The organism is Bordetella sp. 15P40C-2 (assembly GCF_009763235.1).
GTDB lineage: Bacteria > Pseudomonadota > Gammaproteobacteria > Burkholderiales > Burkholderiaceae_B > Bordetella_A.
In genome coordinates, this window is the sequence record NZ_WSJA01000020.1 from 1 (window position 1) to 56178 (window position 56178).

At 60.4% G+C, this 56178-nt stretch carries 57 protein-coding genes and 1 riboswitch (1 of these 58 only partly in view); of the genes, 23 read left to right on the forward strand and 34 right to left on the reverse strand.

Features of this window, described 5'->3' with window-relative positions:
• Positions 1-92: 92 nt before the first annotated feature.
• From GOQ25_RS08885 to GOQ25_RS08895, 3 genes are read right to left on the reverse strand one after another with little or no spacing between them, the layout of a single operon-like run.
• Positions 93-1202: an S-(hydroxymethyl)glutathione dehydrogenase/class III alcohol dehydrogenase gene (locus GOQ25_RS08885; RefSeq protein ID WP_160350109.1), complete on the reverse strand. Its 1110-nt coding sequence runs from the start codon at positions 1200-1202 to the stop codon at positions 93-95.
• A 55-nt stretch (positions 1203-1257) separates the two neighbouring features.
• Positions 1258-1533 carry a formaldehyde-responsive transcriptional repressor FrmR gene (gene frmR, locus GOQ25_RS08890; protein WP_160350110.1) on the reverse strand — a complete coding sequence of 92 codons (276 nt, stop codon included), beginning with the start codon at positions 1531-1533 and terminating at the stop codon, positions 1258-1260.
• Between the two features lie 58 nt (positions 1534-1591).
• A complete protein-coding gene (locus GOQ25_RS08895; RefSeq protein ID WP_160350111.1) occupies positions 1592-2641 on the reverse strand; it encodes an NAD(P)-dependent alcohol dehydrogenase in 1050 nt (349 codons plus the stop codon).
• A gap of 291 nt (positions 2642-2932) precedes the next feature.
• Here GOQ25_RS08895 and GOQ25_RS08900 point away from each other — a divergent pair, with 291 nt between their 5' ends.
• Positions 2933-4372, forward strand: a complete 1440-nt coding sequence (locus GOQ25_RS08900) for an NAD-dependent succinate-semialdehyde dehydrogenase (protein WP_160350112.1) — start codon at positions 2933-2935, stop codon at positions 4370-4372.
• 149 nt (positions 4373-4521) lie between these two features.
• Here GOQ25_RS08900 and GOQ25_RS08905 read toward each other — a convergent pair whose 3' ends face one another.
• The 10 genes from GOQ25_RS08905 to GOQ25_RS08950 all read right to left on the reverse strand — a co-directional run bounded on the left by GOQ25_RS08905 (position 4522) and on the right by GOQ25_RS08950 (position 14297).
• A complete protein-coding gene (locus GOQ25_RS08905) occupies positions 4522-4941 on the reverse strand; it encodes a YgiW/YdeI family stress tolerance OB fold protein (protein ID WP_160350113.1) in 420 nt (139 codons plus the stop codon).
• A gap of 45 nt (positions 4942-4986) precedes the next feature.
• Entirely contained in the window at positions 4987-6348 is a 1362-nt protein-coding gene (locus tag GOQ25_RS08910; RefSeq protein WP_236844534.1) for an ATP-binding protein, read from the reverse strand.
• A gap of 97 nt (positions 6349-6445) precedes the next feature.
• A complete protein-coding gene (locus GOQ25_RS08915; protein WP_160350115.1) occupies positions 6446-7102 on the reverse strand; it encodes a response regulator transcription factor in 657 nt (218 codons plus the stop codon).
• A gap of 99 nt (positions 7103-7201) precedes the next feature.
• Positions 7202-8182: a tripartite tricarboxylate transporter substrate binding protein gene (locus GOQ25_RS08920; protein ID WP_236844414.1), complete on the reverse strand. Its 981-nt coding sequence runs from the start codon at positions 8180-8182 to the stop codon at positions 7202-7204.
• A 91-nt stretch (positions 8183-8273) separates the two neighbouring features.
• Positions 8274-9818 (reverse strand): acetolactate synthase large subunit, encoded by a 1545-nt coding sequence (locus GOQ25_RS08925; RefSeq protein WP_160350117.1) that lies wholly within the window; start codon positions 9816-9818, stop codon positions 8274-8276.
• 99 nt (positions 9819-9917) lie between these two features.
• Complete coding sequence (locus tag GOQ25_RS08930) at positions 9918-10844, reverse strand: LysR substrate-binding domain-containing protein (protein ID WP_160350118.1); 927 nt, start codon at positions 10842-10844, stop codon at positions 9918-9920.
• A gap of 50 nt (positions 10845-10894) precedes the next feature.
• Positions 10895-11350, reverse strand: coding sequence for a DUF6314 family protein (locus GOQ25_RS08935; protein ID WP_160350119.1), 456 nt, complete (start codon positions 11348-11350; stop codon positions 10895-10897).
• A 17-nt stretch (positions 11351-11367) separates the two neighbouring features.
• Complete coding sequence (locus GOQ25_RS08940) at positions 11368-12198, reverse strand: amidohydrolase (RefSeq protein ID WP_160350120.1); 831 nt, start codon at positions 12196-12198, stop codon at positions 11368-11370.
• A gap of 18 nt (positions 12199-12216) precedes the next feature.
• The gene (locus GOQ25_RS08945; protein WP_160350121.1) at positions 12217-13230 is read right to left on the reverse strand and encodes a hydroxyacid dehydrogenase; all 1014 of its coding nucleotides are present in this window, start codon (positions 13228-13230) and stop codon (positions 12217-12219) included.
• A gap of 23 nt (positions 13231-13253) precedes the next feature.
• A complete protein-coding gene (locus tag GOQ25_RS08950; RefSeq protein WP_160350122.1) occupies positions 13254-14297 on the reverse strand; it encodes a LacI family DNA-binding transcriptional regulator in 1044 nt (347 codons plus the stop codon).
• A 249-nt stretch (positions 14298-14546) separates the two neighbouring features.
• On the opposite strand from GOQ25_RS08950, the gene GOQ25_RS08955 reads away from it, so the two are divergent.
• From GOQ25_RS08955 to GOQ25_RS08965, 3 genes are all read left to right on the forward strand, one after another.
• Positions 14547-15560 (forward strand): TRAP transporter substrate-binding protein, encoded by a 1014-nt coding sequence (locus tag GOQ25_RS08955; protein ID WP_160350123.1) that lies wholly within the window; start codon positions 14547-14549, stop codon positions 15558-15560.
• Between the two features lie 104 nt (positions 15561-15664).
• A complete protein-coding gene (locus tag GOQ25_RS08960; RefSeq protein ID WP_160350124.1) occupies positions 15665-16129 on the forward strand; it encodes a TRAP transporter small permease in 465 nt (154 codons plus the stop codon).
• The gene (locus GOQ25_RS08965) at positions 16126-17424 is read left to right on the forward strand and encodes a TRAP transporter large permease (RefSeq protein WP_160350125.1); all 1299 of its coding nucleotides are present in this window, start codon (positions 16126-16128) and stop codon (positions 17422-17424) included. The genes GOQ25_RS08960 and GOQ25_RS08965 overlap by 4 nt, the downstream gene beginning before the upstream one ends.
• Positions 17425-17444: 20 nt before the next feature.
• Here the strand turns inward: GOQ25_RS08965 and GOQ25_RS08970 are convergent, their stop codons facing one another.
• Positions 17445-18332 (reverse strand): alpha/beta hydrolase, encoded by an 888-nt coding sequence (locus tag GOQ25_RS08970; protein WP_160350126.1) that lies wholly within the window; start codon positions 18330-18332, stop codon positions 17445-17447.
• Between the two features lie 232 nt (positions 18333-18564).
• On the opposite strand from GOQ25_RS08970, the gene GOQ25_RS08975 reads away from it, so the two are divergent.
• Positions 18565-19380, forward strand: a complete 816-nt coding sequence (locus tag GOQ25_RS08975; protein WP_160350127.1) for an aspartate dehydrogenase — start codon at positions 18565-18567, stop codon at positions 19378-19380.
• Positions 19381-19512: 132 nt separating this feature from the next.
• Here GOQ25_RS08975 and GOQ25_RS08980 read toward each other — a convergent pair whose 3' ends face one another.
• Positions 19513-20511: a tripartite tricarboxylate transporter substrate binding protein gene (locus GOQ25_RS08980; protein ID WP_160350128.1), complete on the reverse strand. Its 999-nt coding sequence runs from the start codon at positions 20509-20511 to the stop codon at positions 19513-19515.
• Positions 20512-20814: 303 nt separating this feature from the next.
• Between GOQ25_RS08980 and GOQ25_RS08985 the strand changes: the two genes are divergently transcribed.
• Positions 20815-22479 (forward strand): thiamine pyrophosphate-binding protein, encoded by a 1665-nt coding sequence (locus GOQ25_RS08985; RefSeq protein WP_160350129.1) that lies wholly within the window; start codon positions 20815-20817, stop codon positions 22477-22479.
• Here GOQ25_RS08985 and GOQ25_RS08990 read toward each other — a convergent pair.
• The 11 genes from GOQ25_RS08990 to efeU form a co-directional block, all read right to left on the reverse strand.
• The gene (locus GOQ25_RS08990; RefSeq protein ID WP_160350130.1) at positions 22451-23398 is read right to left on the reverse strand and encodes a LysR family transcriptional regulator; all 948 of its coding nucleotides are present in this window, start codon (positions 23396-23398) and stop codon (positions 22451-22453) included. The genes GOQ25_RS08985 and GOQ25_RS08990 overlap by 29 nt on opposite strands.
• A gap of 88 nt (positions 23399-23486) precedes the next feature.
• Entirely contained in the window at positions 23487-24266 is a 780-nt protein-coding gene (locus GOQ25_RS08995) for a 3-oxoacyl-ACP reductase (RefSeq protein WP_160350131.1), read from the reverse strand.
• Complete coding sequence (locus GOQ25_RS09000) at positions 24259-25281, reverse strand: ABC transporter substrate-binding protein (RefSeq protein ID WP_160350132.1); 1023 nt, start codon at positions 25279-25281, stop codon at positions 24259-24261. Before GOQ25_RS09000 ends, GOQ25_RS08995 begins: the two co-directional genes overlap by 8 nt.
• A gap of 20 nt (positions 25282-25301) precedes the next feature.
• On the reverse strand, positions 25302-26066 hold the full coding sequence (locus GOQ25_RS09005) for an ABC transporter permease (RefSeq protein ID WP_160350133.1): 765 nt from the start codon (positions 26064-26066) through the stop codon (positions 25302-25304).
• Entirely contained in the window at positions 26063-26821 is a 759-nt protein-coding gene (locus GOQ25_RS09010) for an ABC transporter ATP-binding protein (protein WP_160350134.1), read from the reverse strand. Before GOQ25_RS09010 ends, GOQ25_RS09005 begins: the two co-directional genes overlap by 4 nt.
• On the reverse strand, positions 26818-28290 hold the full coding sequence (locus tag GOQ25_RS09015) for an acyl-CoA reductase (RefSeq protein ID WP_160350135.1): 1473 nt from the start codon (positions 28288-28290) through the stop codon (positions 26818-26820). Before GOQ25_RS09015 ends, GOQ25_RS09010 begins: the two co-directional genes overlap by 4 nt.
• Positions 28287-29369, reverse strand: a complete 1083-nt coding sequence (locus tag GOQ25_RS09020) for a long-chain fatty acid--CoA ligase (protein WP_160350136.1) — start codon at positions 29367-29369, stop codon at positions 28287-28289. Before GOQ25_RS09020 ends, GOQ25_RS09015 begins: the two co-directional genes overlap by 4 nt.
• Positions 29370-29434: 65 nt before the next feature.
• A riboswitch (TPP riboswitch) is annotated at positions 29435-29526 on the reverse strand.
• A gap of 124 nt (positions 29527-29650) precedes the next feature.
• Positions 29651-30478: an iron uptake system protein EfeO gene (gene efeO / locus GOQ25_RS09025; protein ID WP_370519927.1), complete on the reverse strand. Its 828-nt coding sequence runs from the start codon at positions 30476-30478 to the stop codon at positions 29651-29653.
• Positions 30479-30513: 35 nt separating this feature from the next.
• Positions 30514-31809, reverse strand: coding sequence for an iron uptake transporter deferrochelatase/peroxidase subunit (efeB, locus tag GOQ25_RS09030; RefSeq protein WP_160350137.1), 1296 nt, complete (start codon positions 31807-31809; stop codon positions 30514-30516).
• A gap of 20 nt (positions 31810-31829) precedes the next feature.
• Positions 31830-32987 (reverse strand): iron uptake system protein EfeO, encoded by a 1158-nt coding sequence (gene efeO / locus GOQ25_RS09035; RefSeq protein ID WP_160350138.1) that lies wholly within the window; start codon positions 32985-32987, stop codon positions 31830-31832.
• A 22-nt stretch (positions 32988-33009) separates the two neighbouring features.
• Positions 33010-33843, reverse strand: coding sequence for an iron uptake transporter permease EfeU (gene efeU / locus GOQ25_RS09040; protein WP_160350139.1), 834 nt, complete (start codon positions 33841-33843; stop codon positions 33010-33012).
• 302 nt (positions 33844-34145) lie between these two features.
• Between efeU and GOQ25_RS09045 the strand changes: the two genes are divergently transcribed.
• Positions 34146-34487, forward strand: a complete 342-nt coding sequence (locus tag GOQ25_RS09045) for a glycine zipper 2TM domain-containing protein (protein WP_160350140.1) — start codon at positions 34146-34148, stop codon at positions 34485-34487.
• Positions 34488-34594: 107 nt separating this feature from the next.
• Here the strand turns inward: GOQ25_RS09045 and GOQ25_RS09050 are convergent, their stop codons facing one another.
• From GOQ25_RS09050 to GOQ25_RS09065, 4 genes are all read right to left on the reverse strand, one after another.
• Positions 34595-35491 (reverse strand): manganese catalase family protein, encoded by an 897-nt coding sequence (locus GOQ25_RS09050; protein ID WP_160350141.1) that lies wholly within the window; start codon positions 35489-35491, stop codon positions 34595-34597.
• Between the two features lie 72 nt (positions 35492-35563).
• Positions 35564-36085 carry a ferritin-like domain-containing protein gene (locus GOQ25_RS09055; RefSeq protein WP_160350142.1) on the reverse strand — a complete coding sequence of 174 codons (522 nt, stop codon included), beginning with the start codon at positions 36083-36085 and terminating at the stop codon, positions 35564-35566.
• Positions 36086-36410: 325 nt separating this feature from the next.
• Positions 36411-37220, reverse strand: a complete 810-nt coding sequence (locus tag GOQ25_RS09060; RefSeq protein ID WP_370519928.1) for a DUF2243 domain-containing protein — start codon at positions 37218-37220, stop codon at positions 36411-36413.
• Positions 37221-37222: 2 nt separating this feature from the next.
• Positions 37223-37495, reverse strand: coding sequence for a hypothetical protein (locus GOQ25_RS09065; protein WP_160350143.1), 273 nt, complete (start codon positions 37493-37495; stop codon positions 37223-37225).
• Between the two features lie 222 nt (positions 37496-37717).
• Between GOQ25_RS09065 and GOQ25_RS09070 the strand changes: the two genes are divergently transcribed.
• Positions 37718-38620 (forward strand): MBL fold metallo-hydrolase, encoded by a 903-nt coding sequence (locus tag GOQ25_RS09070; protein WP_160350144.1) that lies wholly within the window; start codon positions 37718-37720, stop codon positions 38618-38620.
• Between the two features lie 25 nt (positions 38621-38645).
• Here the strand turns inward: GOQ25_RS09070 and GOQ25_RS09075 are convergent, their stop codons facing one another.
• Entirely contained in the window at positions 38646-39566 is a 921-nt protein-coding gene (locus GOQ25_RS09075) for a LysR family transcriptional regulator (protein ID WP_160350145.1), read from the reverse strand.
• A gap of 93 nt (positions 39567-39659) precedes the next feature.
• Between GOQ25_RS09075 and GOQ25_RS09080 the strand changes: the two genes are divergently transcribed.
• The 3 genes from GOQ25_RS09080 to GOQ25_RS09090 are packed head-to-tail and all read left to right on the forward strand — an operon-like array spanning position 39660 to position 42294.
• Positions 39660-40496: an alpha/beta fold hydrolase gene (locus GOQ25_RS09080; protein WP_160350146.1), complete on the forward strand. Its 837-nt coding sequence runs from the start codon at positions 39660-39662 to the stop codon at positions 40494-40496.
• A gap of 20 nt (positions 40497-40516) precedes the next feature.
• On the forward strand, positions 40517-41476 hold the full coding sequence (locus GOQ25_RS09085; RefSeq protein ID WP_160350147.1) for a tripartite tricarboxylate transporter substrate binding protein: 960 nt from the start codon (positions 40517-40519) through the stop codon (positions 41474-41476).
• Between the two features lie 17 nt (positions 41477-41493).
• A complete protein-coding gene (locus GOQ25_RS09090; RefSeq protein ID WP_160350148.1) occupies positions 41494-42294 on the forward strand; it encodes a TIM barrel protein in 801 nt (266 codons plus the stop codon).
• A 23-nt stretch (positions 42295-42317) separates the two neighbouring features.
• Here GOQ25_RS09090 and GOQ25_RS09095 read toward each other — a convergent pair whose 3' ends face one another.
• On the reverse strand, positions 42318-43157 hold the full coding sequence (locus GOQ25_RS09095) for an IclR family transcriptional regulator (RefSeq protein WP_160350149.1): 840 nt from the start codon (positions 43155-43157) through the stop codon (positions 42318-42320).
• 198 nt (positions 43158-43355) lie between these two features.
• Here GOQ25_RS09095 and GOQ25_RS09100 point away from each other — a divergent pair, with 198 nt between their 5' ends.
• Genes GOQ25_RS09100 through GOQ25_RS09135 form a run of 8 tightly spaced genes read left to right on the forward strand, consistent with a single transcriptional unit; the run spans position 43356 to position 50833 of the window.
• A complete protein-coding gene (locus GOQ25_RS09100; RefSeq protein WP_160350150.1) occupies positions 43356-44417 on the forward strand; it encodes an ABC transporter ATP-binding protein in 1062 nt (353 codons plus the stop codon).
• Positions 44414-45283: an ABC transporter permease gene (locus tag GOQ25_RS09105; RefSeq protein ID WP_160350151.1), complete on the forward strand. Its 870-nt coding sequence runs from the start codon at positions 44414-44416 to the stop codon at positions 45281-45283. Before GOQ25_RS09100 ends, GOQ25_RS09105 begins: the two co-directional genes overlap by 4 nt.
• 5 nt (positions 45284-45288) lie before the next feature.
• Positions 45289-46083, forward strand: coding sequence for an ABC transporter permease (locus GOQ25_RS09110; RefSeq protein WP_160350152.1), 795 nt, complete (start codon positions 45289-45291; stop codon positions 46081-46083).
• A gap of 18 nt (positions 46084-46101) precedes the next feature.
• The gene (locus GOQ25_RS09115; RefSeq protein WP_160350153.1) at positions 46102-46413 is read left to right on the forward strand and encodes a (2Fe-2S)-binding protein; all 312 of its coding nucleotides are present in this window, start codon (positions 46102-46104) and stop codon (positions 46411-46413) included.
• A complete protein-coding gene (locus GOQ25_RS09120; RefSeq protein WP_160350154.1) occupies positions 46410-47780 on the forward strand; it encodes an NAD(P)/FAD-dependent oxidoreductase in 1371 nt (456 codons plus the stop codon). Before GOQ25_RS09115 ends, GOQ25_RS09120 begins: the two co-directional genes overlap by 4 nt.
• Positions 47777-48943 carry an FAD-binding oxidoreductase gene (locus tag GOQ25_RS09125; RefSeq protein WP_160350155.1) on the forward strand — a complete coding sequence of 389 codons (1167 nt, stop codon included), beginning with the start codon at positions 47777-47779 and terminating at the stop codon, positions 48941-48943. The genes GOQ25_RS09120 and GOQ25_RS09125 overlap by 4 nt, the downstream gene beginning before the upstream one ends.
• Positions 48944-48978: 35 nt before the next feature.
• A complete protein-coding gene (locus GOQ25_RS09130; protein ID WP_236844417.1) occupies positions 48979-50007 on the forward strand; it encodes an ABC transporter substrate-binding protein in 1029 nt (342 codons plus the stop codon).
• A gap of 55 nt (positions 50008-50062) precedes the next feature.
• On the forward strand, positions 50063-50833 hold the full coding sequence (locus GOQ25_RS09135) for an SDR family NAD(P)-dependent oxidoreductase (protein ID WP_160350157.1): 771 nt from the start codon (positions 50063-50065) through the stop codon (positions 50831-50833).
• A gap of 39 nt (positions 50834-50872) precedes the next feature.
• Here the strand turns inward: GOQ25_RS09135 and GOQ25_RS09140 are convergent, their stop codons facing one another.
• On the reverse strand, positions 50873-51646 hold the full coding sequence (locus GOQ25_RS09140) for an SDR family oxidoreductase (protein ID WP_160350158.1): 774 nt from the start codon (positions 51644-51646) through the stop codon (positions 50873-50875).
• An 89-nt stretch (positions 51647-51735) separates the two neighbouring features.
• Here GOQ25_RS09140 and GOQ25_RS09145 point away from each other — a divergent pair, with 89 nt between their 5' ends.
• The 3 genes from GOQ25_RS09145 (at position 51736) to groL (ending at position 54553) form a co-directional block, all read left to right on the forward strand.
• Positions 51736-52350, forward strand: coding sequence for a TetR/AcrR family transcriptional regulator (locus GOQ25_RS09145; RefSeq protein ID WP_160350159.1), 615 nt, complete (start codon positions 51736-51738; stop codon positions 52348-52350).
• Between the two features lie 243 nt (positions 52351-52593).
• Complete coding sequence (gene groES / locus GOQ25_RS09150) at positions 52594-52881, forward strand: co-chaperone GroES (RefSeq protein ID WP_094801319.1); 288 nt, start codon at positions 52594-52596, stop codon at positions 52879-52881.
• 31 nt (positions 52882-52912) lie between these two features.
• Entirely contained in the window at positions 52913-54553 is a 1641-nt protein-coding gene (gene groL, locus GOQ25_RS09155) for a chaperonin GroEL (protein WP_160350160.1), read from the forward strand.
• Between the two features lie 182 nt (positions 54554-54735).
• Here groL and GOQ25_RS09160 read toward each other — a convergent pair whose 3' ends face one another.
• Complete coding sequence (locus tag GOQ25_RS09160) at positions 54736-55650, reverse strand: LysR family transcriptional regulator (protein ID WP_160350161.1); 915 nt, start codon at positions 55648-55650, stop codon at positions 54736-54738.
• An 84-nt stretch (positions 55651-55734) separates the two neighbouring features.
• On the opposite strand from GOQ25_RS09160, the gene GOQ25_RS09165 reads away from it, so the two are divergent.
• Positions 55735-56178 carry the start of an acyl-CoA dehydrogenase family protein gene (locus GOQ25_RS09165; protein WP_160350162.1) on the forward strand. 1227 nt of this gene lie beyond the right edge of the window, so 444 of the gene's 1671 nt are visible here — the first part of the coding sequence; its start codon is at positions 55735-55737; its stop codon lies beyond the right edge, outside the window.

Here is a 56178-nt window from a genome sequence, read left to right on the forward strand (position 1 = left end):
AGCCCCCTCAATCCCCAGCGACCAAATCCAACACCCAATTAAAAAGGGGCCGAAAAACCCGGCCCCCCAACCCAGCTAAAAACCCGTCAGCATCAATAATGCACAACGCTGCGAATCGATTTCCCAGCATGCATCAGATCAAACGCGTCATTAATATCCTCAAGCCCCATCGTATGCGTCACAAACGGTTCGAGCTCAATCTTGCCGGCCATCGCATCCTCGACCATCCCAGGCAATTGCGAACGCCCCTTGACGCCCCCGAATGCCGTCCCCAGCCATCGACGCCCAGTCACCAGCTGGAACGGCCGGGTGGAAATTTCCTGCCCCGCGCCCGCGACGCCAATAATCACCGATTGACCCCACCCACGATGGGCGCATTCCAACGCCGCGCGCATCACGTTCACATTGCCGATACATTCGAAGGAGTGATCCACCCCCCAGCCCGTCATCCCCACGATGACTTCCTGAATCGGCTTGTCATAATCCTTCGGGTTCAGGCAATCCGTCGCGCCAAAGACCTTCGCCAAACCAAACTTATCCGGGTTTGTGTCGATTGCGATAATGCGCCCCGCCTTTGCCTGCCGCGCCCCTTGAATGACGGCCAGACCGATGCCGCCCAAGCCGAACACCGCCACCGAATCGCCTTCCTGAACCTTCGCCGTGTTATGTACCGCGCCGATGCCAGTCGTCACGCCGCAGCCCAGCAGGCATACGTGTTCCGGGTTCGCCTTCGGATTGATCTTGGCGAGCGATACTTCGGCCACCACCGTGTACTCGCTAAACGTCGAGCAGCCCATGTAGTGATAGACCGGCTGACCGTTGTACGAGAACCGCGTCGTGCCGTCGGGCATCACACCCTTGCCCTGCGTCGCACGCACGGCCACGCACAAGTTGGTTTTGCCCGACTTGCAGAACAGACACTCCCCGCATTCGGCCGTATAGAGCGGAATCACATGATCGCCCGGTTTGACGCTCGTCACGCCCTCGCCCACCTCCACCACGATGCCCGCGCCTTCATGGCCCAGCACCACCGGAAACAGCCCCTCGGGATCCTCGCCCGACAGCGTGAACGCATCGGTATGGCACACCCCGGTATGGGTGATCTTCACCAAGACCTCGCCCTTGCGAGGCGGTTCGACATCGAGCTCAACGATTTGCAGTGGTTGGCCCGCGGCAAAGGCGACAGCGGCGCGTGATTTCATGGAATAGCTCCGTAAAGAAAAGGCAAACGGCGTCAGCCATGCTGACCCAGAGTGGTTATTTCAAGTAGGTGCGCACCAGCGTCACCAGTTCCTGCACGCGCTCATCGTATTGATCCTGCGACGCCGGCGGGTGGCTGAAGCCTTCGCGCAAATGCGATTGCAGCACCTCCGACATCAGCCCGTTGATCGCGCCTCGGATCGCGGCGATCTGCTGCAGCACGGGCCCGCAGTCGGCGCCCGATTCGAGCGCGCGCTCGAGCGCATCGCACTGCCCGCGCACGCGACGCACACGTGCGAGCACACGCTTTTTCTCATCCGGTGAATGCGGCATGACACACCTGAACAATATACTAGGAGGGAGTATATATCAGCCCCCGCCTGTCGCAGGCTCACGCACCCAAGGTCGCCGTGTCGATCACAAAGCGATACTTCACATCGCCGCGCAGCATGCGTTCGTACGCCTCATTGATCTCATCAGCGCGAATCATCTCGATATCGGCCACGATGCCGTGCTCCGCGCAAAAGTCGAGCATCTCCTGGGTTTCCGGAATGCCGCCGATCATCGAGCCCGCGATCGAGCGGCGTCTCATGATCAGGTTAAACACATTGGGCGAGGGATGCGGCGTAGCCGGCGCACCGACGAGCACCATGGTGCCATCACGCTTGAGCAAGACCAGGAATGCGTCCAGATCATGAGGCGCGGCCACCGTATTGAGGATCAGGTCAAAGCTTTGCGCGTGCACTGCCATTTCCTCGGCGCTGCGCGACACCACGACCTCGTCCGCCCCCAGGGCCAGCGCGGCTTCGCGCTTGCTGTCCGATGTGGTGAACGCCACCACATGCGCGCCCATTGCATGAGCGAGCTTGATGCCCATATGGCCTAGCCCGCCAATACCGACGACGCCCACCTTCTTGCCGGGGCCCGCGCCCCAGTGACGCAACGGCGAGTAGGTCGTAATACCCGCGCATAGTAAAGGCGCTACCGCAGCCAGCTGGCTGGCGTGATGCCGGATGCGCAACGCGAAACGCTCGTGCACCACGATGCGTTGGGAATACCCGCCCAAGGTCCAGCCCGGCTCGTCCTTGGTGGGCGAGTTGTAGGTGCCCACCATGCCATCGCAATAGTTCTCGAAACCGGCTTCGCAATCCGCACAGCGCTGACAACTATCCACCATGCATCCCACGCCGACAAGATCGCCTATGGTGAAGTTCTTGACCTGCGCGCCGATCGCCGACACGCGGCCCACGATTTCATGCCCGGGCACACAAGGAAACTGCGTGCCCGCCCATTCCGAGCGCACCTGGTGCAAGTCGGAGTGGCACACCCCACAGTAAGCGATATCGATTTGGACATCATGCACGCCCGGTTCGCGGCGCGAGATCTGCAACGATTCCAGCGGACGGTCGCCAGCATAAGCGCCATAAGCATTCACAAGCATGGGAGACTCCTCGGGTGTTAGTTCATCAAGCCCCATTGTGCGCTATCGTCAACCTGGGGTCGACCCTAGGTTCCATAGATTTTCCTCGGTTCCACGCCATTTCCGATGCTTTATCCCTATACAATTTCAGTCTGCGTTTTTGACAGATCAGGCCTGCAGTCGTTAACGTTTAATTTCGCCCGCCTTGCAACGGCCATCGCTATTTCCGGTTTTCCACGACTGTCTCAATCCACGGGGCGCGCTCGTATGGGAAACCGATGAATTGATCGCAACATTGCCTTTGGAGCACTCATGAGCAGTTATCCCGACACTCTCCTGTTGATAGACAACGAATGGCGCGAAGCCAAGGGAAATAAACGCATCGATGTCGTCAACCCGGCCACGGGCAGCACGATCGGCCAAGTCGCCTACGCCTCGCGCGAGGATCTGGACGACGCCCTGGCGGCAGCGCAGCGTGGTTTCGAGACCTGGCGCGATATGTCGGCCCATGAGCGCTGCACCATCATGCGCCGTGCCTCGGTGCTGGTGCGCGAACGCGCCGACAGCATCGCCCGCCTGCTGACGCAAGAACAAGGCAAGCCGTTGGGCGAGGCCCGTATCGAAGTCATGGCCGGCGCCGAGATCATCGACTGGTTCGCCAACGAAGCGTTGCGCGTCTATGGCCGTATCGTTCCGGCACGCAATGCGGCCGCCCAGCAGATGGTACTGAAAGAGCCCGTCGGCCCCGTCGCCGCCTTCACCCCGTGGAACTTCCCGGTTAACCAGGTCGTGCGCAAACTGGGCGCGGCGCTGGCCACCGGCTGCTCGTTCCTGGTCAAGGCACCGGAAGAAACCCCGGCTTCGCCCGCGGCCCTGTTGAACTGCTTTGTGGATGCCGGTATTCCGAAGGGTGTGGTCGGTCTGGTGTTCGGCTCGCCTGCTGAAATCTCCAGCTATCTGATCCCGCATCCGATCATCCGCAAAGTGACCTTCACCGGTTCGACGCCCGTGGGCAAGCAGCTGGCCGCTCTGGCCGGCCAGCACATGAAGCGCGTGACGATGGAACTGGGCGGCCATGCCCCCGTGATCGTGCACGAAGACGCCGATGTCGAATTGGCGGTGAAGGCATCCGGCGCGGCGAAGTTCCGCAACGCCGGTCAGGTTTGCATCTCGCCCACCCGCTTCCTGGTGCATTCGTCGATCAAGGCCGATTTCGAAAAGGCTTTCGTCGCGCATGCCGAAAGCCTGAAAGTGGGCGATGGTCTAGCCGATGGCACCACGCTGGGCCCCCTGGCTAACGACCGCCGTCTGATCGCCATGGACAAGATCGTGGCAAATGCCCGCGAGAAAGGCGCGCGCGTGGTCACAGGCGGCGAGCGTATCGGCACCACGGGTAATTTCTTTGCCCCGACCATTCTGTCCGACGTGCCGCTGGACGCAGATATCTTTAACGAAGAGCCGTTCGGCCCGGTGGCGGGCATCCGCAGCTTCGAAACGCTGGACGAAGCCATCCGCGAAGCTAACCGCCTGCCGTTCGGTCTGGCCGCTTACGCGTTCACCCGTTCGTTCAAGTCCGTGACCGAACTGTCGCGCCGTCTGGAAGTCGGCATGGTGTGGATCAACCAGCCCGCCACGCCTTCGGCCGAGCTGCCGTTCGGCGGCGTGAAGGATTCGGGCTACGGTTCCGAGGGTGGCCCCGAGGCTCTGGAAGCCTATCTGGTCACCAAGGCGGTGTCGGTGGTCGGCGTGTAAGTTTCACGCACTGGGCGCAGCCGTAACGGAGCCGTACCGGAACCGTAACGGCTACGCCCGCGGCATGACAAAAACCTCGGCCGGTCTGCATGACCGGGCGAGGTTTTTTATGGGCTGGATATCCGCAGAGAGGCCCGCAGTCCGCGGCGTTACATCACGCGGATTCGATCGACGTCGAACTCGACTCCGTGACGATCGCGGTCGAGTTCACCTTCCAGCTCGACCACGGTTTTCTCATCGATACGCACCCCAGCGGGGAAGCGCTTGTCATCGATTTCGATTTTCATGCGCCCCGTGTCGTCTTCAAAGGTGTAGTGGTCGCCGCCGTCATGCGACACGATACGGCCGCGCAACACCGCGTTTTGGTCATCATGGCCGGTTTCCGTCAGCGCCTTGACGGTCGTGACTGGCACTGAAGAAGGACCCGCATAGCCCTGCCGCGCGCCGGTGGGCGCGCTGCTGGGGCCCGCATAGCCTTGTGCTTGCGCGCCGGCGACCAGAGCGCAGGACAACGCGGAGGTCACCAACAGGGTACGGGTAAAGCGGTTAAAACGTGTGGTCTGGATCATGCTGCACTCCTATTACGGATCGCTCCGTGGTTGAACATGATGCGATTAAAGCCCGTGAACATTAAGCGAATCTGAGCGTCTGGAGCCGTTATCAGACTCCAATGGAAAATCGATCATCACGCCCAGACCACGGCCATCCAGCCCAGGCCCAAAGCGCAACGTAGCATGATGCCAATGCGCGACGCGGGCCACGATGGAAAGCCCTAGTCCGCTGCCCTGCACCCCAGTGCCCAGCACCCGGAAAAAACGCTCCGTCAGGCGCGCCATGTCCGCCGGGGCGACGCCCGGTCCGTCATCGCGCACGGACAGCGTCTGCACATGCCCCTGACGCGTGAAGCTGATTTCGACACGGCCGCCTTCCTGACCGTAACGAATGGCGTTGTGCAACAAGTTACGCAGCGCCGTGCAGAGACTGTCATAGTGCCCGCACAGCGTATCCACCTGGCAGTTCACGTCGATCGTTACGCAACGGGCCTGCGCCTCGGCGGCACACAACCTGACTGCCTCATCGATCAACGCATGGGCCTGCACCGGCTCGGACACCAGGGTCTCCGCCGACTCGGGATCCAGACGAGCCAGCTGCAGCAAGTTTTCGACCAGCGCGGTACCGCGTGCGACATCGTCGCGCAGACGCTGCAGATCGGCGGCCGCGGCCTCCGGGCCTTCCTTGGCCAGACGGCGCTGCATGACCTGTATGCGCGAAGCCAAGGCGGCCAGCGGCGTGCGCAGTTCGTGCGCGGCGTCCGAGGTAAAGCGACGCTCGGATTCCAAGGCGTGCGCCAGCCGGCTGAGCATGCGATTCAACGCATTGACCACGGTGCGAATTTCGCGTGCCCTCCCCTGATACTCGATGGCGGACAGATCGCTGGGAGATTTCGCCTCGATGCCCCGTGCCAATTGATCCAGCGGCGCGGTCAGGCGTCGGATCAGCCACCAGTTCACCAGCCCTAGCAGCACCCAAAGCGCCACCAGCGGCCACGCCAGGGATTCCAGCATGTCGGCGATAAGGTCGGTACGGTCTTCCCATTCCTGACCGATCTGCACGGTAAAGTTATGAGAGCTGTGCTGGCGCACATACACCCGCCAACGCTTCTTGGACACCCACACATCGTAGAAACGGTCATCGCGACGGCCGGGATCGACAAAAGGCCGCTTGGGCGCGTCGTCGCCTCGGCTGATCACGACCCCGTCCGGCGACACGATTTGATAGTCCAGCCGCAGCGCGGGCTTGCCATCGTCTTTGCGGTCACGCGCAGTCAACGCGTGAGAAGGCGTTCCTTCGCCCAGGGTCAACACGAGGCGCGCGCCTTCTTCCAAGGTGTCATCGAACGTATCGTTGACCTCTTTCCACGCCAGGGCAAGCACAATCGCCGTGCTGACCAGGCCCACGACAATGCTGGAACCCAATGTGGTCGAGATCAGCCGCCGGCGCAGCGAGTAAGTATTGGAATGCGCGTCCGATCGCGATCTACGGGGTAACCGGGGTAATCGAAATCCGCGCATATCAGTCCGCCAGCCGGTAGCCCTGGCGGCGTATCGTCTTGATCACGCTGGGATCGAGCTTGCGGCGCAGGTTATGGATGTGGACCTCGATGGTGTTGCTTTCGACCTCTTCGCCCCAGGCGTATAGCGCGTCTTCTAATTGGCTGCGCGATACGACATGGCCGGGACGCCTGAGCAGCGCCTGCAAGACGGCGAATTCGTGCGCGGTCAGATCGATGGAACGGCCTTGGTAGGTCACCTGCTTCGCGACGGGGTCCATCGACAGATCGCCATGCTGCAGACGCGTGTCGGTGCGTCCCTCGTACCGCCGAAGCGCGGCGCGGATACGCGCGGAGAGTTCTTCGAGGTCGAAGGGTTTAACCAGATAATCGTCCGCGCCCAGATCCAGCCCCTCGATACGATCGCGCAATGCGTCGCGGGCTGTGATCATGATGACGGGAATCGTGTTGCGGCGAGCGCGCAGCGTGCGTAATAGCGCATCGCCTGTTAAGCCAGGCAAACCCCGGTCCAGCAACAGACACTGATAGTCGTGCGTGGCAAGCGCGGTCTCGGCCAAGTCGCCCCGCATGACGCGATCGACCACATAGCCATCGAGGGAGAGCCAGGATTCAATGGACTCACCCAGGGAAAGATCGTCTTCGGCCAATAGAATTCGCATATCTTGACTATACGTCCAAAGATGAAGCGAATCTTAAAGCCGGCCACCGCTCTTGCGGCGACTCGGACCGAGGGAGGCTGCCTCGGTCCGCGCGCGACCTTAGTTGGTGGTGATGTTGCGTTCCTGGATCAGCTTGCTCCAGCGCTCGCGCTCGGCGGCTTCGAAGGCGGCCAATTCCTTGCCGGTCTTGTTGCCAGGCGCGGCGCCGACCTTGGACAGCTGCTCTTGCACCGCGGGCGTGGCCAATGCCTTTTTAGCGGCATCGATAAGCTTGGCCTGCACGTCGTCGGGCGTACCGGCGGGCGCGTACAGCGCGAACCAGGCGGTCACGTCGAAGTCTTTGAGCCCCGATTCGGCCAGCGTCGGCACATCGGGCAACGAGGGAGAACGCTCAGCCGAGGTCACGGCCAACGCGCGCACGCGGGAACCGTCTTTGAGCTGGCTGATCGTGCTGGGCAGGTTATCCATCAGCACGTCGATCTGTCCACCGATCAGCGCGGGCATGGATCCCGAGACGCCCTTGAACGGAACATGCAGCATGTCAACGCCAGCGGCCTGTTCGATGTAGGCGCCGGTCAGGTGCACGGAAGAGCCGATGCCGGGCGACGCGTAGGTCACGGGCTCGTTCTTACGCTGCTTGGCGTCAGCAAAAAGGTCCTGAGCGGTCTTCCACTTGGAATCCTGTCGCACCGCAATCACGTTCGGTGTGGTGAACACCATGGCCAGGGGCGCGAAGTCCTTGGCCGGATCGAATTGCATGTCCTTGTACAGGAACTGGTTGATGGTCTGGGTGCCAATCGTGCCCATAGCGATGGTGTATCCATCGGCATCGGCGCGCTTGAGCACGCCCATGCCGATGTTCCCACCAGCGCCGGCGCGGTTATCCACCACGATGGATTGGTTCAAGATGGGACCCATTGCCTGAGCGATCGTGCGCGCGGCAATGTCGGTGGTCCCGCCCGCCGGATACGGCACGATCAGCGTGATCGGACGCGACGGGTAATTGTCAGCCTGGGCGCATAACGCCGTACCGCCAATGACAACGGCGGCCACGATTTGAGATAGCTGACGATATTTCATGGATTGTGTCTCCATCCAGGTAAAAAACAAAAATCACTGACCCTGTGCCGCACCGCACGGGACGTGCCCGTCCGATGCGGCTGCGCCGCTACTACACCATCAGTTCGATGAGGAAGGGCGCTTGCTTGCCAAAGCTGGCGCGCATCAGGTCAGCACATTGATCGAGCGTAGTGGCACGCGCGGCCTCGACACCCATTGCATTGGCCAGGCCCACCCAGTTCAACGACGGGTTGCCCAGATCCAGCATGCTCATTGCCGTTTCGCCCGGGGTCGCGCCCACGTTGGCGTATTCGCCAATGAGAATGTTGTACTTGCTGTTGTTCAGAATGATCGTCGTGCAGGGCAGCTGCTCGCGCGCCTGCGTCCACAGCGACTGCAGGGAGTACATGGCCGAGCCATCAGCCTGCAGGCTGATCACGCGACGCTGCTTCTGCGCGCCGATCGCGGCACCGGTAGCCACGGGCAGGCCATCGCCAATCGCGCCGCCCGCCAGATGCAGCCAGTCGTTAGGCGGCGCGGCATGGCTGAACTTGTAAAAGCCGCGGCCAAAAGACACGCTTTCATCCGAGATGATGGAGTGATCGGGCATCAAGGCAGCGACGGTCTGGGCCAAGCCTTCGGGCGTGGGCGCGCCGGTGGCGGCCTCGGGGCGCGGGCCGGGATCTGGGATCGCGACTTCGGGTGCGTTGAGCACCGAGGCCAAGGCCTGCAACGCGGGCAGCGGATCCTGATCGGGGCGCGTCAGCACTTGCAGTTGCGCGTCCGGGGCGTACTGTGTCGACGGCAGGCCCGGATAGGCAAAGAAGCCCACGGGCGGCCTGGCGTTGACCAGAATGATGTGTTTAAAGCGTTGCAGCGCCTTGATCGCCAGTTCCATCACGTACGGCGTGCGTTCGAGCTGCAAACGGCCACGACCCCGCGACAGATGCGAGGTAACGAAGTCAGCGAGCAAGGTGGCGCCGGTCGCTTGGGCGATGCGCCACAACCACGGATGCGCCGCGCTCAGCACGCCAGTGCCCGCCACCAGAATCAAGGTATCGCGCCCATGCGAACGCAAGGTACGCGCAGCGTTCTCGATCGCGTTGCCATCGACCGGGGCGGGCATGGGTACCGGGAGGGCTTCACCGACCACACCGCCTTCGTTCCACGACACATCGGCGGGCAGAATCAACGTGGCAATCTGGCCGGGAAAACTGCGGGCGGCGGCCACGGCTTCGGCAGCATCACGGCCAAGCTGTGCGCTATCGACACTGGTGCGCACCCATTGCGATACGGTTTGCGCCATGCCGGCCGTATCAGCGGTCAGCGGGGCATCGAAGGGGCGATGATAGGTCGCCTGATCGCCCACGATATTGACGATGCCGCTGCGCGCACGACGAGCGTTGTGCAGGTTACCCATGCCGTTGGCCAGGCCCGGGCCACAGTGCAGCAGCGTGCACGCGGGTTTACGGGCGATGCGGTAGTAGCCGTCGGCCATGCCGGTGACCACGTTTTCCTGCAGGCCTAACACGCATTTCATGCCGGGCACTTGATCCAGGGCGGCGACGAAATGCATTTCGCTCGTGCCCGGGTTCGCAAAACACGTATCGATACCGGAAGCGAGCAACGTTTTAACCAGGCTCTTGGCGCCGTTCATTGGGTACATCTCCGCAGTTTTTTACCAAACTCTTGATTGTTCAATGCTTACGCCCTGGCGTAAAGCAAAATAAATTTGTCATATGATGAGTTTTCGTCATCAAGTGGCTTGCCTGGGCAGTTCTAATTCGGTCGCAAAGGCAGCTGCCTGTTCGTGGATCCATTCCCTGAAGCATTGCAGCGGATATTTGTCCCGCGTCTCCAGGGGATAGACCAGATGATAGGAGTCCTCGGCCGGCATCGAGAGCGGGTGCGCTCGGATAACGCCCTTTTCCCACGTTGCCTCGGGAACGAAGAACTCGGGCACAAGGCCGATGCCTAGCCCCGCTTCGGCCGCGCGCACCACCATGGACTGCAATTCAAAGCCCGCGCTATTGATGGACTCCGGCATTCTGTCCACGCCGGCGAGCTCAAACCACTGACGCCAGGACTCCGGCCGCGTCGTCGAATAGAGCAAGGTGTATCCCAGCAGATCTTCGGCATGCGTGAGCGGCCCGCCAATCAGATCCTCGCGGGCGATGGCCACCATGCGTTCACCAAACAGGAACTCCAGCGTGGCATGCGGCCAGATGGCTTTGCCATGATGAATGGCCACATCAAAGTGTTCATTCTCGAACGAGAATGGGGCGGTGCGCACACCCATATTGATACGTATATCGGGATAGCGGGCATAAAAAGCGGGCAATCGCGGGATCAGCCATTCCAGCGCGAACGTGGGCAGCACCGCCAATTCCAGATTGCCGCGACCGCTGCCGTGCGCGGCAATCGCCCGGGTATCTTGTTCCAACGCGCGTAGCGAAGCGCGCACTTGTTCGCTATACAGGCGGCCCGGGCGCGTCAGGATGACACGCTGCTTGACGCGCACGAAGAGCGATACGTTCAGGCTTTCCTCCAGCAGATGGATCTGCCGGGAGATGGCGCTCTCGGTCACGGACAACTCGCGTGCCGCCAGGGTGAAGCTTTCGTGCCGGGCGGCCGCTTCAAACGCTGTCAGCGCCGCCATGCTGGGCGTTCGGATAAGACGCATGATTGGAGCAACTCCGCGCTTCGGAAAATGTGGACGAGGGACGCGGCCGCTCAGACAGGATCGACGAGCCGGGTATAGCGGCTGAGCGCTGTGTAATCCTTGCGGGGGCCCTGCACCGAGATCTCGGTCTCGTACCCGGCTGGCAGTGCAAGCCTGTACGCAACGGTGTAGGTGTCGGGGCCGCAAAGATGCGTGTCGGCCGCCACCAAGGTATGTGCGTCAGCCGGGACAAACCCTAGCGAGACGAATTGTCTGCCGCGATCCGGTTCGTCCTCGAACAGTATCACGAGCGCATCGCCGCGCGCGATGAAGCGATAGCGTCGTGAACACGACAAGGTCTGGCCCTCGCGCAGTGTCAAGGTGCCTGTTTCTTCATAATGCAGCACGTCGGCCGCCACGCGAGTGAAATGGGCGACGCCTGTCATTGTCGCGCCTTCGGCCGCGATGTCGCGCCTCAGGCGCCAGCTTCCTTCCAGTTGATCGAGCAAATCATGCGTCGCGCTCACGTTTACCTACCGGGCAGTCAGAACCCGTATAGCTTAGCCGGATTATGGACCAGGATCTGATCGCGCACGGTTTGCGTGGGGCACCAGCTGTCCAGCAATGCCAGGAGATCGCGGTCGTTGGGACGTTGCACCTGACCCGGGTGCGGCCAATTGCTCGCCCATAGACAGCGTTCGGGATATTCATGCGCCAGGGCCTGCGCCAAAACACCGACGTCCTGGTAATCGGGCGCGCCCGTACGCGATGTTTCGTACATGGCCGATAGTTTGACCCAGACGCGGCCGGTATCGAGCAGTCGCCGCAGCGAATCGAAAGCGGGATCCTGAGGCGTGACCGGCTCCAGGAACTTGCCAACGTGATCGATCACCACGTTACACGGCTGATCGGCAATTAAGGCCTCATAGTCCGCCAACGTGCGGCCATCGAGCTGGAGATTGATGTTCCATCCCAGCGACGCGATGCGCCGCGCCACCTCGGGCAGGTCGTCCCAAGTCATGATGTTGCCGCTATTGGGCACCATCTGAAAACGCACGCCGACCACGCCGGCTTGCGCCAGCGCCGCGAGCTGCGCGTCGCTGGCGCCTTGCGGCATGGAGATCACCGCGCGCGCGGAGCCCGCCGATGCAGCCAATGCGTCGAGCGTGCAGCGATTGTCAAAACCGTATCCCATGGCCTGAACAATCACACTGCGCGTGATGCCCCATTGCGCGCGCATCGCCAAATAATCCTCCCAGGTGCCATGCGGCGGCGACACGGGAGACGTCTGCTTGAGCGGATAGGTGTGCAGGTCGTAGATGTGATGATGGCAGTCGCAGCCCTCTGCGGGCACGGGCCAGCGGGATTCAATCATGAAAGCCTCTGTCTGCGTTTATGCTTGCGGCAAGGTAATGCCGAATCGGTCGCGCGCGCGCGTGGCGAACGCGGCGTTGACGTTGTTATCGGGAATGCGGCCCTCGATCAGCGCGCGGACCTGGCGCACGGAGTCCATCGCCTGATGCTCGGAGGCTTCCGGTGTCAGGCCGCCCACGTGAGGCGTGGCAAGCACTTTTGGATGCGATGCCAGCGGCAACGGCGGCATCTGGTCCCGTGCGGAACCGACATCCAGGGCGCACCCCGCGAGGAGATTATGGTCGAGCGCCTTTAATAGATCGGCTTCATTGACCAACTCAGCGCGCGACGCATTGATGAAATACGCTGAGCACTGCATCTGTTCGAAACGCTCAATATTCATCAGATTCGCGGTTTCCGGCGTTGCGGGCGCCAGGCACACGACGAAGTCAGATTGAGCCAGCAAGGCATCGAGCGAGGCCTGCTGAATATCCGCCTGCGCATCAAGCTTGGCGTATGGGTCGTTGACGATGAGCTTCATGCCAAAAGCGCGCGCCAGATTGGCCACATATTGGCCGATGGTGCCGTAGCCGATGATGCCCAAGGTCGCGCCGCGTAACTCGCGGCCCATGAACGCGGTGGGCATCCGCCCCTCGCGATAGACCGCCGACGCGGTATGGATATGGCGGGCCAGATTGATCATCACCCCCATGACCCATTCCGCCACGGAAGCCCCGAAGCCTGGGGTGGCGCGCGTCACCAGTACGCCCAAACGGTTGGCGCATTCGACATCGATATTTCGTATATCGACGGCGACTCGACAGACGGCAGCCAGATTCGGCAAGGCCTGCAATAGGGCAGCATCGACCGGCGGAACGCGAAAGCTCACCAGGATCTCGCAATCCTTTGCCTGTTGAACGATGTCGTCTGCCGTCGTTTCGGCATCACTGTCGTGAAAGCGTACATCGCCCAGTTCGGACAACAGCTTGAAGGCACGATCGCCATAATAATGACGCAATGCCGCGCGATTATGCGTGAGAAAAATACGAGTCATGATAGGAATGAAGGCGGCGGGATTCAGGCGGACGTCGCGGGTGCGGACACCGACTGTCGTTGTACGAGGCGCGGCGGAAAACTGAATTCACGCGGCGGATTATCGGGGGAATGGATACGCGAAATCGCCTGCTCGACCATGGTTTCGGCGACTTCCTGCACGGGCATCGCCACCGTGGTGAGTGGCGGCCAGACATATTCAGAGACTGGAATATTGTCCATACCCACGACAGACACATCCCCCGGGATAGACAAGCCGCATTCTCTTAATCCAGCCATGACACCAATCGCGGTCATATCGTTGACCGCGACGATGCCCGTCGGCCGGGGCGACATCGCGGCGATTTTCTGCGCGGCCTCGTGGCCGAGTTTGGCCAGCTCGTTATCGCCGAAACGCGAACCGCCTTCGATCTCGATGACTTGCGCGCTGCAGCCTGACGCGGCGTGCACGGCAGCGGTAAATCCTTCGATTTTTTCGCGACGGCTGCTGGTTTCGCCTTTTGGTTTTACGAAAGCCAGCCGCCGATGACCATGCGCGATTAAATGCTCGGCGGCCAGCCGTCCGGCGAGTCGGTTGTCCGGTAGGACGTGATCGTGCTTGGCGGGCTTGTCCGGGTCGATGCCCAGGTCGTAACTCACCACCGACAGGCCTTTGGCGATGGCCGCTTCGATATGCCGCTCGTCATTTAAAGAAGAAATAACAATGACGGCACGGATGCCCAGACCGATGAGATCATCGAGCATCTTGGCTTCGAGCTGTTTATCGCGATACGTATTGCACGCCAGCACACGATAGTTATGCTTGGACTGGGCCACCTGCTCGACCGCCACGGCCAAATGGGCAAAAGACGGGTTTGACGAAGTGGGTACCAACAAGCCCAAGATCGGTATATTGCCGGTCTTCAGATGCCGGGCAATCTGGTTGGGCCGATACCCGAGCTTTTCAATGGCTTGCTCAATACGGACGTACGTCTCCTGCCGCATCCGTTCGGTGCGACCGTTGAGCACATTGGACACCGAACTCACCGAGACATCGGCAAGCCGCGCCACATCCTGAATCGTTGCCATCGGACTCCTCTTTTGGAACGGATAACTATATCGTTCTAGTAAATCGTTTTAGCCAATATATCACGCTGGCCGCATGATGGCATGAGTCGCGTAAACATGCTTAAAACAAGCCGTTTCAGGCAATTAGGGTAAAGCCTAATAAGCTGAGACTGTGCAGCAAAGGCACCGCATGCTATGTTTCCGGTAAATCGATCTACTAAAACGATTTATCTCGTTTGCACATCGACTCATCTCACAGGAGGAGACATCGTGAGCCAATCATTCGTGCGCTTTCGCGCCCGCCCTTTAGTCGCAGCTGTACTGTCCACGATCATGCTGGCAGCCGTCCCGGCCGCCCACGCGCAATCCAAGAAAGAACTCAAGATTTCGCATTCGGCAGCGGGCGATTTGTCGTCCGAGCACCATCTGGCCGCATGGGCATTCAAGAACTATCTGGCCGACAATTCCGATACGGTGTCGGCGCGTATTTATCCTTCCAGTGCGCTGGGTGACGAACGCGCCGTGTTCGAGGGCATGCAGCTGGGCGCGGGGGCATCCTGCGCCGTCGCGGGCACCGCGATTCTGAACAATTTCTCCAAGCGTGTCGGCGTGATCGACCTGCCCTTCCTGTGGAAAGGCTACGACCACATGAACCGCACCTTGGATGGCAAGGTCGGTCAAGCCATCGCGGCGGACCTGGAAAAGTCGGGCATCAAGGTGCTGGCCTGGACTAACAACTGGGGCGCTCGCAACGTCGTCACGGCGAAAAAGACGGTCAACACGGCGGACGATCTGAAAGGCCTGAAGATCCGCACCATTCAAAGCCCGATCTACGTCGAAACCATCAACGTCATGGGTGCGAATGCAACGCCGATGTCGTTCGGTGAGATCTATACGGCCATGCAGACTGGTGTGCTGGATGGTTTCGAGCACGGCGCGGCTGCTGTCGTTGCCAACAAGCTCTACGAAGTCGGCAAGAACGTCGCCATCACCAATCACTTCCTCGGCCCGGCCGTTTTTGCTTGCTCGATGAACGAGTGGAATCAGCTCTCCGACACGCAGAAAAAGACCGTGATGGACGCTGCCAAGTTCGCCAGCGACCTCAATCGCTCGCTCGCGCCGATCCGCGAGCAAGAAGCGTTGGACTTCCTGAAGGATAAGGGCATGACCATCACCACGGTGGACACCACGCCTTTCCGCGATAAAGCGACCGCGCTGCAAGACAAGATCGCCGCCAACATCGGTGCGACCGATTTGCTCGCAGAGATTCGCGCTTCGCAATAAGTCCGTTCTACCGCCACAACAACCTGGAGGGGAAGACCTGGTCTTCCCCTTTGGGCGCACTGGCGGGCATGCGCCCGTTCTCGTCACGTCATCCCGGAAAGCCGATGCGTTACATCAATAAGTTCGTCGAGGCCCTGATCACGCTGCTATTCGTTGCGATCGTGATCGCGGGCACGCTGCAGGTCTTCAATCGTTTTGTGTTCAACGTCTCGCTCAGCTGGAGCGAGGAATTCCAGAAATTCGCGTTTGTCTGGGTGGTCTTCCTGGCGATTCCGGTGGCGTACAACCGCATGGCGCATTTGCGTGTGGATACATTCTTTGAACGATTCCCGCCTGCGATGCAGCGCCTGATGGTCTGGATCATCGACCTGCTGTGGATCGGCTTGGGCGTGGCGCTGATGGCGTTTACCTGGCGGTTGATGCAGGTCACTAAATATCAGATGAGCCCCGGTCTGGGTATCAGCATGTCGGTGGTGTACGCAGGCATGGTCGTGGGAGGCGCCTACCTGGTGCTGAGCGTGCTCTCCAACATGGTTCGACGCGTGAAATCGACGGAGGTGGCGGCATGACCCTGGTCATTATTTTCGCGGTGATGCTGGGGCTGGTGTTCATGGGCATCCCCATTCTGCTGTCTATCGCTTCGGTCAGCTTGGTGGGCGCCATGGTGATCCCCGGGCTGGTACCGGCCCTGGTACCGCAAAAAGCCTTCTCCATGCTGGATTCCTTCAGCTTGTTGGCCCTGCCCTACTTTATCCTCGCGGGCGCCATCATGACGCGTGGCGGTCTGAGCGCGGGATTGATCGAGTTTTCGCAAGCGTTGGTGGGTCACATCCGCGGCAGCCTGGGGCATACGGCAGTCATCTCTTGCACGGCGATGGCGAATATCTCGGGTTCATCGACAGCGGAAGCCGCTGCCGTGGGTTCGGTGACGATACCCGCAATGAAGGAACGGGGTTATAAGCCGGGCATGGCCGCGGCGATCGTTGCGGCGGCGGCAACCATCGGCCCCATCATTCCGCCTAGCATGACGATGATTGTGTACGGTTCGATCACGGGCGTTTCGATTGGCGGGCTGTTCATGGCTGGGATTATTCCCGGCTTGTTGATCGCCGCGCTGCTGATGGGGATGATCTATGCGCTGTCTTATCTGCCGTCGAACTCGGCGTTGCGCGTGACACAGCCGCGCTCGACGTTCAAGCAAATATGCAAAGAGACCAAGCGCGTCTGGCCAGCGCTGATGGCGCCGGTCGTCATCATGGGCGGTATCTTGAGCGGCATATTCACCGCGACGGAAGCCGGCGTGGTGGCGTGCGTATACAGCCTGATCGTGAGCAAGGTGTGGTATCGCCGTCTGCCGTGGAAGGAATTGCCGGGCGTGATCGTGGACGCGGCCGTCACCACCGCCATGGTGGCTGGGGTACTGGGTATGGCGGGGGTGCTCGGGTGGTTGCTGAACTATCTCGACTTCAATGACACCGTGCTGACGACCCTGCGCGGCGTGACGGACAGTTCGTTGTTGATGCTCGCCCTTCTTGTGGTCATCATGCTGGTCTTGACGATGATCTTGGACGGGCTGGCGGTCGTGGTGGTGATGGTGCCGACAATTGTGTATGTCGGCACGGCATTTCACATCGATCCGTTGCAGCTGGGCATCCTGATGGTGATGATCACGCAAATAGGCGGCCTGACGCCGCCGGTGGCCATATTGTTGTTCATCACGAGCGGCATCGCCAAGATCCCGTTTGGAGAGGCGGTGCGATCCGTATGGCCGTTCCTGGGCGTCGTCGTGTTCGTCCTGGTGGCCATCATGCTTGTGCCGGAAATCGCCACGTGGCTGCCACATCAGGTGCTAGGCGACGGCTAACCGCCACATACAGGGCTGGCTCAATCGCGAGTCAGCCCCATCATCTCGAACATTGCGCGGGCTAACGGACTGTCCGGCTTGCCGCATTCCAATACCAAATCGAAATGGTTTAACCCCGGCACGCGTACATAGTCGCCGGGGTAGCCACGTGCCTGCCATTGCTGCAGATAGTCCCTACTTTGCCGCTTGAACTCATCGGTTTCGTTATCGCCATAGGAAACGACGATAGGGCAGCCGGCGGCGGGCTCATAATTCACCGGGCTGTTGCGCGCGGCGTCTTCGGCAGAGAGCTTCATCCATGCGTTGATATGCGTATGCGGAATCGGCGCGAGGTCGTACAGGCCGGAGAGCAGCAGCGCGCCTTTGACCACATTCAGCGGCATGCCCAACGGCGTATGCCAGCCGCTAGCGAGCAGCATCCCGCAAAGGTGCCCACCGGCCGAACTGCCACCGATGTAAATACGATCGGGGTCCCCGCCATACTGTTCGATATTGCGATACACCCAAGCCACGGCGCGGCGGCATTGGTCGACAATCGTATCGAGTGTCGCAGCCGGCGCCAACGCGTAGTTCACCGCCACATACACTGCGCCGGCCGAGGTATAGGCGGGCGCCATGCTGCTGGACTCGTTCTTTGACAGCGCACGCCAGTAGCCGCCGTGGATATACACGAACACCGGTGCGCGCGCGGCCGATGCGGAGGGACCCGGGCGGAATACGTCCAAGGTTTCATCGGGATGCGAACCATAGGCAAGGTCGGGCGTGCACGATAACGTTTCCCGGGCACGGCGGCTTTGTTCTGCGTATTCCTGCATGATGGACAGGAATAGCGATTCCGGCACCGTGGCGCGAGCATTGTATTGAGCATCCAGTTCGGCTGAATCCATATCACGATAGAGCTTCATCAATCGGCCATCCAAATTTTGAACACTGCATAGTGCCACGCTCGGCGGGCATTTGGCATGGCATTTTCCCTAGGCAGAAGCTGGCGGGGCTGTAGCGAACGGTCATCCTGGCGGGTGTCACACGCCAAACAAGGTCCACGTGATATTCGGCACTGCGGCTTCGGCTGTACCCGAGAATACTTTCCAGAGTGCCGTTCGCGCCTATACTTTCCTCAGGACATCATAAGGAATTCTCATGGGCACTCCCTCCCCCACCTTACGCGTCGGCATCGCCGGCTTTGGTTCCATTGGTAAAACGATCGCCAAGAAGATCGACGCTGGCATACCGGGCCTGCGGGTGGCGGCGCTGGGCGTACGCGATGTGCAAAAGGCGCGCGATGCCTATACCTTTAAGCAGGCCCCCGTCTATACCGACATCGATCATCTGTCCGAACACTGCGATATCGTCGTCGAATGCGCGCCAGCGGCACTATTGCCGCGTATCGCGGAGCCGGTGCTAAAAGCTGGCAAGAAACTGCTCGTTCTGAGTTCCGGCGCGCTGCTGCTTAACCAACAACTGGTCGATATCGCGCGCGAGCATGGCGGGCAGATCATCGTGGCCACTGGCGCGCTGATTGGCCTGGACGCGGTGACAGCGGCCGCCGAGGGCACGATCAACGAGGTGCGCATGGTCAGCCGCAAGCCGCCCTTAGGCTTTGCCGGCGCGCCATACGTCGTGCAGAACAACATTGACCTGGACGCAATCAAGGAGCCCACGCGCATTTACTCTGGTACCGCGCGCGAGGCCGCGACAGGTTTTCCCGCGAACTTGAATGTCGCGGTGTCCTTGTCGCTGGCAGGAGTGGGGCCGGACCGTACCATTCTGGAAATATGGGCCGATCCGACGGTTTCACGCAATATTCATCGCATCGAAGTCGACTCGGAAGACGCCAAATTCAGCATGGAGATCCAAAACGTGCCCAGCGAGAATCCGAAGACGGGCCGTATCACTGCGCTGTCGGCCGTCGCGGCGTTACGCAAGCTGGTGGCGCCGCTGCGTATTGGGACCTGAACGCGCCACCCCTGCCAAGCATAGGGCCGCCGCCGCAAGCGGATCACAGCGCTCGCGCCGGCATGCCACCGATGTTTTGCATCGTCTGTGCAGCATGCCGGTTGACACAGTCATCAACCGGCCGGGCTGGCTTCACAGTTTAATGTTGGCCTTCTTGGCCACATCGGCCCACTTCTCGACCTCCGCTTTCTGAAACTGCGCCAGCGCCTCGGGACCTGCTCCCGAGACATCGAGGCCGAGATCCTGCAGTTGCTTGCGGACCTCGGGTTGTTCCAGGGTACGGCTCATGGCTGCGTGCAGCTTTTGCACGATCTCGTCGGGCGTATCGGCCGGCGCGAACGTCGCCTGCCAGGAAACCACTTCAAAACCGGGCAAGCCTTGCTCGGCCAACGGCGCGACGCCGGGTAAAACCGGCGAAGGCTTCGCCGACGTCACGCCCAGCGCACGCAAGCGACCTGCCTGAATCAGAGGGACGGCCGATGTGATGTTGTCAAAGAGCAGATCGATTTCGCCACTCATCAAGGCCTGCAGCGACGGACTGCTGCCTTTGTACGGGATATGCAGCATCTTTGCGCCGGTCCGGCTCATAAATAGTTCCCCTGTCAGATGCTGGGAACTACCTACGCCGGCCGAGCCGAAGTTGAACTGCGCGCCGGGCTTTTTACTGGCTTCGATCAAATCCTGCACGGTTTGATAAGGGCTGTCGGCGCGCACCACCAACACGTTCGGAAGGCTGCCAGTCAGGATGATGGGCTTGAAGGACTTGATCGGGTCATAGCCGATATCGGGGTAAATACTCACGTTGATGGCGTGCGAGCTGATGGTGCCACCGACGATGTTGTAACCATCGGGCTTGGCGCGCGCGACTTTCGCCGTACCCAGGCTGCCGCCAGTGCCGCCGATATTCTCGACCACGATGGGCTGACCCAGATATTTAGCGGCGCCCACGCTGTAGATGCGGCCGATGATATCCGTCGCCCCGCCCGGCGCGAACGGAACAGTGTAGGTAATCGGTCGATCTGGCCATTCGGCCGCGTTCGCGGTCAGCGGCAGCGCGGTCGTGGCCACTAATACGGCGGCGAGGCCTGCCTTGCAGAAGAAACGACGGGGATGGTCGGTTGCACGCGACATGCATTGCTCCTCAGTTTTAGATATTGTCAGGTTCCCACACGGGCCTGCTCATCGACGATGGCGTCGACAAAGCCCGATAAGCCCGCTTCATCTTACGACAACGGATGATGTTCTGTGGGTGCCTCACGCTACGCACACATGCATGTATCGGACCAAGCGCCCGTGTTATGCGAAATTCCCAGAGCAGCTATGCAAGAATCCCAGCGCCACGCATGCGCAAGCGAGATAACCTGCGGTCCATCGTCCGGGCCACGTCTTTCACGACGTGTCTCTGGCTCCCACAGTCACCCTTATCTCGCTAATATGAGTTCTCCATCGCAACGAACCGCCGGCCGCGCTCTGGTCTCCTCCCTTGTCGCTCACGGTGTTGAGCGCGTCTTCTGTGTTCCCGGTGAAAGCTATCTGGAAGTTCTCGACGCCCTAAAGGATGTTGAAGACCAGATCGAACTGATCGTCACCAAACACGAAGGCGCCGCGGCCAATATGGCCGAAGCGGACGGCAAGCTGACTGGCAAGCCAGGTATCTGCATGGTCACCCGCGGCCCGGGCGCCACGCATGCCAGCATCGGCCTGCATATCGCGCAACAAGATTCGACGCCGATGATTCTGTTCGTTGGGCAGATCGCCCGTCACGATCGCGGCCGCGATGCGTTTCAGGAAGTGGACTATCAGCAGTTTTTTGGCAGCATCGCAAAACTCGTGATCGAGATCAATGAAGCGGATCGCGTGCCCGAATTGCTGGCGCGCGCCTTCAACGTCGCGGTGTCCGGGCGTCCCGGACCGGTGGTCGTGTCGTTGCCGGAGGACATGCTGACGGAAGTCATCGCGACGCCCGATTGCGCGCCGATGACGCTACAGCTGCCGGAGCTGGCGGCATCCACGCGCGACCAGATTGGCGACGCGCTTAGCGCGGCCGAACGTCCTTTGTTGATCGTGGGCGGCAGCAACTGGTCAGCCGCCGCGTGCGCGGATTTGCGCGCGTTTGCGTCGAGCTGGAATTTACCGGTGGCCAGCGCGTTCCGCCGTCAAGACCTGCTCGATAATGAAGACCCGCAATACGTGGGCCATATGAGCCTGGGCATGAGTCCGGCGTTGCGGGCGCTAGTGCAAGAATCGGATCTGATCCTGGCAATCGGGACGCGGCTGGGCGATGTGCCAACCGACGGCTTCACCTTGCTGGAGTTGCCCACGCCCGCCCAGAAGCTGATTCATCTGCATGCATCCGCGGACGAGTTGGGACGTGTGTATCGGCCGGATATTGCCGCCCCCGTCACCGCCGAGGCGGCGCTGCGCGCGCTGACTGCCCTACCCGCGCCCGGCACGCCGGTTTGGGCGCAACGGACCGCGAAGGCGCGCGAGGCTTTTGTCACCTTTACGTCTCGTCGCCAGACCGAGGTGCGTCCAAACGGCGTAGACCTGGCAAAGGTGATTCTGCATCTGAACGATGCGCTGCCTGACGATACGATCATGACCAATGGCGCGGGCAACTATGCGGTATGGCTGCATCGCTACTATCGTTATCGTCAGCCGCGCACCGAGCTGGCAACGACCTGCGGCGCGATGGGATATGGACTACCGGCCGCCGTTGCCGCAGCGCTGCGCTACAAGGGACAACGTCAAGTAGTATGCGTGGCCGGCGATGGCTGCTTTATGATGTACCCGCAAGAAATCGCCACCGCCATCGAATTCGGCGCGTCGCTCATCATTCTGGTAGTCAACAACGGAATGTACGGCACCATTCGCATGCATCAGGAACGCGACTACCCGGGCCGGGTGTCGGGCACCCGGATTCATGGTTCTGACTATGTCGCCCTGGCGCGGTCATTGGGCGCACATGGCGAACGAGTGGAAAACGAAGCCGATTTCCCCGCCGCGTTGCAGCGCGCCCGCGACGCCGGTGGCGTGGCGCTGATCGAGTTGGTCACCGACCCCGCTCAAATCACACCGGACAAGCGGATCCCGGTGTAGGCTGCACGTTGGGCCACTGGCCCGACTGCACCAATTGCGCGACGGTCTGCTTGATGAGATGCGCGACTTTCCAATAGCTATCGACTTGAGGACGACCGCGCGGGGTCGCCAGGACCACCGTGCGCGTGGCGCGGGGATGATCGATCTTGACGGCCTTGATCGTCCCCGCGGCGAGTTCGTTCTTCACGGCCGCCATCGGCAGAATCGTATAGCCATGGTTCTGCTGCACGAGACGGCTCATCAAATGCGTGGAGCCATCACATTCGATGGCAATGTTCGGTGCTATGCCGATCTCCTGAGCCAGCGCTTCCAGCCAGGTCTTCAGCCCATGCACGGTACTGGGCAGCACCATCGGCAGACTCAGCAAGTCAGCGCCACTTAAGGCTCGACGCGGAACACTGCTCGACGCGGGACAGATGCAGTACAAATCCTCGCGCAGTAATTCTTCATAATCCAGAAGCTTGGATTGCGTGGGTTGATAGAGCAACGCCACGTCCACGTCGCCATCCTGCAGCATATCGATGATGTGAGACCCCAGGCCCTCGACGAATCGGAGCTTCGATTTGGGAAACTCGTGCTTCAGGGCATGAGCGATCGCGCCAAACGTGGCGTTAGCGATCGTAGGCTGCGAAGCAATCGTGATCTTTGCCGGCCCGCCGGCCGCGAGCTCTGCGGCGGCGCGGCGCGCACGGGATAACGCGCCCACGACCTCTTCGGCCGCGCGAAACATGGCTTGGCCTTTTTCTGTCAGCACCATACCCCGCCCGGATCGGTGAAACAGGCGCATGCCGACGCTGTGCTCCAGACGCGTGATATGCCGCGTCAGCGTCGACTGCTCCACCCCGAGATCGGACGCGGCGCGCGACACGCTGCCAGCCTGGGCGACCACATAGAAAAACTCAAGCGCGACAAGATCCATTCAATATGTCTTTAATATAAGTACACCGCTCCACGCTCTCGCGGCCGGAACGAGCCGTCGACCGCCACTGCGGCGTCCGCCCAATGCGTCACCGCATCACCAATCCCCCATCCACGAACAGCACCTGGCCTGTCATAAATCCACTCCAGTCCGACGCAAGAAACATGACAGGCCCGGCGATATCTTCCGGCCTGGCAATGCGTCGCAATGGCGTCGCGGCGATGAGGGCATCGCGAAACGATTCCTGCGTATCGCGACTCGCATCCGTAGGATAGACCAATCCTGGAGCCACGCAGTTAACGCGTATGCCTAGCGGCCCGAGCTCCGTGGCGAGGTTACGGCTGAAGCCAACCAGAGCGGCTTTCGCCGTGGTGTAGTCGTGGTAAGGCACCACAGGGTTTTCGACAAGATTGGTGGCTATATTGATGATGCAACCTTGCGCTCGCCGGCGGAAATGCGGCAGCACGGCCTGGCAGACATTGAAGACCGCGCCGACAGAGCCATCGTACTGAGATTGGTAGTCGGCCCACTTCAGCATATCGAAAGTCGCGCGCCGACGTGGATCGAAACGGTATTGTCTTACGGCGTTATTGACGACAATGTCCAAGCGCCCTGCCTCGTCCTCGATCGCGCTCACCATGGCTTGCACGGCCTCTGGCGATGTGACGTCCGCCTGCAGGCACCAAGCATCGCCGCCGGCGGCCTGACATTGAGCCACCACCGCCTCGGCCGCAGACAAATTGCTGAGGTAGTTGACGACGACGGTCGCGCCCTCGGCCGCGAAACTTCGGGCGATTTCCGCGCCTATGCCACGACTGGCGCCGGTGACCAAGACGACCTTGCCAACGAATTTACGGGTGTCATTCATTGATAGCCTCCGGCAGCAATCGCATATCCAGCACGCGAGACACATCGATAGGCCGCTGTATCAGGCCCAACTGGTGATAGACATTGGCGGCTTGCTGCCAAGCGGCCATATCGAATGCGCCCAAAGGACGTCGCGCACCATCAGGCCCGGGAATCGCCTGCGCGGCGGCATTACGCAGTTGGATGACGGCAGCGTTCATGTCACGATCCGTGCCGTCGATGGCGCGTTTCATGGCAAGCGTGGCGGCCTCGTCCGGATTCGCCATCATCCAGGCCGCGCTATCGCGATAGGCTTTCAGAAACGCACGTAGTAGGGGTTGTTGCTGCTGGTAGGTGGATTCCCGCACGACGAACATATCGCTGGAGATATTCAGATGATCGCGCACCTCGATGACGTTCACCTCGCCCATGCCGCGACGACGGCCCACCAGCAAACCGGTGTCCGTGGCGGCTAGCGCGTCCACTTGTCCTTGTATGAGCGGGGCGAAATTCAGCACGCCGGTGACCACGATCTCGACATCCGATTCCGTCAGGCCCGCGCGATGCAACAGCACAAGCAGATTCTGACGCGTGCCGCTGGACAAACTATAGACGCCAATGCGCTTGCCGCGCAGGTCCTCGGGGCGAGTGATGTTTTTTGACTTCAACGCCACGACATTGAAGACGTTCTGCGGATAGATGTCATAGATCGCGCGCAGCGGCTCACCCTTGTCCAACGCCATAAAAAACGACCCCGGATCGGTGAAGGCCACATCGGCCTGACCGCTAAGCAAATTGCGTATGGCGTCGCCCCCGCCCGCGCCGGGCAGGTAAACGAGCTCCAGGCCCTGCTCCTTAAAGAAACCTTTGTCCGGCTCGACCAGCAAGTTGGTGATTTCCGAAATCGGCTTGCTCCAGCCGGCCACGGTGATCTTGCCTTGCGCGGGTGTTTGCGCACGCGCGGCCCGGGCGTAGGGCAGCGTGGCCAGACCCGCGAAAGCCGCGAGCAAGACACGGCGCGACGGAGAGAAAGGCATGGTGGATATCCTTGAGTCGATCATGATTGATAGCCGTAGGGCTTTAACAACTGGCGTTCAATAAGCAGAATGGCGTAATAGCTGAGCAGGCCGATAACCGCGATGGCAACAAGCGCGGCGAACATGAGCGGCGTATCCATCATGCCTTGCGCGGCAATAATGACCGCGCCCAGACCACGACTGGCGCTGATGAATTCGCCCACTACCGCGCCCACCAGTGCGAGGACCAACGCCACGCGCCATCCGGCCAGAATGCCGGGCAGCCCGGCAGGCAGCTTCAATCGCAATAGCGTCTGCATCCGCGTCGCGCCCAGCAAGCGAAACAGTTGCACGCGATGCGGATCGACTTGCTGCAAGCTCGTCAGCGTGTTTTCCATCAAAGGGAAAAAGCAGATCAACGCTGTCATGATCACAGTGGGCAAGATACCAAAGCCGAACCACAATACAAAAAGCGGCGCCAGCGCCAGTTTGGGCACGACCTGACTCACAATCACATAGGGCTTTAGCACACGGTCGAGCAGCGCCGACTCGGCCAGCGCGATGCCCATGGCCATTCCCAGCGCACCGCCCGCTGCCAGCCCAAACAACATTTCAACAAGCGTGGCCGAGATATGCGGCCAGAGATAGCCGCTACTAAGCGTGGACCATAACGTGGTGGCCACGGCGGTCGGCGCCGGCAAGACCAAGGCGGAAATACCGCTTTGACGCACCGCGAATTCCCATCCAGCCAACAACACAATCAACAACACAATAGAAAGCGTGCGGTTCCTCAGCACTTGTTTCATTGCCCTGCCCTCATCATCGTGTCGTAGATCCCGGCGCAGATCCCGTTGAATGCCACGCCATGCCGCAAGGCCTGCGTGCGCGGCACAGGCAGCGATACCGCGATATCGGCAAGCAGGCGACCCGCGTGCATCACGCCCACACGATCGGCGAGGTACACCGCCTCGCCAATGTCATGCGTGACGAATAGCACCGTCGTACGCTGCTTGCGGCACATACGCAGCAAATCGTCCTGCAGCTCATAACGGGTGATCGCATCGAGCGCGGCGAATGGCTCGTCCAATAGCAGCAGCTCGGGCTGCAGTACCAGCGCCCGCGCCAGTGCCACGCGGCTTTGCTGGCCGCCCGACAGTTCGCGCGGATAACGTTGCTCATAACTCGCGAGCCCCAGCATCGCCAGCAATTCGCGCGCGCGGGCGAAATCCGCCTGGCTTGGGCGTCGCTGCAACGAAACGGGCAGCAGCACGTTATCCAGTACGCGCTGCCAGTCCAGCAAGGTGGGCGCCTGGAACATATAGCCGAGTTGCGGGCCGGGGACCACCGAGCGACCGTCCTGTCGACGAATATGACCTTGTTGCGGCGTCAGCAACCCGGCAACCAGCTTGAGCAAGGTGGTCTTGCCGCAGCCGCTGCGACCGACCAGACAGTGAAAGCCGCCCTGCTGCAATGACCAGCTCACGTCATCGACGATGCGGTGGTCGCGGGCATAGCCATACACCACGCGATGGATATCGATAAACGGAGTGGCCGCGCTCATGGCTCATACTCCGCGAACGGATCCGCCGCAGCTTCGGCCGACTGCTCGATTTCGGTCATGCGTACCAGATCCAACAGATTGAAACGGCCATCGTGATGCCAGCCGGCTTCGGGCACACTCATCGATCCAATGGCGCTGATCCGCGTCACGCCGGCGGCGCCAAGTTGTTCCGCAAGCCGATACAGCTCTGCCGGACTTGCGGCCACGCCCGCGGTCTGCAGGTAGACCTCGCGGCCCGCCAGCCGTGATGCGATATCGTCCAAGCTATCTATAACAGCGATGACGATGCTACGCTGCAACCCGGTGGGCGCCAGCGCAAGTTCTCCATCCACATACGCCACACTCCACGGCGCTCCGGGTTCACCGATCAAACAGTCCACGCTCTGCGGGCCACTGTCCAAAGGAATCCGCCATTCGATCGACTGACGCCATTTCGCCACGGCGGAAGATTCGTTCAGATCCAGCGCGCGCCTTGGATAGCGCTGCTGCAGATTGGCAAGTTCCGCCGCGATATAGTCTGCGAACGCGCGCGGCGAGACCTGCCCACCGCGCTGCACATAGAAGACCTGCGGTGAATAGCAGCCCTGCTGGTCGTAACGCATCACGTCCCAGGCGGCACGCCTGGCCAGCGCGGGCGCTTTCAACGCGTCCAGCGCCGACGCACTGACCACGCCAAATCCCAGCTTATGACCATGCGGCAGGAAACGCGTCGTCACCGGCAGGCGCCGTTGAATCGCTTGCAGTGCCTCATTGCCACCATAAGCCACGACGGTATCAGCCTGGGCATACAACGCGTCCGCGCTGCCGTCACCCGCCCCCCGCCACCACACGACAGCGAAACACTCTGCCCAAGGAGGATGCACCTCGGCCAGCAGGCGCGCGAACCAACCGGCGAACAGCGGCTCGGCGCTAGGCAGCTTGCCAATATTGCCGGCTTTGACCAGCAGGCCGCAAACAAAGCTCCACAATGCCAGTGCGGGGACATTTCCCGCCCAGCTATGCGCCAGCAGAGCCGGGCCATAGGCGCGTACCGCCCCGCCCTTGGGCGCGGGTTGAAAAGCATCCAGGACTTTGGGATTCGTAAAGTCTTCGGCGACGAATCGATGTAGCTGAGGCGCGCGAAAGGTTTTAAAAAACCCTGTCAGTCCGACTCTGACCATCTCGGCATCGAAGCCGCTGACCACCGGCAACCAAGCGTCGGCCTGCCGACGATACGGGTCATCGCGATCGAGCAGACGGGCGATCGCGCGGTCGATAATGGCGATGATCTCCGATACGGACATCGTGCGCAGATGACGCGCGCTCGCTTGTTTTACCCGCAATGCCAACGCCTGCATCTGCGCGGCCGTCAACACCGGCACGGCGACCTCCAGCTGCCGAGCGCCTGAACCAAAGTGCAAGCTGTGCCAGCTGACCTCATCGGCTGTCAGCCCGGGCAGATAACCGGCTTCGATCCGCGCCATCGTCATGCCGCGCTGGAACGGATGAATTCTTCGACAGCCAGCGAGCAGCCTTTGGCTTGCGCGCCAGCCGCCCGGCCCAGCAGCAAAAAGCCGCCCTCCGCGGGCTCACCCACGTCCTCGGTCAATATCGTCGTGACCGAGTTGAAATTGGCCAGATCGCAATGCACCAGTATGCCGCGTTCACCGTCAGGCACGGTAAAACCCGTTGCCGGGTCAACGAGCCGCGAACGTATCCAGTGCGGTCCCGATTTCACCGAGGGGACCACGGCGTTGCCATCATCGTAGAACTGTGTGCTCAGCTCCGTCATCCCATACATGTTGATGCAAAGCTCGCCCGGCACGCCGAACAACTCGGTCAGTTCGGCATAAAAGGTGTCTAGCGGCAACTCGCGCGACTGGCGTTTATAGCCGCCGGTATCGAGGATGCGACTGCCCGGCGGCAGGCGAAAGACGCGGCCGGTCTCGCGCAGCGCATCCATCACATGAACGAGGCTGTAGCTCGCACCCAGCAGCGCATACGGCTGGCCGCTGGCCTCGGCCTGCTCCAGACGCTGCCACAGCGCGTCAAGCGCGATACCGTCAGCGGACATAAAGTACTCGCTGTCCGGTGTGCCAAACACCGATTTCGCCAACGCCAGATAATGCGCCAGCGACGAGTTCGGCATCACGGTTTCGTCGGGGAACAGAATCCCCATCGGCATACGCTCGACGCCGCGCATGAAGCGCCGAGCGAAATTGCGCGTCATCGATAGATCATAAACATCCAAGCGCGGGTGGAAGTGACGCCCGCGCGCATCCGCGCGGGTCGTGCCGCTGGTCATGAAAACCCGCTCGGTGTCCTTGGGCGGCTCACATCTCAGCTCCATCGCCTTGAACGCATCAATGGGTACGGCGGGTATATCACGCCACGATCGCACACTGCGCAGGGTGACGCCGCGATGCTGGCAAAAGCGTTTGAACGGCACATTCGCCTGGTATTGATAGGCAAACAGGCGAAGCGCCAGTTGATCGAACTGATCGTCAGTACAACCGTCTTGGGCAATAAAGGCGAGCAGATCCGCCTCTGGCGATGCGATGGGATTCATGGGCTCTCGAGTGTCCTATACAAAGCCCCGAAGCCCGCCTGCGCCCGGTCGCGCGAGGCGCGACCTGGTCCAGTCATTGCTCTTCTTACGCCGGTGTGAACCGGGTCAAGTTCGCGGGTCTGAATCTCAGCACTGGCGTGCACCCCGGAGCAAGCGCCATGTTAACCCGCAATAGCGAGTTATTCATAAACCCGGGGTATTTCCGGCGGCGAAACTCAAACGCCCGACGAGCGTCAGCGCCGCCCCCGCCGCGCGAGTCCGCTCTGCCAAGACCCAGCGATTTAATCCAACCCCAACATCCCGCGCATCTGCGACAGGTCTTCGGCCAGCGTATTCACCCGTCCCGCCAAGACCTTGCGGTCGCGGTCGCTGAGTTTTTCATACGATTCGAAGCCGCCATTGGCGGTTTTGTACTTCGCGAGCGTGTCAAAGACGGTCTTGAAATTCGCGTCGGTCTTTTCCACAAAAGCGGGATTCTCGCGCTGCACCAGCGGACGCAAAAACTCAAAAATCCGATAGCCGCCCTCGAAATTAGCCTGGAAATCCCACAGGTCGGTATGACTGTAGCGGTCTTCTTCGCCGGATATCTTGGTCGCGGCGACTTCTTCCATCAACACGGCGGCGCCGCCCACGACTTTCTCGGGCGGAAAGGTCAAGTTGGCCAAACGCTTTTGCAACTCCAGAACGTCGGCCATCAATGTATCGGCCACGGCAGTGACATTGTCGGTGCTCTTTTCTTCCCATAGCGCATACTCGATGCGATGGAAGCCGCCAAAACCGGGATCTTTTTCGGCCTTTTCATGATCGTCGGCGCGCGAGTCGATGGAAGCATCCAGATCGCTAAAGAGCTCCGCGACCGGCTCGATGCGCTCATAACTCATGCGCGTGGGCGCGAACAAGGCGCGGGCCTGCTCGATATCCCCCGCTTTCACGGCGTCGGTAAATTTGCGTGTGTCGGTAACGAACTGGTCGATGTTCTCGTTGACATAAAGCTTGTACTCGGCCACCGGACCTACGAGCTCGAGCGGCGATACGGCGGCATGCGCTTGCAGCGTCAACGCACCCAACGATAGGGCAGCGGCTAGCCATCGATGACGAGTAATGTTCACGGGATCTCCTTATACGGTTAATGATTCGGGCGGACTCAGGCGTCGGCCAGCAACACACGTCCCAGCCAGTCTTCTTTATCGCGCATGCCTGGCAAGGTATAGAAAAAGCCGCCGCCGATGGGCTTGATGTATTCCTCTAGCGGCTCACCATCGAGGCGCTTTTGCACGGTGATGAAGCCTTTTTCCAGGTTCGCCTGATAGCAGATGAACAACAGACCCATCTCTAGCTGCCCGGACTTTGTCACGCCATTGGAATAGTTAAACGGCCGGCGCAGAATCAGGTTCTGCTCGGTCGCGGCGGTGCGGGGATTCGCCAGCCGGATATGCGCATCCAGCGGCGTGAGTTTGCCTTCGGGATCGCGGCTGTAGTCGGGCACATCGTGCTCGGTCGGGCCTCCATCCAGCGGCGCGCCGGTATCGCGATTGCGGCCGATGATGGACTGTTGTTCCTGCAGCGGCGTGCGGTCCCAACGCTCGACGAAATTACGGATGATGCGCACGACTTGGTAGGTGCCGCCGTAGGTCCATGCGGGTTCTTCGTTGTCGTCGGGCCCCACCCATACGAGCCGGCGCATCGCATCCTGATCGTGTGCATCGGGGTTGGCCGAACCATCGCGAAAACCCAGGAAATTTCTGGCGCTCTCCAATGGCACGCCGGGCTTTTTCGCCACGGGCGGAACACTGCCCTCTTGTTTCCACAGCAACACAAGTAGATCCGGAAACTGCTTGATGATGTCGCGCAGCGCATGGATATTGGTGTCGGGCGTATTCGCGCAGAACTGGATCGACAGATCGCCGTGGCAGAGCGCGGCATCGAGCGCGTCATTGGGATGCGCGCTCATCTGCTTCAGATATCGCGGTTTGCGCGACGCCAGACCATAGCGATCGTCGAATAAAGAGGCGCCTACCGACACGGTGATGGTCAGTGCATCCGGCTGCACGAGGGGCCCCAGGATGCCGGAGTCTGCGGGCGGCAAGCGCGGGTCCAGCTTTGGGACCTCGCCGCCTTGGGTGAGAAAGGCGATTCGCGCGGATAGTCCGCGCATCAGTCTTTCGAGTTCTTTACGATCGGTGGCGATAATATCGAATGACGCGACCAAGCCCGCCGCGGGCCGGGGCGTAACGATGCCCGCCTGATGTTCTCCCCAGCAACTGATGCGGTCATCGCCATGCGTGCTAGCCGGCGCATCAGTGACTTGACCGTCGTTCGTTGAGGCGATCGCCGGCAGGGGCAGCACCGCCATGCCCGCGACATTTGCCGCGGCGGTGAGCCACCGGCGTCGCGACACCGACGATAAAGCGTTGCGATGGAACGTATGCTTGAGGGACATCTTTACACCTGTAGAGAAAACTACTCCAGCCCCAGCTTGTCGTTGATCTGCGCCAGGGTTTCTTCGACCGACTGCACGGTCTGTGAGAGCCGTGCGGCGGATGCCTCATCGGGCTCTTGCCGATACGCTTCCAGACACGCGTGCCACGCCGCAAACCGCTGATCGATCTGCTGTTGCAGCGCGGGGTCTGACTTGCCGACGAGCGGCGCGAGCAACTGCGCGATACGCTCGGCGCCTTCCCCTTGGGCTAGCATGATGTCGGCATGTAGTTCGGGGGGGAGCGACTTGGCGTCCTGTGTAAAACGATCACCCATGCGCTGCATCACGCGGGCTGCGCCCGAGGCCATTTTGGCCGGCTCGATGGACAGCGTGCGCAGCCGTTCGCGTAATGCGCTGGCGTCGACTTGCAAGGCCTCGATGATGGGACGCGCGTGATCGAGCGCGTCGTTTCCATATAACGCGTGCTGCAAGCGGTACAGTCCGACAAAGGCCGCATCGTTCTCGCGCTGCTGCAGGTATTCCGACCGAACGTTCAAGCGCGCGTCCAGATCGGCGAACAGATCGGCTACGGGCTCCATGCGCGCATACGCTTGATGCGCCTGGATATAGGCCTGCCTGGCCTGATCGTGATCGCCCGCCTGTTCCGCCACGGCCGCTGCTTGCAAGGCCTTCTGCAAGGCCGCCGCTTGCGTGAGCAGTGTGACGCGATACTCGGCCAACGGCCCCACGTAGGCCACGAGCGAGGGCTTGGCGGCTTCCGCATCGGAGGCCGCCGACGGCGTTACGGTCAGCGTGCCGCGCGGGTTGCTCAATAACCCGCAAGTGATCTGAAACTGCCCCGGCGACAGTTTGACCCTTAGCGTTTGCGATATCCCGGGCGCAATGTTCTCGCGTTCCTCCACCACCATCACGCCGTCGAGAATCTCCCATTCCAGCGCACGCGAAGATGCATTGGTGATGACGAAGGTCGTGCGCCCGGCGGGCACGGTGATGTCATTGGGATCGCACACGTTGTCTCGTATGGTCACGCGTACTGCGTGAGACTCGTCGCCCGTCTGCGCGCGAGGCAAGGTCGAAGCCCACCAAAACGAAGCCATGCCCGCCAGCGCTAACAACCCGGATGCCGCGACGGCCAGGACTTTCAAGGGCGATCGCTTATTCTGCTTTGATGATGACATGGTGAATCAGGATTAAGGGGGGTCAAGCCGATGCACGCGCCGGTGCGACGCCAGGGGCACGATGGCGCAGGAATAGATAAAGACTCACCACGAGGAAGAAGACATAGACCAGTACCTCGCCCGTCACAGGCGCGGACTGATAACCAAACAGTCCGGACAGGACGGTGCCCAATGGGCTGTCTAATGGCAGGAGGTGGTCAATATCGAACACGACCGTTTGCAGATGATTCCAAACACCTGCCTCATGAAACTTGCGCAGCGCGCCGGCCAAGAGGCCCGCGGAAACAAACAGGATGAATACACCGGTCAAGCGAAAGAAGCGCCGCAGGTTCAGACGCAGCCCACCGCTATAAATACCGTAGCCAATCGCGATCGCGCACAGCAGTCCGGTGATCGCTCCCAGCGGCGCCTGCCACCCCGCACTCTGCTGAAAGATAGCGAGCAAGAAGAACACGGACTCCAGCCCCTCGCGGGCGACGGCTAAAAAGACCACGCCAATCAGCGCCCAAGCGCGTCCTCTGCCGCCGGCCAATGCGTGGTCCACCGAATGCTGCAGCTCGCCCTTTACCGACGCCCCCGCTCGCCGCATCCAAAACACCATAGAGGTCAGCATCGCCACCGCGATCAGGCCCACCACGGCCTCGAACAGTTCCTGCTCTTTTTGCGGAAACTCCGCCACGGCAACCTGCAATCCGGCACCGACGAAAAAGGAAAGGGCCACAGCCAACAGCACACCGATGGTGACGCCGTACATCATCGACGACGAACCGCTACGTTTCAGATAGCTGGCCACGATGCCCACAATCAAAGCCGCCTCAATGCCCTCGCGGAGCATGATCAGAAAAGGCACTAGCATCGTTAACAACCCAAACCAAAATGAGAATAATTATCTATTCTATGACAATCAGACGGCAAGCATAAACGACTTAAGCCCATGAAAACAAAGTATTTTTTATTCAGGACATCGTAAGTCTAGCTAGGGTTCAATCGCGGGAAAGTGCGCAATTTCCCGCCTGCGAAAGCGGCTGAAACAGGTTATACACACCGTAGCGCACCCTGAGCGACTGACACATGAGGTGAGTGTTAAGGTTTTCCTGACGACAGACTGAATGGCTATCGCCCTGTTTCTACAGGCCGATTTCAGTACAGGAGAACACCATGAAGATCCACTCACGTATCGCGCAGGTCCTTTTATCCACCACGCTCGCCTTGGGCGTCGGCAGCACGGCTGCGGCCGACGACAAAACCCAAAACACCATCATCGGCGCGGGAGTAGGCGGGGTCGCAGGCGCGCTGCTATCTGATGGGGATCCGCTATATACCGTCGGCGGTGCGGCTGCGGGTGGCCTGCTGGGCAATGTGCTCACCGACGATGATGATCACAAGAAGCGCCGACACTGGGACAACGGACGTCGGCATAAACATAACTATCAATATGCGGACCATCGTGGCAAGCCCAAACATGGAAAACATAAGCACAAGCATAAGCATCGCCATTAATGCTTAAGCTGCTGGGGACCGCTGTTGCATGCGGTCTAAGAACTGCCGTCGCAGAAGCAAAAAAAGGGTACGCGAATCGCGTACCCTTTTTTCAGACTTTGACCGGATTACTTCACCGGCTTATCGCCCTTCATCGGTAATGCGCTGCCCAGCTCGGCCCCGGTGGTCGGATTCGAGTCCGGATCGGACGCCGTGCGCATCGCCAAGGCCTGAACCGCCAGGTTTTCTTCCTCGCTCAACATCACTTGAGCGCTTCCGTCGCCGTCAATACCGCCTTGCTCTTCGCGATCCGAAATGTAGGTGAAGTTCTCGTCGCTATTCCAAGGTCCGCGCATATCACCCTCGCCTTGCGACATGTTGAAGTACACGTCAGCAAAGCGTGCATCGCCGGGGAGCTTCCCGGGCGGGAAGTTCGGCTCCATGGAATAGAGGGCCTTTTCAAAGGAGCGTTGGTGCGCGATCTCGCGCGTCATCAAAAAGCCCAAGGCTTCCTTCACACCAGGGTCGTCGGTCGCGTTGATGAGGCGTTCGTAAACGATCTTGGCGCGCGCTTCAGCGGCGATGTTTGATCGCAGGTCGGCGGCAGGGTCGCCGATCGAATCGATATAGCCCGCGTTCCACAGCTGGCCACCAGAGTTGATCAGCGCGGGGCCGCCGCCGTACAGCACTTGGGTAACGTGCGAATCGTTGCCCGCGCCGTTTAAGCGACGATAGATATCGGCTTCCGCTTCGGTCGCCTCGGCCAACACGCCCTTGGCGCCTTTATTCAGCATCGCTACCAACGTGCCGATGACTTCCAGGTGGCTGAGCTCTTCGGTAGAAATATCAAAAAGCATATCCTTGCGACCGGGATCTTCTTCGGCAATCGCCTGGGTGAAATAACGACAAGCCGCGGCCAGTTCGCCTTGTGGACCACCGAATTGTTCCAGCAGCAAATTGGCGAGGCCGGGATTGGCCTCGTTGACGCGCACGGTGTATTGCAGGCGTTTGTTGTGAGCGAACATGTAGCTCTCCTTTGGGTTAGCCGCGGATGGCTTGCGCCAGCGCCGACGGCGTGCGTTGACAGTACTGCTGGGTTATCGCTTGGCTTGTGCGTTCGGATCGTCCGCACGAGCAAGGAAATGACGAACAAGGGCCGCGCTGTTGTGCTCGATCCATTGCGCCATGGCGCGCTCTTCCACCAGGATGCGTTTGCATATCTCGGCGGTTTCTAGATCGCCCACATAGGTGGCGGCCTCTTGCAACTGGGTATAGGCGGCGATTTCAAGGTTTTCGAATGCAAAGCTGAACATGCTGCCTTTAACGACCTCATCCGAGGCGAACGCGCCCGAGAAACCTTGGAACGTTGCCATCGCCTTGGCAGCCATGTCCTTGAGCAACGACGTGTCGCCGCCACGTCGCTCAATACAACTGCGAATCAGGCGTTGTTGCTCGCGCGTTTCTTCGATGTGGCGCTGGATACGTTGATGCAATTCGGGATAGCTTTCGATACGCCCGGCCATGCTCTTCAACATGGTTTCGGCTTGCTCTTCCATTGCATGGGCGTCGCGCAGCCAGTCCATCAAATGCTCGCTAGCGCGGGAATGCTGTGTGTCCATCGTGATCTCCAGTTGGGATGATTCACCCCGCGATCTGGGGTGACAGTCACAAAGCAACTGGCATGCCTAAGGTGTGTCAGGCACGACATTTGCATGACACGTTTCCCTACTGATTCGATTCCTATCAAACCAAGGAGGCGCTATGTGTCCGCACCAACCTGAAGGTCAAACCGAACATCTGGGCGCGAAGTTGCAGGAGCTCGCGAAAAAGCCGAAAGCCAATCAGACCAACGAAGACAAAATCAGCAACTCCGGATACCCCGCTGGTGGGGAACGCACCCGGCCGGAGCGGGATGCTTACGAGAAACCGATCGAAGACGCTGACTCAGACCCGAGACAATCGGGGGCCTGATTGCAGCCAGGCCGCGCAACCAGCTGGCGCGGCCGTCCCGCTGACATAAACCGCGCCCGCTTGATACAACGCCAGGCGAGCACGCAGGGATAAGCCCTGAACCACCCAAACCTCGCCCTGCCCTGCCGTCCAGATTACGCTTGCCTCGGACGTATCGAGCGCCGCGAAAAAATCCGGGACGGAAGCATGCGAACCCAATGCCACGACGGTCGTGTCATCATTACCGCGCAGAGGGAAAATATTCACGGCCCCCGCGAACAATACGAATAACGACATCACCCGCACGGCTTTCGCGCTGGTGGCGCCCGGCGTTCCCGAACCGCCATCGCGCCGGCGCCAGCCCCACATAAACGGCACTATGCCGAACACCACGACCCAGGCCAGATCCCACGCCAGCGGCATGCTGGAGTCCATTTTGATGCGATGTATGCCTGTGATCCAATGCGAGAACACTGCATCAATGATGTGCCACACGCCAAAGCCCATCCAGAATCGTGGCCAGATCACGCTAAAGTCGGGGCTTTTGCCGCTAGTTGATCGATAAAGATAGAGATTCCATAACCCGATCGCGGCAATGACATACATCAGAGCGTGAAACCATCCATCGATGGTTACCTGCATGCGCAGGCTGCCCAGCGCGCCCGTTTGTATGGCGGAGAGCAAATGGTGCCACTGCAAGATTTGATGCAGCAGTATGCCGTCAAAAAATCCCCCCATGGCAAAGCCGAGCCACACGCCGGCCCAGCGTAATTTCTTATTCTCGGCAGCGGTGGCGTGGCTCACGTTCACCCCCCGTTCTTCGGACCGGATCGCTTGGGCAGTATTGAAGGCGTGTCGTCCGTCGGCTTGAACACATTGTCATCGCCAGGTTCCGGCTTGGGCGATCCGTCGAACTCGGTCGCTTTGGATCGCGTCGGCTTTGATGGGGCGTCGTCGTTGTGTTTATTGGAATCGCCCAACCCCTTTTGCACATCCGCGGCGATATCGACTTGTGACTTGGTGCTGGGCTCCGGCGTGGCCGGCATGATCGGGGACGGGTCGGGACGCGAGGTGCTCATAGAGATCTCCTGACAGGGCAACGTTGCAGTGCCGCAGGCGCAGCATGAAGCGTACCCATGTAAAGCGTGTCTTAGAGCGAAACACCACCGGACGGATGTAACGCGTCCGCCCTCCGGGAACGGAGCTTGCCCGATCAGCGGCGTCATTACTCAGCGACGCGATAGCGCCCGCGGGCTTCTAGACCCCACCGGCATGCGCGTTGAGGCAGAGGAGATTGAAACGTGAAAATTATTCATTTGAACTGCATCTCGACCTGCCCCGCGGGTGGCATACTGATGGATGGTCGTTCCTCGTGGCTGCGCTGGCGCGGCAGGCTATGTTGTCATTGTGTGTTGATCGAGCTTGATAGTGGAGATCTTGTATTGATCGATACCGGGCTGGGGCTGGAGGATGTGCAACATCCGCGTGACCGGCTGAGCGGATTTTTCCTGGCCCTCGTTAAACCGGAATGGCGCGAGACCATGACCGCGCGTCGTCAGATCGAGGCACTAGGGTATCGCGCCGAAGACGTGCGCCATATCGTACTGACGCATCTGGACTTCGACCATGCTGGCGGGCTCGATGATTTCCCCGCGGCCACCGTGCATTTGATGCAGACGGAACAAGATGTGGCGCTGCGTCAAAGCTCATGGCTGGACCGTCAACGTTTCCGCCCGCAACAATGGTCTTCGCGCCCGCGCTGGAAAGGCTACGCCCCCGCCCGAGGGGAAACCTGGTTTGGATTTGAACGGGTCAGAGAGCTCGACGGGCTACCGCCCGAGATCGTCATGTTGCCGCTACCTGGCCATACGCTTGGCCATGCGGGAATTGCCGTCCTGCAGGATGACAGCTGGCTGCTGATGGCCGGCGATGCGTATTTCCATGCGAGCGAAATGCGGTCGCGTCGCCCGAGCTGCCCGCCTGGCCTGCGTTTTTATCAGTGGATGATGGAACAGGACCGAGGCGCCAGACTCCATAACCAGCACCGTTTGCGTCAATTGATCCGGTCGCATGCGCGCCAGGTATGCGTTTGCTGCGGGCACGACACGGCGGAGTTTGAACGTTTGGCGCGGCGCGCGTTCGATGTGCCCGCGCCGGCTGTTAAGCGCGCGGAAGCGAGCGAGTTATCGATGAATGATTCATAGGCCGCCATGGCGATTGCCCTATTGCTCATACGACCAAGTCGCGGGCAGCGTACGGACTTTCAGCCGCACTTTGACGCGCGAGTTGAATGGCGTAGTCGAGGGCACGGCTCGCGGCTTTGTCTCGATAGGCGATGGCCAGATTCGCAATGGGGGGGCGCCCGGTCAGCGACAAGTAACGCACGCCCTCCGCCTGCAACTGACTCATGGTCTTCGGGATCACCGAGACGCCCATCCCGGCCGCGACAAACGTCACCACAGAGGTCAACTGCGGCACCTCGATACCCTCGGACGGCGTGAACCCCGCAGCCTCGCACGCTTGCACCACAGCGTTGTATAGCCCGACCCCGACCTTGCGCGGATAAAAGATAAAAGTTTCTTGTGCAAGCTGACTCAACTCGATCACGTGGTTTGATGCGAGCTTGTGCGTGGCCGGCACCACCGCGATCATGGGTTCGGTCAGTAGCGTTTCCACATGAACACCGGCGAGTTCTGCCGTCGGTGCGCGAACGAAGGCCAGATCCACGCTGCCCTTTTGCACGCGATGCACCAGCTCTACGGTCGACTGTTCAGTGAGCGTCACCGTCACGCCAGGGTACACACTGCGATAGGTCCGGATCAGCCGTGGTACGTAGGGATGAATACTGGCCGACACGGTAAATCCGAGCGCGAGCGTACCGACTTCCCCGTTTGCAATTCTCCTGGCCGACTCTTTGGCGCGTTCCGCGCCTTCCAGTACCTGCCGCGCCTCGGCCAGGAACGCCTCGCCAGCCTCTGTCAACGTCACGCCCCGCCGATCGCGCACGAACAGTGGCGTGCCGATTTCCCGCTCAAGCTGCTGAATCTGCTGACTCAACGGGGGTTGGCCGATTCCGAGTTGCCGCGCGGCGCGGGTGAAATGCAACTCGGTTGCGACGGCAACGAAATAACGGAGGTGGCGCAGTTCCATATTTAAAACAGATCACAGAGTCTTTTTCATATATTGGACAGATTTTACCGCCCCCTCTACGATGCGCCCATCAGAGACCAAGGAGACAACACTATGCCGATGCTGAAGCGCCAAAACGGGCCAGATTTGCACTACACCGTCACCGATTTCACCGACCCCTGGAGCGACAGGCCGTATCTGTTTTTGCAGCACGGGTATGGCCGTCGAGGCCAGTTCTGGTATCAATGGGTGCCGCTGCTTGCGCGCCACTACAACATCGTCTGTCCCGACATGCGGGGCCAAGGCCTGTCATCGAAAGACTTCGAAATCGCGACCGGCTTCAGCCTGGAGACTTTGAGCGACGATGTCATCGCCATTGCCGACGACCTGGGCGCCGAATCGTTCCATTACTGTGGCGAATCGATCGGCGGTCTGACCGGCCTGGCGGTTGCCGGTCGTTATCCGGATCGCGTACGCACCCTGGTAAATGTCTCCGGGCCAGTATTCATTTCCGATGGAGCAAAGAAAGGGTACTCCCTTGGCGAGGCCTCGTGGCCCGAGGCCGTCCGCGTGCTGGGTCCTCGCACGTGGCTGGAACGTACCAACGCTAGCACGCGTTTTCCGCCGGATTTTTCACCGGACTTTCTGGCTTGGTATACGGACACCGTCGAGAAAACAGGTACGGAAGTGCTGGCCGCGCTGGCTCAGTTTGCGATCGAAGCCGACGCCAGGCCCTATCTACCCAAAATCACGGCCCCCGTGCTCTGCCTTTACCCACAGAAAGGCGCTATCGCCAACAATGAACAGCAGGACGCCCTGAAGTCGCTGGTGCGGCAGCTGGACCTACGCGAAGTCGGTACGACCTATCACATGATTCAGCACATCGTCCCAGAAGAATGTGTGAAGCAAGTACTCAGTCATATCGCGACTTACGAAAAGAACCATCAATAATTTCAACAGGAGACACCATCATGACGCTATTTCATCGCACGCTCCTGGCCATAGCGGCCGCTGCAGTCTGCGGCATGCCCGCCATGGCGGCTGACAAAGCACCGATCACGATGCTCGTTCCTTTCTCGGCGGGGGGCTCGACCGATATCCTCGCACGGGTGATCGCCAAGGACATGGCCGAGAAACTGGACACATCGGTCATCGTCGAGAACAAACCCGGCGCGGAAGGCTTTATCGCGGGACGCCAACTCAAGTCGGCCAAGCCGGACGGCAACACATTGATGTTGGTCACCACGAGCGTCTATGCGATTAATCCGGCAATCTCGACGGACATCCCTTACGATTCCGCCAAGGATTTCGTCACTGTTAGCGTCGTTGCGTCCTCGCCGAACGTTCTCCTGGCATCGGGAAATTCCAAATTCAATTCGTTGAAAGCGGTTATGGACGCGGCCGCAGAGAAGCCGGAAAACGTCACGTATGGTACGGGTGCGACGATGCACCTGCTGAATTCGAAGCTGTTGGAATCCCTCTCGAACACGAAGATGGTCGGTGTACCCTATAAAGGCAGTGCGGCCGTCTATCCCGATCTCATATCGGGACGCTTGGATTTCATGGTGGACCAGCCGCTGTCTTCCATGCCTTTTATCCAAAATGGACAGCTTAAGGTCTTGGCGGTCACGTCGCCCCAACGTTGGAGCCAGATGCCCGACGTACCGACGGTTGCCGAACAAGGCTATCCCGATTTTGCAACGACTTCCTGGTGGGCCGTTGTCGCGCCGGCCGGCACACCAATACCCACGCTGCAAAAGCTGCACGATGCCATCACAGCGGGACTCTCCCAGCCCGCCACGCAGGAGAAAATTAAACAGATCGGCGCGGACATCACGCCGATGACCCTGCAAGAGTCGCAAGCCTTTACCGCAGAAGAACTCAAGCAATGGAAATCCATTGCGGACAAAGCGCAGTTCAAACTCAACTGAACCAGGGACGCTATCACGTGCTTAAGCTGTCGGCTAATGTCTCTTTGCTGTTTAGCGAGCTGCCTTTCCTGGAGCGTTTCCAGGCCGCCTCCGCGGCGGGCTTTTATGCGGTGGAGGCGATGTATCCGTATGAGTTTTCCGCTCAGGACATCGCACGCGAAATGCGCGCCAGTGACTTGCAACTCTCGGTCATCAATCTTCCGCCTGGCGACTCGGCAAGGGCCGAAAAGGGACTGGCCGCGCTCGGGGGACGGGAGCGGGATTTCGAGCAGTCGCTGGAAAAAGGCTTGGAGTATGCATCCGCCCTCGAATGCCAGCGCGTGCATTTGCTCACGGGGAACTTGCCAGCCGGGGTAGCCCTGCATGAGATACGGCCCACGCTCATCCGCAACATCGAGCGCGCACTCCGGTATTTCGAGCCTCATGGCATCGTGGTGCTGCTCGAACCGCTGAGCCGACAGATGCTGCCGCACTATTCCTTAACGCGGGTGGAGCAAGCGGTTGCCTTGATAGACGACATAGGCTCGCCCGACCTGCGCCTGCAACTGGACCTCTATCACACGCAAATGGAGCAGGGCAATCTCGCCGCGCTCATTGAGAGATACCAGGCCTACATCGACTACATCCAGATCGCGGGCGTACCGGGGCGGCACGAGCCCACGGTGGGCGAGATCAACTACGCGTATCTATTAAAGATGTTGGAAGACCGCCAATTCATCGGCTGGGTGGGCTGTGAATATGTGCCTCAGGGCGACACACGGCAGGGCCTTCAGTGGGCGCGCGATTGGGGGCTATTGCCTCAAGAACGCGTTGCCTAGACAAACACTGCCCGCGCCAGCACTCAAGCACTACGCCCGCCCTGCCCCAAAAAATTATTCGGCCGCCGCAGGGCGGGATCGAACGGATTGATCTGTGACCCAATCTGCGCCGCTTCTTTCTTCAATAGTTCTACGATCAGGGGCAGGCGTTCCGGGCTCACACGCTCCGACGGCGCCGCCAGGCTGATCGCTGCAACGACCGAGCCGCTGCGATCGGTCACGGGCACCGCCAGCCCGATTGTGCCGGGATAGAGTGCCGGCCCGGTCGACAGCGCATAGCCCAGATCCAGACATTCCTTTAGCCGCACGCGCACGGTGATTTCATCCATGAATCCCAGGTCGCGTAGACGGGGAATATTGAATCGGATGATCTCTTCGCGCTCGGCCTCGTGCAGGCGTGCAAGCAGTATCAGCCCCGCCTGGCCCAGGCCAAGCGGGACCTTGCCTCCGATATCGCCCGTATAAGAGCGAACGGGAAAAGGCCCATCTATGCGGTCCAGGCACACTGCATCAAACCCATGGCGCACCAACAAGAAAATGGTGTCATTAAGCATTCCGGATAAACGCAACAGCGCCGGGCGGCAGATGTCGCGCAGTGTCGAGTGGCGATTGCCGGCGCTGGCCGCCATGGCAAAAAAACCGACGCTGAGCTGATAGGTCTTTGCCTGGGCAGGCTGCTCGACCATGTCCTCCTGAATCAGCGCCTGCAAAACCCGGTGAGCCGTAGCCGGTGCCTGGTTTGTCCGCGCAGCAATGTCCGTCAGACGCAGCCTTTCCCCATTCGCGTCAGCGAGTACCCGCAAAACCGAAAAGGCGCGGGCTAACAGGCCCTGGGCTGAATCCTCTTTCTCTACCTTCGCCATCGCTTTCCTTCAATGGAATTATTAGCAGCTTATTACGACACTAATTCTGTCATATGGAAAAAAATAAAAAAACATTCTTTTCTACGGAAAAACACTAATAAGATTTTTATAGCGGCATTTCTACACTGCCCTCGTTCTACTGCGGATACCGGCATTGGCCAGTGATCTTTCCACCGCGATAGCGGACAAGAGGCGGATATGGCATTTCTGCGTTTGGAGCAAGTCTCCAAGTTCTACGGCGATCTTTGCGTCGTCTCCGAAATGAGTCTGGAGGTCGAGCAAGGTGAATTTCTCTCCTTGCTCGGACCGTCAGGCTGCGGCAAAACCACGACATTGCAAATGATCGCGGGTTTCGCCGAGGTAACGAGCGGGCGCATCACGCTGGACGGTCGCGACATTACACACGCGAAACCCAACACGCGCGGCCTCGGCATCGTGTTCCAGAGCTATGCGTTATTTCCGCACATGACGGTCAGCGAAAACGTGGCATTCGGACTGACCATGCGCCGCGTGGAACGTAGTGAACGGGATAAACGCACGCGTGAAGCGCTCGCGCTCGTCAAATTAGATAAATACGGGGATCGTTATCCCCGAGAGCTCTCTGGGGGTCAGCGGCAGCGCGTGGCGCTCGCGCGCGCTCTGGTCATTCGTCCGCCGGTACTGCTGCTCGATGAACCGTTATCGAATCTGGACGCACAGCTGCGCGAAGAGATGCAGTTCGAGCTTTCCAACATTCAGCGTCGTACCGGCACGACGACTATTATGGTCACGCATGACCAGGCCGAGGCGCTGTCGATCAGCGACCGTGTGGTCGTCATGCAAGACGGTCGCGCGACGCAAATCGATGCGCCCTATCGCATGTACGAGCATCCCCGCACGCATTTCATATCGCGTTTTGTGGGAAAGACCAACATGTTGGCCGCCACGGTCTCACAGGGTGGCTCCGACAGCCGAATTCAGGTGGGGCCGTTAACGGTGCCCGCCGACGACGTTGGCCTTCGCGCCGGAGACCCGGTATGTCTATCGCTGCGTCCGGAAAAACTGCTGCCCGTCGCTGCGGGACAGGGCAAACTCGATGGCCGCGTGACTACGCGTTATTTTCTGGGCAGCCAATGGCAATACGAACTGGATACGCCCGTCGGACCTTTGCTCATGGTCACGCCCAATGATGGCGGCGCGCCCCATGCACCGGGCGATATGGTGGGCCTGGACTGGGCTGACAACACATTGCGCATCTTGACTGGTGAGGCGCAACCATGACCACATTGCAGTCCTCCCAACGCCCCGGTGGAATGCCACCGGCCGCGCTTGCCTCGCTGCCGCTGACACTGCTGTTCTTGACGTTGGTGCTCACGCCTCTCGGCCTGACGCTGCTGCTCTCGTTCGCACAGTTCGACTACAACACGGGTATTCAGCCAGGCTATACCTTAGACCAATACATCGAGGTACTGACCGACGGCTACTTTCTGGAAATATTCTGGCGCACGTTCTGGATCGCTGGCCTGACCACCCTCATCTGCGCGCTTATCGGTGCGCCCGAGGCGTATATTTTGTCGCGCATACGCAAGCCCTGGCGTTCCATTTTTCTGCTGGTCGTACTTTCGCCGCTATTGATCTCCCTCGTGGTGCGGGCCTTTGGCTGGAGCCTGCTGTTGGGCCCCAGCGGCCCGCTGGGCGCGGCGTCGTCCGCCCTGGGATTCGGTTCGTTGCTCTACACACCCACGGCCGTCATCATTGGTCTGGTGCACGTGATGCTGCCATTTATGGTCATTCCGGTGTGGACCTCTTTGCAAAAGCTCGATCCCACCGTTGAACAAGCGGCCTACTCGCTTAACGCCTCGCGTGCGCAGACACTGTGGCGTGTCATTCTGCCCCAGGCGATGCCCGGAATACTCTCCGGCAGCCTTATCGTTTTCGGCCTGTCCGCCAGCTCCTTCGCCATTCCGGCGTTATTGGGGGGACGGCGACTGAAGATGGTGGCCACCATCGTATATGACGAGTTCCTGACGGAGTTGAACTGGCCGCTGGGCGCCGCGATCGCCGTTCTCCTGCTAATCGCCAACGTCATCATCATGATGACCTACAACCGCGTGGTGGAACGATCCTACCGCCGCAGCCTGGGGTGAACGCGATGCAAAAGAACGGACCTATCGCCCTCGCGTTTAATTTCCTAGTAGTGGCCTTTGTGCTGGCGCCGCTGGTGATCGTGTGCCTGGTGGCATTCACGCCCAACTCAACGCTGTCGATTCCCACGACCTCCTTTTCGCTGCGCTGGTTCAAGGCCGTGTTTGAACACGCCGACTTCATGCAGGCCTTTCGCAACAGCCTCTGGCTCGCGTTTTCATCGGCCAGCATCGCGACGATCCTGGGAATCCCCGCCGCCATCGCCGTCACGCGTTATCGCTTTCCTGGGCGTGATGCATTGAACGGCTTGTTTCTCTCGCCATTGATGATTCCCCACCTTGTCCTGGGGGTGGCGATGCTGAGGTTATTTGCCTTGATGGGGACAACGGGCAGTTTCGCGTGGCTGGTGCTTGCCCACGTCGTGGTTATCACCCCGTATGTCATGCGCCTGATCATCGGGGCGCTGGTGGGGCTGGACCATTCGATCGAACATGCCGCCGAATCCTTGGGCGCTAATCGTCGAACGGTGTTCCTCAAAGTCACGCTGCCGATGATTCTGCCCGGCGTATCGGGTGGTTGGCTACTGGCATTTATCAACAGCTTCGATGAGCTGACCATGTCCGTCTTCATCACCGCGCCCAGCACCGTGACGCTGCCCGTGCGCATGTACATGTACGCCACGGAGTCGGTAGATCCGATGATGGCAGCGGTATCCGCGTTGGTCATCGCGCTCACCGCCGTCACCATGCTGCTGCTCGACCGTGTCTACGGTTTGGATCGCGTGCTGGTCGGTCAAAAGTAAACAAACGGGGCCGATATCGTGGCTTTACTCAAACGCGTCGCCGAGACGCATCGCACGACACTGACGTTCACGGTCGACGGCCAGGCGGTCGCCGCGCTTGAAGGCGACACGCTACTTACCGCCATGCTTACGCAAGGCGAGCACTTGCGCCATTCGGAATTCGGCGGCGCACCACGCGCGGGGTTCTGCATGATGGGCGCCTGCCAGGACTGCTGGGTGCAATTGGAAGACGGTCGCCGTGTACGCGCCTGCTCGACTTTTGTGGAAAATGGCATGCGCGTGATCACGCACACCGTGCGCGGCGGCAGCATCGTAAAGGAGGCGCCATGACGATCAAACCCGTCATCATCGGCGCGGGTCCCGCTGGCGTACGCGCCGCGCAAACCCTGGTCGCCGCAGGCCTACGCCCCACGATCATCGACGAAGCTCCGCGCGCCGGCGGCCAGATCTATCGGCAACCTCCAGAAGGTTTTACCCGCAGCAAAGCTCAGCTCTATGGCTCGGAGCATCAAAAGGCCGACGCCATTCATCGCACGATGGCGGGCATCCGCGATCAGGTCGATTACTTGCCGGACAGCCTCGTGTGGAACGGCGACGATGGTGTTCTCGATGTGATACAGCAAGGTGTATCGCGAGATGTGCCATACAGCCACTTGATTCTGGCGACGGGCGCCACTGACCGCGTGTTGCCCTTTCGGGGCTGGCTCACGCCCGGCGTGTACACCCTGGGCGGCGCGCAAGTCGCGTTGAAGTATCAAGGGTGCGCCATCGGAAGTCGTACCGTATTCCTCGGGACGGGGCCGCTACTGTATCTGGTGGCCTATCAGTATGCGCGCGCCGGCGCCAGAGTGGCCGCGGTGTTGGACACTTCGCGCAGCAGCGATCGGCTGGCCGCTTTGCCTGGCATGCTCGCAGCGCCAACGCTTTTGGCACGTGGGCTGGGCTATATGGCGTGGTTGCGCGCGCACGGCGTGCCCTTGCGCAGCGGGATTCGGCCAACGGCAGTAACCGGGGACACGCGCGTCGATGGCTTGCGCTATCGCGACGCCCGGGGCCGCGACCAAGAGATCGCGTGCGATGCGATCGGCTACGGCCTGACGTTACGCGCGGAAACGCAGCTGGCTGGCCTGTTGGGCTGCGAATTCGAGTTCAATGACCGCGACCGCAACTGGCTACCTCGTCGCGACGCGGCGGGCCGCAGCTCCGTACAGGGCATCTACCTTGCCGGCGACGGCGCGGGTATCGCTGGCGCAGACGCAGCCGAACTGGCGGGCGAACGCGCCGCGCTCGCCCTACTGGCCGATGCGGGGCTCGCCCACGACGGGGCGCGCGCGACTGAACTGGAGCGACGACTGGCCAGAATCAGCCGCGTGCGCGATGCACTGGAGATTGCCTTTCCATTCCCCAGCGACTGGCAAGTCGATGATGAGGTGATGCTGTGCCGCTGCGAGGAGATCACAGTGGGGACACTGCGCGATGTCGCGCGCTGCGGACAAGCCTGCGAACTCAATCGCGCTAAAGCGTTGACTCGCGTGGGCATGGGTCGGTGCCAGGGCCGCATGTGCGCCGTCGGCGCGGCCGAAGTCCTGTCGCAAGCGCTCGGAGTATCACCGCAGGCGGTGGGCCGATTACGCGGTCAGCCTCCCGTCAAGCCGATTCCCATTCATCTCACCGTGGCGCAAAGGTCGCAGCCATGAGCTCCATCGCACAGACAGAAGTCGTGATCATCGGCGGCGGCATCGTTGGCGCCAGCGCAGCGCTATTCCTGCGGCATCGTGGCGTGCCGGTTACCTTGCTCGACATGGGAGCCTGCGGTGCGCGCGCAAGCGGCGTCAACTATGGGGGGGTGCGCCGCCAGGGGCGCCCGCTCGAACAAATGCCCCTCACGGCACGCGCACATGAGTTGTGGGCGCAGCTGCACTCGCTCATCGGCACCGATGGCGAATATGTGCGCAGCGGCCACCTGAAGCTCGCCCGCACCGAAGAAGACCTGGACCAACTGCGCGCCTATCGCGATCGGACACGCGAATGGGGCATGGACCTGCGTATCATCGAAGCCGATGAGCTACGCCGACGCTTCGACTGGCTCGACCCGCGGCTCGCGGGAGGGTCGTTATGCCCCGATGACGGTCATGCGAATCCCCGTCTGGTTTCACCGGCATTCGCACAAGCGGCGGCGCGCGCAGGCGCGGATGTGCGCGAGCAGCAACACGTGACGGATACACGATTCGACGGCAAGCGTTTCATCATTCGAACCGCTGGTGGCGACACGCTATACGCACGTTATCTCTTGAACTGCGCGGGTGCGTGGGGCAACGAGATTGCAACGCGCTTTGGTGAACCGGTGCCCGAATCGGTGATTCACCCGCTCATGATGGTGACCGAGCCGCTACCGGTCTTCATGAACGTGAGCCTCGGCATACAGGGAGGCGGCATCTACGCGCGTCAGGTCCAGCGAGGCAACTGCGTGATCGGCGGCGGACGGGGCACGCTGCACTCAGAGGGTTATGCCAAACCCTCGCGCCGCGAACTGCCCACCCTCCTGGCGCGCGCCGCCGAGTTGCTACCGCCCTTGCGGGGAGCGCAAGTCATTCGTTTTTGGACCGGGATGGAAGGCAACATGCCGGACCACAATCCGGTTCTTGGACCTAGCAGCACCACGCCCGGCCTGTTTCACGCATTTGGCTTTTCCGGGGCCGGCTTTCAGATCGGGCCGGCCGTGGGCGAGGTCTTGTCCCAACTGGTGGCGGACGGTGAAACGTCCGTACCCATTGATGCCTTCCGCATCGAGCGATACGCGCCTGCCGCTCACGCAGCCGGGTCGTCATGTTCAGGTGAGCACACGCTGGAGAACTCATGAGCAAGCACAAACACGGCGCTCGCGCCAAACTGGGAATGTGGATCGCTGGCGCCCTGATGCTGGCCGCGTCTGCCACGGGCGCCCAGGCCCAGCAAAAAACCCTGTACATCGGGATGAACGGTGGCGACATGGAACGCGCTTTCACGCAGCATGTCTTCCCGGCGTTCGAGAAAGCCAATGACGTCAAGATTGTGGTCGTACCGGGCACATCCACCGACATACTCGCCAAGGCTCAGGCATACAAAGACAATCCGCAGATGCACGTGATGTTCCTGGATGACGGCATCATGGCGCGCGCCATCACCATGGGCCTGTGCCAGCAGATGAACGATGACCCGGTTTTCCAAGACCTGTACCCCGCCGCCGTGATGAAAGACCGCATGGCCGCCGGTATCGATATCGGCATGACAGGGCTGGGCTACAACACGCGTATTTTCAAAGAAAAAGGCTGGGAGCCGCCGACCTCCTGGATGGACCTGGCGGACCCCAAATACAAGGGCAAAGTCGTCTTTCAATCGGCCTCCGGCAGCACCTTTGGCCTGCATGCATTCCTGATGTATAACCGCATCGTGGGTGGCGATGACAAGAATACCGACCCGGGTTTCAAGAAGTGGTCTGACACCATCGGCCCGAACGTGCTCGAATACATTCCCAACTCGGCCAAGCTTGCCGAGATGATTCAGAACGACGAAGCCGCAATCTTCCCGCTGACCCCCACCGCCATCGCCCGCCTGAAAAAACGCGAGATTCCAGTGGAGTACGCTCAGCCCAAAGAGGGCTCGGTCATTTTGATGGTGGGCGAATGCGTGATCGCCAACAATAGCGAGCCGGAGCTCTCGCAGAAACTCGCGCGGTATCTGCTGAGCCCCGAAGCACAAGCGGCCGCGTTGGAATACGGTGGCCACTTCCCGTCGAACCGCAAGACTCAGGCATCCGAGCAAAACGCGGGTACGCTTAAGACTTTCCAGGGCTATATGGACACGGCCACTATCCTGGATTGGGATGCCATCAACGCCACGCGCCCGGCTTTCAACGCGCGTTGGAATCGCACCGTCGAGCGTTAAAGCGCTCGTCATGCCGGACGCTACGCGCGTCCGGCTTCGCTTTACAGGAATGCATATGAGCAACACACAATTTAATTTTCAGGACAAGGTCGCCATCGTCACCGGCGGGGCGCAAGGCATCGGCGAGGCTTGCGTGCGACGTCTGGCGCAGGACGGCGCATCGGTCTCGATCTGGGACGTTGATCAGGCGCGCGGACAAGCCCTGGCGGATTCTTTGGGCGAACGCGGTCAATTCGTCGCCTGCAACGTGGCCAGCAAGACCGACGTGGAAAAAGCCCTCGCCGAAACCCTCGCCCGCTACGGCCGCGTCGATCAGCTGGTCAACAATGCCGGCATCGTCAAGACCAGCAACTTTCTCGACATCACCGAGCAAGACTGGGACGCCGTCATCAACATCAACCTAAAGGGCGCTTTCCTCGTTGGCCAGGCCGTCGCGCGCGCCATGGTCAAGCAAGGCGGTGGTGCCATCGTGCACATGAGCTCGGTCAACGCCGTGATGGCGATTCCGTCCATCGCCGCCTATAACGTCAGCAAAGGCGGCGTCGCCCAACTGACCCGCGTCATGTCTCTGGCACTGATCGATCACGGCATCCGCGTCAATGCCGTCGCGCCCGGCACCATTGCCACCGAACTCGCCAAGAACGCCGTCATGGCCGACGAGGTCGCCCGCGCCCGTCTGATGAGCCGCACGCCCATGCGCCGGCTGGGTGAACCCTCCGAAGTCGCCGATGCAGTCGCGTATCTGCTTAGTGACTCGGCCAGCTATATCACGGGCGAAACCCTGTTTGTCGATGGCGGCCGACTCGCGCTGAACTATACGGTTTAAGGCTCACGGCTTAAACCTGCAGGTCGGCGTCGCAGTGGCTCATAGCCGCGCGCCGCCCGTCGCATCAATCGTCTGCCCCGTGATCCAGCGTGCCTCGTCGGACGCGAGAAAGGTAATTACATCGGCGATGTCTTTCGGCTGGCCCAAGCGCGAAAACACCGACATCGCTTCAGCGCTGTCACGTGCCTCTGTATGCGCAAGCCATTCGGCATTCATGTCGGTCTGCGTCACCCCTGGCATCACTGCATTCACCGTAATACCTCGCGGTCCGAATGCCGGAGCCAAAGCCAGCGTCAAAGTTTCAAGCGCGCCCTTGGAAGCCGCATAAGCCGGATGCGTTGGCGCCGCCAGCCGGGTAAAGCCCGTCGACACATTGATTATGCGTCCACGCTCGCGAATGTGCGCGCTTGCCGCCTGGATCAGAAAAAACGGCGCCTTCAAGTTCACCGCCATTACCTCATCGAACAACGACTCGCTCGTCTCGGATAAAGCCACCGCAGGCGCGATGCCGGCGTTGTTGACAAGAATATCGAGTCCCGCTTCGCCGGTCGCGGCAACGGCCGCATCCTGAAACCGGTGCCAAAGTTCATAGGCGGCATCACGCCCGTTGTGGAGATCGGACTGGATGGCCACGACTTTAGCTCCTAGTTGTTCGATCTCGCGAACCGTGGCCCGCGCCGCGTCTGCATTATTGCCATAATGCAGGCCTATAAAAGCCGCGCCCTCCCGGGCCAATGCCAACGCCGTGGCACGGCCGATTCCCCGCGAAGCGCCCGATACCAATGCGACCTTATGTGCTAATTTGCCAGCCATGTTTTCCTCTTAGGATGATTAATATAGTGATCACTATATTAAAACAGATTAGGCGCCCTGCCAATGATTTTTATAGCGGTTGATATAAAATGGACAACACCCCTCGGAAACGCGGACGACCACGCTCGCTAGACCGCGAAACCGGCCTTGAAATCGCGGCGAACCTTTTCTGGGAACGCGGCTACGAAGGCACTTCGATTGCCGATCTGACGCACGCGATGGGCGTACCCCCGCCTTCGCTCTACGCCGCATTCGGTTCCAAGGAAGAGCTTTACCAGCAGGCGATTGACCACATCAGCGAACGTGAAAACAAGCTATGGATGCAAGCGTTGCGAGACGGCCGTCCCGCTTACGAGGCCATCGCCTTTTACCTGAAAGACGCCGCGCGGCGGTTCACGCAGTCAGGCCGGCCACGGGGTTGCATGGTCTCTAACGCGGTGCTACAGCACAACGAGAAAAATCACGACGTAGCGCACGCCGTGGCCGCGCGCAGAGCCCGTGGGGTTCAGCTCTTAAAAACCCGGCTCGACCAAGCGGTGCAGAACGGCGAGCTAGCCGAGCACGCAGATACCGAGGCGATAGCTCGCTTCTATGCGGCAGTGGTGCAGGGCATGTCAGCCCAAGCCTGCGACGGTGCAAATCTGCACACACTAAACAAACTAGCGGACTTGGCGCTGTCGGCGTGGCCCGGCAATGTGGCGTGACCCATACGCGAATTGCTCGCTAACAATCGTGACCCATCGGCAGGCGGCCGCCTGGAAGGGCGCGGCCAACATGCTGCGCCAATGCCTTGGGCGGCGCATCAAAATGTAACAGATACAACGCTACCCCTTGAACCTCGCAACATCATCCCTATAATTAGCACTCGCCGCCGGTGAGTGCTAACACTGCCTCCCGGCACTGAATCCGAACATTTCACCTCTATTTATTAGAAACAGGAGTTCCTCATGGCCCTGCGTCCCCTGCACGATCGTGTGATCGTCAAACGCCTGGACAACGAGCGCAAGACTGCCTCGGGCATCGTTATCCCTGATAGCGCCGCTGAAAAGCCGGATCAAGGCGAAGTCGTGGCCGTCGGCCCGGGCAAGAAGACCGAAGACGGCAAAGTGCTGCCGGTCGACCTGAAAGTCGGTGACAAGGTTCTCTTCGGCAAGTATGCCGGCCAGTCGGTCAAAGTCGACGGCGAAGAGCTGCTCGTCATCCGCGAGGAAGAAATCCTCGCCGTGATCCAGTAATCCACTGAACGAATTCTGAAGGAAGCTCACAATGGCTGCCAAACAAGTTCTCTTCGGCGATGACGCCCGCGTTCGCATCGTGCGCGGCGTGAATGTTCTCGCCAACGCTGTTAAGACCACCCTGGGCCCCAAAGGCCGTAACGTTGTGCTCGAGCGCTCGTTCGGCGCCCCGACCGTCACCAAGGACGGTGTGTCGGTTGCCAAGGAAATCGAACTGAAAGACAAGTTCGAAAACATCGGCGCGCAACTCGTTAAAGACGTTGCTTCCAAGACCTCGGACAACGCTGGCGACGGTACCACCACCGCTACCGTTCTGGCTCAAGCCATCGTCCAGGAAGGCCTGAAGTACGTGGCCGCTGGTTTCAACCCCATCGACCTGAAGCGCGGTATCGACAAGGCTGTGGCCGCTGCCGTGGCTGAACTGGCCAAGCAATCCAAGCCGGTCACCACCAGCAAGGAAATCGCTCAAGTTGGCTCGATCTCGGCCAACAGCGACTCGTCGATCGGCCAAATCATCGCTGACGCGATGGACAAGGTCGGCAAGGAAGGCGTCATCACCGTCGAAGACGGCAAGTCGCTGGAAAACGAACTGGACGTGGTCGAAGGTATGCAATTCGATCGCGGCTACCTGTCGCCCTACTTCATCAACAACCCGGAAAAGCAAGTTGCCGCTCTGGACGATCCGTATGTTCTGATTTTCGACAAGAAGATCAGCAACATCCGTGACCTGCTGCCCGTGCTGGAGCAAGTCGCCAAGTCGAGCCGTCCGCTGCTGATCATCGCTGAAGACGTCGAGGGCGAAGCCCTGGCCACCCTGGTGGTGAACAACATCCGTGGCATCCTGAAGACCACCGCCGTCAAGGCGCCTGGCTTCGGCGATCGCCGCAAGGCCATGCTCGAAGACATCGCCATCCTGACCGGCGGCGTTGTGATCTCCGAAGAAACCGGCATGTCGCTGGAAAAGGCCACCCTGCAAGACCTGGGCCAAGCCAAGCGCATCGAAGTGGGCAAGGAAAACACCACGATCATCGACGGCGCTGGCGACAGCAAGTCGATCGAAGCCCGCGTCAAGCAAATCCGCGTGCAGATCGAAGAAGCCACTTCGGACTACGACCGTGAAAAACTGCAAGAGCGCGTGGCCAAGCTGGCCGGCGGTGTTGCCGTGATCCGCGTCGGTGCTGCCACCGAAGTCGAAATGAAGGAAAAGAAAGCCCGCGTCGAAGACGCCCTGCACGCTACCCGCGCTGCTGTGGAAGAAGGCGTGGTTGCTGGTGGTGGCGTGGCTCTGCTGCGCGCCAAGCAAGCCATCGCTGGCCTGCAAGGCGACACGCCTGACCAAAACGCTGGTATCAAGCTGATCCTGCGTGCGGTCGAAGAGCCCCTGCGCACCATCGTCACCAACGCCGGCGAAGAAGCCAGCGTGGTGGTCAACAACGTGCTCAACGGCTCGGGTAACTACGGCTACAACGCCGCTACCGGCGAGTACACCGACCTGGTCGAGCAAGGCGTTCTGGATCCCACCAAGGTGACCCGCACCGCCCTGCAAAACGCTGCTTCCGTCGCCAGCCTGCTGCTGACCGCCGAAGCTGCCGTGGTCGAACTGGCCGAAGACAAGCCCGCTGCTCCGGCCATGCCGGGTGGCATGGGCGGCATGGGCGGCATGGACTTCTAAGTCCAGGCTTTCCCAGCGAAAACTCCCCGGTTCGCCGGGGAGTGGCCAAGACAAAACACCCCCGAGGTTTGCGCCTCGGGGGTGTTTTTTGTCTCGCGGATGCATCGCCCGCCCCGCTATAAGGCGCAGCTATGGCCGGCACGCGTACCAGCGGGCCGTCAGAAAAGCGCCCCGGCCGCTGTCTACGTCTGGCCCACGGTCGCGCGCTTATGCTCATTAAAGAACTGCTTCAAATGCTCGACGCAGTGGCCCGCCACCGGCGTTGCGCCGTCTTCACGCCATATGACATACGACTCCGACATGGCCACCGCATTATCGATGGGACGAAACACCACTCCCGGCACACCAGACTGGCTCATTGCCTTTGGCACCAGCGCCACGCCCAGGCCTTGAGCGACCCACGCAACAACGGCGAGCCAATGACGCACCTCATGTTGCAGGCGCGGCGAGAACCCGGCTTGCGCGCAAACATCAAGAATCGCGGCATGATAATCGGGTGAAACGCTACGCGCGAACAGCACGAACGGCTCATCCGCCAGGGCACTGAGCGGAATGCGCCGTTGCGCCGCCAGCGCATGGCCCGTTGGCAAACAGCATATAAAGGGCTCGCTCACCACGAGTTGACGCTGCAATCCCTTGGGCAAGCGCGCCGTATGCACGAATCCCACATCCAATTCGTCGCGAAGCAACTGGGTAACCTGAATCTGACTATTGAGCTCTGACACCGTAACGCGTACTGCCGGGAAATCATGTTGATAGGAGGCCAAAGCCTGCGGCAGGCCCCGATAAAGCATCGCTCCCACACATCCAATCCGCACGTGGCCGGAAATTCCTTCAGCAGCATCGCGCGCATGAACCAGCGCCTGTTCGAATTGCCCCAAGACGCGCCGCGCGTCTTCGAGCATGGCCTGCCCGGCAGCCGTCAGGCGCACGCCTTTGCTGTTGCGTTCGAATAGACGGGTCCCTAGTCGTTGCTCGAGCTGCTGAATGGCCACGGTAAGCGGCGGCTGTGACATGGCCAAGCGCTCTGCTGCACGACCAAAGTGCAAGGTCTCCGCGACGGCGATAAAACAGCGGAAATGACGAAGCTCAACCATACGAAAACCAGAACGTTCGATACCCACATAATATTAGACTCGAATGACTACGGCTCCGACAATATTCAAAAAAGGAGTCATGCCATGTCAGCGTCCAAGAACATTCCCGACGCCCGCGGCGCCAACCTATACCAGTCGGACCCCACTTGGGCACGACTGCTGGCGCTCTATCTCGATCCGAGTTTGATGCAGGTGCTCACGCCTAAACTCGAACAGCTGGGTGCTCTTGCCGGTGACTCACTAGACCGGTTGGCCGATACCGCGGACAAGCATCCGCCAACCCTCATCACGCGCAGCCGCACCGGCGTGGATGACCAACGTATCGATAAACATCCCGCCTATGTGGAAATGGAACGTCTCGCCTTTACCGAGTTCGGCCTGGCCGCGATCTCGCATCGAGACGACATGTTCGGCTGGCATGGCGCGATGCCGCCATTGGCGAAATACGCGCTCACTTACGTATTCGTCCAGTCGGAATTCGGGCTGTGCTGCCCCGTCTCTATGACGGACTCATTAACGCGCACACTC

What these genes read in the sequence shown, in the direction of transcription:
- GOQ25_RS08885 (WP_160350109.1), bottom strand. Translation starts at nt 1,202, where the DNA reads ATGAAATCACGCGCCGCTGTCGCCTTTGCCGCGGGCCAACCACTGCAA.
- frmR (WP_160350110.1), bottom strand. Translation starts at nt 1,533, where the DNA reads ATGCCGCATTCACCGGATGAGAAAAAGCGTGTGCTCGCACGTGTGCGT.
- GOQ25_RS08895 (WP_160350111.1), bottom strand. Translation starts at nt 2,641, where the DNA reads ATGCTTGTGAATGCTTATGGCGCTTATGCTGGCGACCGTCCGCTGGAA.
- GOQ25_RS08900 (WP_160350112.1), top strand. Translation starts at nt 2,933, where the DNA reads ATGAGCAGTTATCCCGACACTCTCCTGTTGATAGACAACGAATGGCGC.
- GOQ25_RS08905 (WP_160350113.1), bottom strand. Translation starts at nt 4,941, where the DNA reads ATGATCCAGACCACACGTTTTAACCGCTTTACCCGTACCCTGTTGGTG.
- GOQ25_RS08915 (WP_160350115.1), bottom strand. Translation starts at nt 7,102, where the DNA reads ATGCGAATTCTATTGGCCGAAGACGATCTTTCCCTGGGTGAGTCCATT.
- GOQ25_RS08920 (WP_236844414.1), bottom strand. Translation starts at nt 8,182, where the DNA reads ATGAAATATCGTCAGCTATCTCAAATCGTGGCCGCCGTTGTCATTGGC.
- GOQ25_RS08925 (WP_160350117.1), bottom strand. Translation starts at nt 9,818, where the DNA reads ATGAACGGCGCCAAGAGCCTGGTTAAAACGTTGCTCGCTTCCGGTATC.
- GOQ25_RS08930 (WP_160350118.1), bottom strand. Translation starts at nt 10,844, where the DNA reads ATGCGTCTTATCCGAACGCCCAGCATGGCGGCGCTGACAGCGTTTGAA.
- GOQ25_RS08940 (WP_160350120.1), bottom strand. Translation starts at nt 12,198, where the DNA reads ATGATTGAATCCCGCTGGCCCGTGCCCGCAGAGGGCTGCGACTGCCAT.
- GOQ25_RS08945 (WP_160350121.1), bottom strand. Translation starts at nt 13,230, where the DNA reads ATGACTCGTATTTTTCTCACGCATAATCGCGCGGCATTGCGTCATTAT.
- GOQ25_RS08950 (WP_160350122.1), bottom strand. Translation starts at nt 14,297, where the DNA reads ATGGCAACGATTCAGGATGTGGCGCGGCTTGCCGATGTCTCGGTGAGT.
- GOQ25_RS08960 (WP_160350124.1), top strand. Translation starts at nt 15,665, where the DNA reads ATGCGTTACATCAATAAGTTCGTCGAGGCCCTGATCACGCTGCTATTC.
- GOQ25_RS08965 (WP_160350125.1), top strand. Translation starts at nt 16,126, where the DNA reads ATGACCCTGGTCATTATTTTCGCGGTGATGCTGGGGCTGGTGTTCATG.
- GOQ25_RS08975 (WP_160350127.1), top strand. Translation starts at nt 18,565, where the DNA reads ATGGGCACTCCCTCCCCCACCTTACGCGTCGGCATCGCCGGCTTTGGT.
- GOQ25_RS08980 (WP_160350128.1), bottom strand. Translation starts at nt 20,511, where the DNA reads ATGTCGCGTGCAACCGACCATCCCCGTCGTTTCTTCTGCAAGGCAGGC.
- GOQ25_RS08985 (WP_160350129.1), top strand. Translation starts at nt 20,815, where the DNA reads ATGAGTTCTCCATCGCAACGAACCGCCGGCCGCGCTCTGGTCTCCTCC.
- GOQ25_RS08990 (WP_160350130.1), bottom strand. Translation starts at nt 23,398, where the DNA reads ATGGATCTTGTCGCGCTTGAGTTTTTCTATGTGGTCGCCCAGGCTGGC.
- GOQ25_RS08995 (WP_160350131.1), bottom strand. Translation starts at nt 24,266, where the DNA reads ATGAATGACACCCGTAAATTCGTTGGCAAGGTCGTCTTGGTCACCGGC.
- GOQ25_RS09000 (WP_160350132.1), bottom strand. Translation starts at nt 25,281, where the DNA reads ATGCCTTTCTCTCCGTCGCGCCGTGTCTTGCTCGCGGCTTTCGCGGGT.
- GOQ25_RS09005 (WP_160350133.1), bottom strand. Translation starts at nt 26,066, where the DNA reads ATGAAACAAGTGCTGAGGAACCGCACGCTTTCTATTGTGTTGTTGATT.
- GOQ25_RS09010 (WP_160350134.1), bottom strand. Translation starts at nt 26,821, where the DNA reads ATGAGCGCGGCCACTCCGTTTATCGATATCCATCGCGTGGTGTATGGC.
- GOQ25_RS09015 (WP_160350135.1), bottom strand. Translation starts at nt 28,290, where the DNA reads ATGACGATGGCGCGGATCGAAGCCGGTTATCTGCCCGGGCTGACAGCC.
- GOQ25_RS09020 (WP_160350136.1), bottom strand. Translation starts at nt 29,369, where the DNA reads ATGAATCCCATCGCATCGCCAGAGGCGGATCTGCTCGCCTTTATTGCC.
- efeB (WP_160350137.1), bottom strand. Translation starts at nt 31,809, where the DNA reads ATGTCCCTCAAGCATACGTTCCATCGCAACGCTTTATCGTCGGTGTCG.
- efeO (WP_160350138.1), bottom strand. Translation starts at nt 32,987, where the DNA reads ATGTCATCATCAAAGCAGAATAAGCGATCGCCCTTGAAAGTCCTGGCC.
- efeU (WP_160350139.1), bottom strand. Translation starts at nt 33,843, where the DNA reads ATGCTAGTGCCTTTTCTGATCATGCTCCGCGAGGGCATTGAGGCGGCT.
- GOQ25_RS09045 (WP_160350140.1), top strand. Translation starts at nt 34,146, where the DNA reads ATGAAGATCCACTCACGTATCGCGCAGGTCCTTTTATCCACCACGCTC.
- GOQ25_RS09050 (WP_160350141.1), bottom strand. Translation starts at nt 35,491, where the DNA reads ATGTTCGCTCACAACAAACGCCTGCAATACACCGTGCGCGTCAACGAG.
- GOQ25_RS09055 (WP_160350142.1), bottom strand. Translation starts at nt 36,085, where the DNA reads ATGGACACACAGCATTCCCGCGCTAGCGAGCATTTGATGGACTGGCTG.
- GOQ25_RS09065 (WP_160350143.1), bottom strand. Translation starts at nt 37,495, where the DNA reads ATGAGCACCTCGCGTCCCGACCCGTCCCCGATCATGCCGGCCACGCCG.
- GOQ25_RS09075 (WP_160350145.1), bottom strand. Translation starts at nt 39,566, where the DNA reads ATGGAACTGCGCCACCTCCGTTATTTCGTTGCCGTCGCAACCGAGTTG.
- GOQ25_RS09080 (WP_160350146.1), top strand. Translation starts at nt 39,660, where the DNA reads ATGCCGATGCTGAAGCGCCAAAACGGGCCAGATTTGCACTACACCGTC.
- GOQ25_RS09085 (WP_160350147.1), top strand. Translation starts at nt 40,517, where the DNA reads ATGACGCTATTTCATCGCACGCTCCTGGCCATAGCGGCCGCTGCAGTC.
- GOQ25_RS09095 (WP_160350149.1), bottom strand. Translation starts at nt 43,157, where the DNA reads ATGGCGAAGGTAGAGAAAGAGGATTCAGCCCAGGGCCTGTTAGCCCGC.
- GOQ25_RS09100 (WP_160350150.1), top strand. Translation starts at nt 43,356, where the DNA reads ATGGCATTTCTGCGTTTGGAGCAAGTCTCCAAGTTCTACGGCGATCTT.
- GOQ25_RS09105 (WP_160350151.1), top strand. Translation starts at nt 44,414, where the DNA reads ATGACCACATTGCAGTCCTCCCAACGCCCCGGTGGAATGCCACCGGCC.
- GOQ25_RS09110 (WP_160350152.1), top strand. Translation starts at nt 45,289, where the DNA reads ATGCAAAAGAACGGACCTATCGCCCTCGCGTTTAATTTCCTAGTAGTG.
- GOQ25_RS09120 (WP_160350154.1), top strand. Translation starts at nt 46,410, where the DNA reads ATGACGATCAAACCCGTCATCATCGGCGCGGGTCCCGCTGGCGTACGC.
- GOQ25_RS09125 (WP_160350155.1), top strand. Translation starts at nt 47,777, where the DNA reads ATGAGCTCCATCGCACAGACAGAAGTCGTGATCATCGGCGGCGGCATC.
- GOQ25_RS09130 (WP_236844417.1), top strand. Translation starts at nt 48,979, where the DNA reads ATGTGGATCGCTGGCGCCCTGATGCTGGCCGCGTCTGCCACGGGCGCC.
- GOQ25_RS09135 (WP_160350157.1), top strand. Translation starts at nt 50,063, where the DNA reads ATGAGCAACACACAATTTAATTTTCAGGACAAGGTCGCCATCGTCACC.
- GOQ25_RS09140 (WP_160350158.1), bottom strand. Translation starts at nt 51,646, where the DNA reads ATGGCTGGCAAATTAGCACATAAGGTCGCATTGGTATCGGGCGCTTCG.
- GOQ25_RS09145 (WP_160350159.1), top strand. Translation starts at nt 51,736, where the DNA reads ATGGACAACACCCCTCGGAAACGCGGACGACCACGCTCGCTAGACCGC.
- groES (WP_094801319.1), top strand. Translation starts at nt 52,594, where the DNA reads ATGGCCCTGCGTCCCCTGCACGATCGTGTGATCGTCAAACGCCTGGAC.
- groL (WP_160350160.1), top strand. Translation starts at nt 52,913, where the DNA reads ATGGCTGCCAAACAAGTTCTCTTCGGCGATGACGCCCGCGTTCGCATC.
- GOQ25_RS09160 (WP_160350161.1), bottom strand. Translation starts at nt 55,650, where the DNA reads ATGGTTGAGCTTCGTCATTTCCGCTGTTTTATCGCCGTCGCGGAGACC.